The 55,124-nt window shown below is 63.4% G+C and carries 59 protein-coding genes and 1 pseudogene (1 of these 60 running past the window's edge); 25 read left to right on the forward strand and 35 right to left on the reverse strand.

Annotation, left to right across the window (positions count from 1 at the left end; all coding sequences use genetic code 11):
• Window positions 1–77 precede the first annotated feature (77 nt).
• The 3 genes from GWL_RS17130 to GWL_RS17135 all read left to right on the forward strand — a co-directional run bounded on the left by GWL_RS17130 (window position 78) and on the right by GWL_RS17135 (window position 1,662).
• Entirely contained in the window at window positions 78–593 is a 516-nt protein-coding gene (locus tag GWL_RS17130; RefSeq protein ID WP_157174275.1) for a PAAR domain-containing protein, read from the forward strand.
• A gap of 71 nt (window positions 594–664) precedes the next feature.
• Window positions 665–1,144, forward strand: coding sequence for a hypothetical protein (locus GWL_RS23470; protein ID WP_157174276.1), 480 nt, complete (start codon window positions 665–667; stop codon window positions 1,142–1,144).
• Window positions 1,144–1,662, forward strand: a complete 519-nt coding sequence (locus GWL_RS17135) for a type VI immunity family protein (protein ID WP_008332557.1) — start codon at window positions 1,144–1,146, stop codon at window positions 1,660–1,662. The genes GWL_RS23470 and GWL_RS17135 overlap by 1 nt, the downstream gene beginning before the upstream one ends.
• 129 nt (window positions 1,663–1,791) lie before the next feature.
• Here the strand turns inward: GWL_RS17135 and GWL_RS17140 are convergent, their stop codons facing one another.
• The 6 genes from GWL_RS17140 to GWL_RS17165 all read right to left on the reverse strand — a co-directional run bounded on the left by GWL_RS17140 (window position 1,792) and on the right by GWL_RS17165 (window position 9,590).
• Entirely contained in the window at window positions 1,792–2,589 is a 798-nt protein-coding gene (locus tag GWL_RS17140) for an ABC transporter ATP-binding protein (protein WP_050978146.1), read from the reverse strand.
• A complete protein-coding gene (locus tag GWL_RS17145) occupies window positions 2,589–4,379 on the reverse strand; it encodes an ATP-binding cassette domain-containing protein (protein WP_008332561.1) in 1,791 nt (596 codons plus the stop codon). The genes GWL_RS17140 and GWL_RS17145 overlap by 1 nt, the downstream gene beginning before the upstream one ends.
• Window positions 4,380–4,389: 10 nt before the next feature.
• Window positions 4,390–5,442, reverse strand: coding sequence for a branched-chain amino acid ABC transporter permease (locus GWL_RS17150; protein ID WP_008332564.1), 1,053 nt, complete (start codon window positions 5,440–5,442; stop codon window positions 4,390–4,392).
• A 155-nt stretch (window positions 5,443–5,597) separates the two neighbouring features.
• Window positions 5,598–7,658 (reverse strand): phenylacetic acid degradation bifunctional protein PaaZ, encoded by a 2,061-nt coding sequence (paaZ, locus tag GWL_RS17155; protein ID WP_008332566.1) that lies wholly within the window; start codon window positions 7,656–7,658, stop codon window positions 5,598–5,600.
• Window positions 7,659–7,751: 93 nt separating this feature from the next.
• Window positions 7,752–8,897: an ABC transporter substrate-binding protein gene (locus GWL_RS17160; protein WP_008332568.1), complete on the reverse strand. Its 1,146-nt coding sequence runs from the start codon at window positions 8,895–8,897 to the stop codon at window positions 7,752–7,754.
• Window positions 8,898–8,969: 72 nt separating this feature from the next.
• The gene (locus GWL_RS17165; RefSeq protein WP_008332569.1) at window positions 8,970–9,590 is read right to left on the reverse strand and encodes a TetR/AcrR family transcriptional regulator; all 621 of its coding nucleotides are present in this window, start codon (window positions 9,588–9,590) and stop codon (window positions 8,970–8,972) included.
• Between the two features lie 316 nt (window positions 9,591–9,906).
• On the opposite strand from GWL_RS17165, the gene GWL_RS17170 reads away from it, so the two are divergent.
• The 13 genes from GWL_RS17170 to GWL_RS17230 all read left to right on the forward strand — a co-directional run bounded on the left by GWL_RS17170 (window position 9,907) and on the right by GWL_RS17230 (window position 22,340).
• Window positions 9,907–10,509: a phenylacetic acid degradation protein PaaY gene (locus GWL_RS17170; RefSeq protein WP_008332571.1), complete on the forward strand. Its 603-nt coding sequence runs from the start codon at window positions 9,907–9,909 to the stop codon at window positions 10,507–10,509.
• Window positions 10,510–10,623: 114 nt separating this feature from the next.
• On the forward strand, window positions 10,624–11,610 hold the full coding sequence (gene paaA, locus GWL_RS17175; RefSeq protein ID WP_008332572.1) for a 1,2-phenylacetyl-CoA epoxidase subunit PaaA: 987 nt from the start codon (window positions 10,624–10,626) through the stop codon (window positions 11,608–11,610).
• 91 nt (window positions 11,611–11,701) lie between these two features.
• Window positions 11,702–11,986 (forward strand): 1,2-phenylacetyl-CoA epoxidase subunit PaaB, encoded by a 285-nt coding sequence (paaB, locus tag GWL_RS17180; RefSeq protein WP_008332574.1) that lies wholly within the window; start codon window positions 11,702–11,704, stop codon window positions 11,984–11,986.
• A gap of 12 nt (window positions 11,987–11,998) precedes the next feature.
• Complete coding sequence (paaC, locus tag GWL_RS17185) at window positions 11,999–12,751, forward strand: 1,2-phenylacetyl-CoA epoxidase subunit PaaC (RefSeq protein WP_008332575.1); 753 nt, start codon at window positions 11,999–12,001, stop codon at window positions 12,749–12,751.
• A complete protein-coding gene (paaD, locus tag GWL_RS17190; RefSeq protein ID WP_008332578.1) occupies window positions 12,748–13,281 on the forward strand; it encodes a 1,2-phenylacetyl-CoA epoxidase subunit PaaD in 534 nt (177 codons plus the stop codon). Before paaC ends, paaD begins: the two co-directional genes overlap by 4 nt.
• Before the next feature lie 36 nt (window positions 13,282–13,317).
• Window positions 13,318–14,388 (forward strand): 1,2-phenylacetyl-CoA epoxidase subunit PaaE, encoded by a 1,071-nt coding sequence (paaE, locus tag GWL_RS17195; RefSeq protein ID WP_008332580.1) that lies wholly within the window; start codon window positions 13,318–13,320, stop codon window positions 14,386–14,388.
• A gap of 39 nt (window positions 14,389–14,427) precedes the next feature.
• Entirely contained in the window at window positions 14,428–15,219 is a 792-nt protein-coding gene (paaG, locus tag GWL_RS17200) for a 2-(1,2-epoxy-1,2-dihydrophenyl)acetyl-CoA isomerase PaaG (protein ID WP_008332582.1), read from the forward strand.
• A 1-nt stretch (window position 15,220) separates the two neighbouring features.
• Window positions 15,221–16,759 carry a 3-hydroxyacyl-CoA dehydrogenase gene (locus GWL_RS17205; RefSeq protein ID WP_008332583.1) on the forward strand — a complete coding sequence of 513 codons (1,539 nt, stop codon included), beginning with the start codon at window positions 15,221–15,223 and terminating at the stop codon, window positions 16,757–16,759.
• Window positions 16,752–17,228: a hydroxyphenylacetyl-CoA thioesterase PaaI gene (paaI, locus tag GWL_RS17210; protein WP_008332584.1), complete on the forward strand. Its 477-nt coding sequence runs from the start codon at window positions 16,752–16,754 to the stop codon at window positions 17,226–17,228. Before GWL_RS17205 ends, paaI begins: the two co-directional genes overlap by 8 nt.
• 48 nt (window positions 17,229–17,276) lie before the next feature.
• Complete coding sequence (paaK, locus tag GWL_RS17215; RefSeq protein WP_008332585.1) at window positions 17,277–18,617, forward strand: phenylacetate--CoA ligase PaaK; 1,341 nt, start codon at window positions 17,277–17,279, stop codon at window positions 18,615–18,617.
• Window positions 18,618–18,658: 41 nt separating this feature from the next.
• Window positions 18,659–19,864, forward strand: a complete 1,206-nt coding sequence (gene pcaF, locus GWL_RS17220) for a 3-oxoadipyl-CoA thiolase (RefSeq protein WP_008332586.1) — start codon at window positions 18,659–18,661, stop codon at window positions 19,862–19,864.
• Window positions 19,865–20,062: 198 nt separating this feature from the next.
• Window positions 20,063–20,962: an SAM-dependent methyltransferase gene (locus tag GWL_RS17225; protein ID WP_008332589.1), complete on the forward strand. Its 900-nt coding sequence runs from the start codon at window positions 20,063–20,065 to the stop codon at window positions 20,960–20,962.
• 259 nt (window positions 20,963–21,221) lie between these two features.
• Window positions 21,222–22,340 carry a sensor domain-containing diguanylate cyclase gene (locus GWL_RS17230; protein WP_008332590.1) on the forward strand — a complete coding sequence of 373 codons (1,119 nt, stop codon included), beginning with the start codon at window positions 21,222–21,224 and terminating at the stop codon, window positions 22,338–22,340.
• Here the strand turns inward: GWL_RS17230 and GWL_RS17235 are convergent, their stop codons facing one another.
• The 7 genes and pseudogenes from GWL_RS17235 to GWL_RS17265 form a co-directional block, all read right to left on the reverse strand.
• On the reverse strand, window positions 22,341–23,228 hold the full coding sequence (locus GWL_RS17235; protein ID WP_008332592.1) for a DMT family transporter: 888 nt from the start codon (window positions 23,226–23,228) through the stop codon (window positions 22,341–22,343).
• Between the two features lie 200 nt (window positions 23,229–23,428).
• Window positions 23,429–23,722 (reverse strand): annotated as a pseudogene (locus GWL_RS23940) (YfhL family 4Fe-4S dicluster ferredoxin); the annotation flags it as partial.
• Window positions 23,715–24,197 carry a pantetheine-phosphate adenylyltransferase gene (coaD, locus tag GWL_RS17245; protein WP_006461533.1) on the reverse strand — a complete coding sequence of 161 codons (483 nt, stop codon included), beginning with the start codon at window positions 24,195–24,197 and terminating at the stop codon, window positions 23,715–23,717. The pseudogene GWL_RS23940 and the gene coaD, both read right to left, overlap by 8 nt.
• Before the next feature lie 36 nt (window positions 24,198–24,233).
• Complete coding sequence (rsmD, locus tag GWL_RS17250; protein ID WP_008332598.1) at window positions 24,234–24,902, reverse strand: 16S rRNA (guanine(966)-N(2))-methyltransferase RsmD; 669 nt, start codon at window positions 24,900–24,902, stop codon at window positions 24,234–24,236.
• 55 nt (window positions 24,903–24,957) lie between these two features.
• Window positions 24,958–26,280: a pitrilysin family protein gene (locus tag GWL_RS17255; protein WP_192811590.1), complete on the reverse strand. Its 1,323-nt coding sequence runs from the start codon at window positions 26,278–26,280 to the stop codon at window positions 24,958–24,960.
• Window positions 26,281–26,318: 38 nt separating this feature from the next.
• Window positions 26,319–26,966, reverse strand: a complete 648-nt coding sequence (locus GWL_RS17260) for a ParA family protein (protein ID WP_008332602.1) — start codon at window positions 26,964–26,966, stop codon at window positions 26,319–26,321.
• A 131-nt stretch (window positions 26,967–27,097) separates the two neighbouring features.
• Window positions 27,098–28,477, reverse strand: coding sequence for a pitrilysin family protein (locus GWL_RS17265; protein ID WP_008332603.1), 1,380 nt, complete (start codon window positions 28,475–28,477; stop codon window positions 27,098–27,100).
• Window positions 28,478–28,646: 169 nt separating this feature from the next.
• Between GWL_RS17265 and ftsY the strand changes: the two genes are divergently transcribed.
• The 3 genes from ftsY to ftsX are packed head-to-tail and all read left to right on the forward strand — an operon-like array spanning window position 28,647 to window position 31,421.
• Window positions 28,647–29,804 carry a signal recognition particle-docking protein FtsY gene (gene ftsY, locus GWL_RS17270; protein WP_034351331.1) on the forward strand — a complete coding sequence of 386 codons (1,158 nt, stop codon included), beginning with the start codon at window positions 28,647–28,649 and terminating at the stop codon, window positions 29,802–29,804.
• 4 nt (window positions 29,805–29,808) lie between these two features.
• Window positions 29,809–30,501: a cell division ATP-binding protein FtsE gene (locus GWL_RS17275; RefSeq protein ID WP_008332606.1), complete on the forward strand. Its 693-nt coding sequence runs from the start codon at window positions 29,809–29,811 to the stop codon at window positions 30,499–30,501.
• Entirely contained in the window at window positions 30,498–31,421 is a 924-nt protein-coding gene (gene ftsX / locus GWL_RS17280) for a permease-like cell division protein FtsX (RefSeq protein ID WP_008332608.1), read from the forward strand. The genes GWL_RS17275 and ftsX overlap by 4 nt, the downstream gene beginning before the upstream one ends.
• Window positions 31,422–31,446: 25 nt before the next feature.
• Here the strand turns inward: ftsX and GWL_RS17285 are convergent, their stop codons facing one another.
• Window positions 31,447–32,391: a hypothetical protein gene (locus GWL_RS17285; protein ID WP_237713595.1), complete on the reverse strand. Its 945-nt coding sequence runs from the start codon at window positions 32,389–32,391 to the stop codon at window positions 31,447–31,449.
• A 628-nt stretch (window positions 32,392–33,019) separates the two neighbouring features.
• On the opposite strand from GWL_RS17285, the gene rpoH reads away from it, so the two are divergent.
• Window positions 33,020–33,919, forward strand: coding sequence for an RNA polymerase sigma factor RpoH (gene rpoH, locus GWL_RS17290; RefSeq protein ID WP_008332610.1), 900 nt, complete (start codon window positions 33,020–33,022; stop codon window positions 33,917–33,919).
• A gap of 133 nt (window positions 33,920–34,052) precedes the next feature.
• Here the strand turns inward: rpoH and GWL_RS17295 are convergent, their stop codons facing one another.
• From GWL_RS17295 to GWL_RS17315, 5 genes are read right to left on the reverse strand one after another with little or no spacing between them, the layout of a single operon-like run.
• Entirely contained in the window at window positions 34,053–34,643 is a 591-nt protein-coding gene (locus GWL_RS17295) for an SCO family protein (protein WP_008332611.1), read from the reverse strand.
• A 4-nt stretch (window positions 34,644–34,647) separates the two neighbouring features.
• Window positions 34,648–35,541, reverse strand: a complete 894-nt coding sequence (gene cyoE / locus GWL_RS17300; RefSeq protein WP_034351333.1) for a heme o synthase — start codon at window positions 35,539–35,541, stop codon at window positions 34,648–34,650.
• The gene (locus tag GWL_RS17305; protein ID WP_008332613.1) at window positions 35,538–36,674 is read right to left on the reverse strand and encodes a heme A synthase; all 1,137 of its coding nucleotides are present in this window, start codon (window positions 36,672–36,674) and stop codon (window positions 35,538–35,540) included. The genes cyoE and GWL_RS17305 overlap by 4 nt, the downstream gene beginning before the upstream one ends.
• 44 nt (window positions 36,675–36,718) lie before the next feature.
• On the reverse strand, window positions 36,719–37,351 hold the full coding sequence (locus GWL_RS17310) for a cytochrome c oxidase subunit I (RefSeq protein ID WP_034351336.1): 633 nt from the start codon (window positions 37,349–37,351) through the stop codon (window positions 36,719–36,721).
• Window positions 37,338–38,054: an SURF1 family protein gene (locus tag GWL_RS17315; protein ID WP_008332615.1), complete on the reverse strand. Its 717-nt coding sequence runs from the start codon at window positions 38,052–38,054 to the stop codon at window positions 37,338–37,340. Before GWL_RS17315 ends, GWL_RS17310 begins: the two co-directional genes overlap by 14 nt.
• Window positions 38,055–38,163: 109 nt before the next feature.
• Between GWL_RS17315 and GWL_RS17320 the strand changes: the two genes are divergently transcribed.
• A complete protein-coding gene (locus tag GWL_RS17320; protein WP_008332618.1) occupies window positions 38,164–38,364 on the forward strand; it encodes a twin transmembrane helix small protein in 201 nt (66 codons plus the stop codon).
• A gap of 81 nt (window positions 38,365–38,445) precedes the next feature.
• Here GWL_RS17320 and GWL_RS17325 read toward each other — a convergent pair whose 3' ends face one another.
• The 8 genes from GWL_RS17325 to GWL_RS17355 form a co-directional block, all read right to left on the reverse strand.
• Window positions 38,446–39,306, reverse strand: coding sequence for a cytochrome c oxidase subunit 3 (locus GWL_RS17325; protein WP_008332619.1), 861 nt, complete (start codon window positions 39,304–39,306; stop codon window positions 38,446–38,448).
• 129 nt (window positions 39,307–39,435) lie between these two features.
• Window positions 39,436–39,666, reverse strand: a complete 231-nt coding sequence (locus GWL_RS17330) for a DUF2970 domain-containing protein (protein ID WP_008332621.1) — start codon at window positions 39,664–39,666, stop codon at window positions 39,436–39,438.
• Between the two features lie 19 nt (window positions 39,667–39,685).
• Window positions 39,686–40,258, reverse strand: a complete 573-nt coding sequence (locus GWL_RS17335; RefSeq protein WP_008332623.1) for a cytochrome c oxidase assembly protein — start codon at window positions 40,256–40,258, stop codon at window positions 39,686–39,688.
• A complete protein-coding gene (locus GWL_RS23945; protein ID WP_217509972.1) occupies window positions 40,255–40,365 on the reverse strand; it encodes a cytochrome oxidase small assembly protein in 111 nt (36 codons plus the stop codon). Before GWL_RS23945 ends, GWL_RS17335 begins: the two co-directional genes overlap by 4 nt.
• A 49-nt stretch (window positions 40,366–40,414) precedes the next feature.
• Window positions 40,415–42,034 (reverse strand): cytochrome c oxidase subunit I, encoded by a 1,620-nt coding sequence (gene ctaD, locus GWL_RS17340; RefSeq protein ID WP_008332625.1) that lies wholly within the window; start codon window positions 42,032–42,034, stop codon window positions 40,415–40,417.
• 18 nt (window positions 42,035–42,052) lie between these two features.
• Entirely contained in the window at window positions 42,053–43,213 is a 1,161-nt protein-coding gene (gene coxB / locus GWL_RS17345) for a cytochrome c oxidase subunit II (protein WP_008332626.1), read from the reverse strand.
• Window positions 43,214–43,235: 22 nt separating this feature from the next.
• The gene (locus tag GWL_RS17350; RefSeq protein WP_008332628.1) at window positions 43,236–43,706 is read right to left on the reverse strand and encodes a DUF2244 domain-containing protein; all 471 of its coding nucleotides are present in this window, start codon (window positions 43,704–43,706) and stop codon (window positions 43,236–43,238) included.
• 443 nt (window positions 43,707–44,149) lie between these two features.
• Entirely contained in the window at window positions 44,150–45,094 is a 945-nt protein-coding gene (locus GWL_RS17355; RefSeq protein WP_008332630.1) for a methyltransferase domain-containing protein, read from the reverse strand.
• Between the two features lie 138 nt (window positions 45,095–45,232).
• On the opposite strand from GWL_RS17355, the gene GWL_RS17360 reads away from it, so the two are divergent.
• Together GWL_RS17360 and GWL_RS17365 are read left to right on the forward strand one after the other, a co-directional pair.
• A complete protein-coding gene (locus tag GWL_RS17360) occupies window positions 45,233–46,084 on the forward strand; it encodes a ComF family protein (protein WP_008332631.1) in 852 nt (283 codons plus the stop codon).
• A gap of 34 nt (window positions 46,085–46,118) precedes the next feature.
• Window positions 46,119–46,601 (forward strand): tRNA (cytidine(34)-2'-O)-methyltransferase, encoded by a 483-nt coding sequence (locus GWL_RS17365; protein ID WP_008332632.1) that lies wholly within the window; start codon window positions 46,119–46,121, stop codon window positions 46,599–46,601.
• Window positions 46,602–46,660: 59 nt separating this feature from the next.
• On the opposite strand, the gene GWL_RS17370 is transcribed toward GWL_RS17365, so the two are convergent.
• From GWL_RS17370 to GWL_RS17385, 4 genes are all read right to left on the reverse strand, one after another.
• The gene (locus GWL_RS17370; RefSeq protein WP_008332633.1) at window positions 46,661–47,455 is read right to left on the reverse strand and encodes an ABC transporter ATP-binding protein; all 795 of its coding nucleotides are present in this window, start codon (window positions 47,453–47,455) and stop codon (window positions 46,661–46,663) included.
• A gap of 1 nt (window position 47,456) precedes the next feature.
• Window positions 47,457–48,350, reverse strand: coding sequence for an ABC transporter permease (locus GWL_RS17375; RefSeq protein WP_008332634.1), 894 nt, complete (start codon window positions 48,348–48,350; stop codon window positions 47,457–47,459).
• Window positions 48,351–48,484: 134 nt separating this feature from the next.
• Complete coding sequence (locus GWL_RS17380; protein ID WP_008332635.1) at window positions 48,485–49,456, reverse strand: ABC transporter substrate-binding protein; 972 nt, start codon at window positions 49,454–49,456, stop codon at window positions 48,485–48,487.
• A 159-nt stretch (window positions 49,457–49,615) separates the two neighbouring features.
• Complete coding sequence (locus GWL_RS17385) at window positions 49,616–50,596, reverse strand: ABC transporter substrate-binding protein (RefSeq protein ID WP_008332641.1); 981 nt, start codon at window positions 50,594–50,596, stop codon at window positions 49,616–49,618.
• A gap of 210 nt (window positions 50,597–50,806) precedes the next feature.
• Between GWL_RS17385 and GWL_RS17390 the strand changes: the two genes are divergently transcribed.
• Window positions 50,807–51,193 (forward strand): hypothetical protein, encoded by a 387-nt coding sequence (locus GWL_RS17390; protein ID WP_008332643.1) that lies wholly within the window; start codon window positions 50,807–50,809, stop codon window positions 51,191–51,193.
• An 88-nt stretch (window positions 51,194–51,281) separates the two neighbouring features.
• Window positions 51,282–51,809, forward strand: a complete 528-nt coding sequence (locus GWL_RS17395) for a copper chaperone PCu(A)C (RefSeq protein ID WP_008332645.1) — start codon at window positions 51,282–51,284, stop codon at window positions 51,807–51,809.
• 97 nt (window positions 51,810–51,906) lie between these two features.
• Here the strand turns inward: GWL_RS17395 and rfaE2 are convergent, their stop codons facing one another.
• The 4 genes from rfaE2 to GWL_RS17415 all read right to left on the reverse strand — a co-directional run.
• Complete coding sequence (gene rfaE2, locus GWL_RS17400) at window positions 51,907–52,389, reverse strand: D-glycero-beta-D-manno-heptose 1-phosphate adenylyltransferase (protein ID WP_034351429.1); 483 nt, start codon at window positions 52,387–52,389, stop codon at window positions 51,907–51,909.
• A gap of 88 nt (window positions 52,390–52,477) precedes the next feature.
• Entirely contained in the window at window positions 52,478–53,332 is an 855-nt protein-coding gene (locus tag GWL_RS17405; RefSeq protein WP_034351342.1) for a ferritin, read from the reverse strand.
• A 137-nt stretch (window positions 53,333–53,469) separates the two neighbouring features.
• A complete protein-coding gene (locus tag GWL_RS17410) occupies window positions 53,470–54,333 on the reverse strand; it encodes a PhaM family polyhydroxyalkanoate granule multifunctional regulatory protein (RefSeq protein WP_008332651.1) in 864 nt (287 codons plus the stop codon).
• 29 nt (window positions 54,334–54,362) lie between these two features.
• Window positions 54,363–55,124 carry the 3' portion of a branched-chain amino acid ABC transporter substrate-binding protein gene (locus GWL_RS17415; RefSeq protein WP_008332654.1) on the reverse strand. It continues 534 nt past the right edge of the window, so only the last 762 of its 1,296 coding nucleotides appear in the window; the start codon falls outside the window, past its right edge; the stop codon is at window positions 54,363–54,365.

Below are 55,124 nucleotides of genomic sequence, written 5' to 3' on the forward strand. Positions count from 1 at the left end.
ACCAGCCCTGACGCGCGCCTTGCCACCACGCCTTCTGGGGGCAACGCATCTCACAGATTGAATGTGAACAGGCCCTGGTGATATCGGGCGATCCGACCTGGACAGTGGACGGCCAGCCCATCGCCCGCATCGGCGACAAGGTGAGCTGTCCGCGCTGCAAGCGCGTGGCGACCATCATCAGCAGTCGCTTCCCGACGATCATGGATAACGGCCAGCCGGTAGTCTATGACCAGGACGTCACCGACTGCGGCGCAATCCTCTACTCGCGGCACAACAATCACGCTGGCTGGGGCTCGCCAGACGACGACAGAAGCACCAACGCGCCACCGGAACAACACGTTCCCCGCCAGGCACCGCGCTTCCAGGAGCACTTCATCCTGCGCAACAACACCACTGGAGAATTGCTGGCAGGCGTTCCCTATCTGATCAAAACAGGTGATGGCCGGATAGTGGAAGGCGAGACCGATGCCGAAGGCCGCACCGATGTGGTCTGGACTGATTCGCCCCTGCCGCTGCAAGTGATTGCGCGTCCCAAACAGATGGGCGGCGCTGATCCCTACCATGTGCAGGATCAGCGTTGCGAGGATCTCTGATGGGAGAAGGTATCTCGCCATCCTCCCGCCCAGTGGGGCGATCAGGAACACACCAGGGGCCGAGAGGCCGGGTGCTGGAGATCAAGTTTGAAGGCGACAAACTGCGCAGAACGCAAAGGAGCGCCTATCAAACGATAGCAGGCGATCCAAAGAAGTTTCGCTTGCTCACGATCGCAGAGTGCGATTGTCAACGCGATACATCTGCACCTGTGCAAGACCCCATACCTGCCCCGGTCACCACACCAATGAAACAGGAGCGCAAGGCAAAAGATCACTGGTATAGCCGGAAGCCACCTCTGCCTGCTCCCATACCGCCTCCACAACCGGTCAAGCCGCGCCACGGCCCCATCGCATCACAAGAAGAAGGTATCCCGCTTGCCGACTATCTCAAAGGTGCCGCAGTGGTCGGCGGTACGATTCTGGTGGGTGCCATTGCCATCGCCGCCCTTCCTCTTGAGGCAGCAGGTGCTGCCGCTGCGGCGTTAGTCGTACCCGTAGCCGGTACAAGAACGGCCAATGCGAATCAAAAAGACGAAGAGGATAAACACTGATGAAATACGGTTTGGAGAAAATCGAAGCCCTGCTTCCGGATTTTCAATATGTGGATGATGACCGAATCATCACTAGCGTCGGACTGACCGTCTCTCTTTATTTCTGGGGCGGCCATACACCGGAGAAACGCCAAGCAATCATTGAATTGTTTGAGGCGTACGAAGAAGCCTACGGGAGCGAATTGAAGTGGGGTTGCGATCCCGAGAGCTGGCAGACCAGAAAACTTGCCGACAAAAAAATTCCCAAGCTACGCAACTACGCCGCCAAGCTCGATGAAGATGACTGCATCGAGTGGTACCTTTCTTCCGGCGAGCATCGCGAGCAGGCCACGGAATATGCGATCTTCTGCCTGACTGAACGAGGCTGGCAAAAGGGCTGCATATCAGAGCTTTACTTCCAGCTGCCACGCAGTCACGCAGTCACGCATTCGATCTCCACCATCGCAAAGCGCCTGACAGCTTGCTGCTGCGCGATCGAACGCGAGGCCATCACCTGGGAGCTGCTCGCCGAACTCTGACTATCAATGAGGGAACCCCTTGTTGCTGCGAAACGCGAAGTAGCAACATCGCCAGCGCGCCATCACGCTGTAAAGAAAACATGAAATGAGACCGCTCATGAACGTACCGGTTGCCTGATTGATCCGCGCTCAATGCCGCGCCACCCCCAGATAACTTTCCACAATCTTCTTGTCCGCCGCCAGCACCCCCGCCGGTCCCTCGCAGACCATCTCCCCCATCTCCAGCACATACCCGTAATCGGCCACCTGCAAGGCCGCCCGCGCATTCTGCTCGACCAGCAAGGTGGCCACGCCGGTGCCGCGCAACTGGCTGATGATGGACAGGATTTCCTTGGTGATCAATGGTGCCAGCCCCAGGCTGGGTTCATCCAGCATCAGCACCTGCGGCTTGGCCATCAAGGCGCGCCCCACCGCCAGCATCTGGCGCTCGCCACCGGAGAGCGTCCCGGCCGCCTGCTTGCGCCGCTCCTTCAAGCGCGGAAACAAGGCATAGACAAATTCCTGCTGATCCAGATATCCCGACTCACCATTGCGCCGCCGCTTGTAGGCCCCCAGCAGCAGATTGTCTTCCACGCTCATGGACGTAAACAATTCACGCTTTTCCGGCACCAGCGACAGGCCACGTGCGACGCGCTCCTCCACTTCCATCTGGCTTACATCCTCGCCCTGGAAGGCAATCCGCCCACTGGCAGCAGCCCCGCCGGGCAAGGCGCCCATCATGGCATTGAGCAGGGTCGACTTGCCCGCGCCATTGGGGCCGATGACGGTGACGATCTGTCCGGCCCGCAGCGTTAGCGCCGCCCCGGTCAGCGCCGGCACCTTGCCATAACGCGCCGAGAGTGCACTGACTTCCAGCAACACCGGCGCGGTCGTAGCGCGCACCTCCGGTGCCACGCTGGCGGGATTCATCATGGTCGCTGCAGTCATCATTGGGCTCCTCCGAGGTAAGCTTCCAGCACCGCCGGGTGCACCTGGATCTGCGCCGGCGTGCCCTCGGCAATCTTGGTGCCGAATTCCATGACCACGATATGGTCGGTCAACTGCATCACGAAGTCCATGTCGTGCTCCACCAGCAGCACCGCCATGCCCTCGCCACGCAGCTTGTCCAGCAAGGCGGCCAGCGCCTGCTTCTCCTTGAGCCGCAAACCGGCCGCTGGTTCATCGAGCAACAGCAACGCCGGATCACAGCACAGCGCACGGGCAATCTCCAGGATGCGCTGCTGGCCCAGCGCCAGGCTGCCCGCAGGCCGGTCGATCAGTTCACCCAGACCCACGCGTTCCAGCTGACGTCGCGCCTCGCTCAGAATGCGCGCCTCCTCCTTGCGATTGGCCCGCGCCAGACTGGCCAGGATGCCGCGCTGGGGTGCGAACTGGCCACGGCGGAAGGCGCCCATGGCAGCGTTCTCGAGCACGCTCATGCCCGGTACCAGCCGCACATGCTGGAAGGTGCGCGCAATGCCTCGGCTGGAAATCTCGCGCGAGGACAATCCCGCCAGCGACTGTCCGCGATAATTGAGTTTGCCACTGGTGATCGAGAGCACACCGGTGACCAGATTGAAGGTGGTCGACTTGCCCGCACCGTTCGGTCCGATCAGGCCAACGATTTCTCCGGCCTTCACCGAAAAGCTCACATCATTGACCGCCACCAGTCCACCGAACTGCTTGCGCGCGGCTTCCACCTCCAGGATCACGTCACCACGCCCCGGCTTGGGAATCTGCGCCAGCGGCGCGGCGTCGGCCGGCAACCGGTGCGGCAGGCGACGCCCGAAGCGCGCCTGCAGACGCGGCCACAAGCCCTCATTGGCGAACTGCAGGAAGATCACCAGTGCGATGCCGAAGACGATGGCTTCGAAATTTCCGCCTGTGCCCAACACACCCGGCAACCACTCCTGCAGGAAGTTGCTCAGCACTGCCAGCAGCCCCGCACCAAGAATGGCCCCCCACACATGGCCGGCCCCGCCGACCACGACCATGAGCAGATAGTCGATGCCGTATTTCAAGCCAAAAGGCGTGGGATTGACCGCCTGTTGCAGATGCGCGTAGAGCCATCCGGAAATGCCTGCCAGCACCGCCGCATAGACGAAGATGACAATCTTCAGCCGCGCCGTATCCACCCCCATTGCTTCCGGCATCACGGTACCGAACTTGAGCGCCCGCACCGCCCGGCCCGCGCGTGAATCGAGAAAGTTGACCACCGACACCAGCGCCAGGATCAGCACCACCCAGATCAGCAGATACATCGATGCGCCGTTGCCGAAGGTGAACTGGCCCACGGCAATGGGCGGGATGCCGTTGATGCCGTCATGCTTGCCCAGCATCTCCAGGTTGCCGAACAGGTAGTACAGCGACAGGCCCCAGGCAATCGTCGACAGAGGCAGGTAATGCCCGGAGATGCGCATGGTGAGCATGCCGATCAGGAAGGCCGACAGCGCGGTCAGGCCGATGCCGGCCAGCAGCCCGATCCAGGGCGAGAGTCCGAACTGTGTGGTGAGATAGGCCGTGGTGTAGGCACCGATACCGACGAAGGCCGCCTGTCCGAACGAGATCAGCCCGGCCACGCCAGTGAGCAAGACCAGTCCCAGTGCAACGATGGCATACAGGCCGACGTAGGACATCAGCGTCACCCAGAAGGGTGGCAGGCCCAGTAGCGGCAACACCAGCACGATGGCGAAGAACAGCGCCGGCCACGCGGCGCGATGCGATGTGAATGCGGTCATGACGGGGTCCTCAGGCTTCTTCGTCGATGTGGTGGCTGGTCAGCGAACGCCACAGCAGGATGGGGATGATGACCGTGAAGACGATCAGCTCCTTGAAGGCGCTGGCCCAGAAGGACGAAAAACTCTCGATCAGTCCGACCGATACCGAGCCCAGCGCCGCAATCGGATAACTCGCCAGCCCGCCGAAGATGGCGCCGACAAAGCCCTTGAGCGCGATGATGAAACCGGACTCGTAGTTGACGATGGTAAAGGGCGCAATCAGGATGCCACACAGCGCCCCGATGCCCGCCGACATCGCAAAGGACAAGCGGCCCGCCTGGTTGATGCCCACCCCCACCAGTCGCGCACCGAGACGATTGACGGCGGTGGCGCGCAGGGCCTTGCCGGTCAAGGTGCGTTCGAAGAAGACGTAGATCACGGCGATCAGCGCGGCCACCGTCACCAGCACGATCACGCTCTGGCCGGAGACCGGGCTGTCCCCCAGACTGAACTGCATCTCGGTGAAGGGTCGGGTGTTGGTCCCCTCGGGACCGAACATCAGCAGGCCCAGGCCGACCATGGCCAGGTGCACGCCCAGCGAGACGATCAGCAAGACCAGCACGCTGGAATGCGCCAGCGGCTGGTAGGCTACGCGATAGATCATCGGTCCCATCGGCACCACGATCAGGAGCGTGAGCAGGATCTGCCAGGGCATGGCCAGCGCCTGCAGATCCAGGTAATGCGTGATGCCGCAGAGCACCAGCGGCAGTCCGATCTGGGTGGCCAGCAGCAGTGGCAGGCGGCGCAGCAAGCGACTACGCGTGGCCGCCAGGCGCAACGCGGTGCCGGCCTCGACCGCCAGCGTCACCGTACCCAGCGCCAGCAGCAGCAATGCGGTACCGGGGGCCTGGCCGTTCTGGATGGCGGCCAGCGTCAAGGCGCCGAAGGCGACGAACTCGCCCTGCGGCAGGAAAATCACCCGTGTCACTGAAAACACCAGCACCAGCGCCAGCGACAGCAGCGCATAGATGGCGCCGGTCGTGATGCCGTCCTGGATCAGCACGGTCAGAATGCTCGAATCCACTTGTCTCCTCCTGTTGTGGCCGACCGCCGCAGATCGGGCTGCGACTGGCCGGAGTGGCCCGGTTCTTGTCAGAGATGAACCTTTGGGGCTGCTATCTTGTGTGTGGCGCGGATTACCGGACAGGACATGAAGCTTTTTGCAAAAAACCGGGAGGCTCAGGCCGCCGGTCTCTTGGCTACCAGGGTCAGGATGTCGTAGGACGCCACCAGTTCACCTTCCTGGTTGCTCACCTCCACATCCCAGGCCACCACGCCCTGGCCCTGACCATTGGCGTCCTTCTTGTTGCGGTCGATCTTGCGCTTGCAGGTCAGGCGCGCCGAGAGGGTGTCGCCGATGCCCACCGGTTTGACGAAGCGCAGCGTGTCCAGCCCGTAGTTGGCCAGCACCGGACCGGGTGCCGGCGAGACAAACAGCCCGGCCGCCGCCGACAGCACGAAGTAACCATGCGCAATGCGTTTGCCGAAGGGCGACTGGCGTGCCGCGACGTCGTCAAAGTGCATGTAGAAATGGTCGCCCGAAAGGCATCCGAAATTGACGATGTCGGCTTCGGTGACGGTGCGGCGATGGGTGGTGAGCGAATCGCCGATCTGCAGATCCTCGAAGTAGTGGCGGAAGGGGTGAATGCCCGACTCGCGCACCTGCGCACCACGCACGTGTTCGCCTGCGACGGCCGCCAGCATGGTGGGCGAACCCTGTACGGCACTGCGTTGCAGGTAGTGCTTCACGGCGCGCGAACCACCCAGTTCCTCGCCGCCCCCGGCGCGTCCGGGACCGCCATGCTTGAGCTGCGGCAAGGGCGAACCGTGGCCGGTGGATTCCGGTGCGGCTTCGCGATCGAGGATCAGCAGGCGACCGTGCCACGCTGCCGCCACCGGGATGGCCCGTGCCGCCACGGCAGGACTGCGCGTGACCAGGCTGGCCACCAGACTGCCGCGTCCGCGTGCGGCCAGCGCCAGGGCTTCGTCCAGATCGTCATAGGACATGAGCGTACTGACCGGACCGAAGGCTTCCACTTCATGCACCGGGCTGCCTGCGGAGGTATCGCGCGCCAGCAGCAGGGTCGGGGCGAAGAACGCACCCTCGCGCACGCCCTCGCCTTGCGGCTGGAAGTGGCTGCCGGCGCCCAGGATCACTTCTGCACTTTGTTTGAGCAAGGCCACGCGCTCTTCCACATCGCGCTGTTGCGCATGCGAAGCGAGCGGCCCCATGCGCACCGACTCCAGCGCCGGGTCACCGATCACGGTTTTCGACAGGCGCGCGGCGAGTTTTTCCGAAATTGCATCTAAGTGTTGGCGTGGCACGATGGCACGGCGGATCGCGGTGCATTTCTGGCCGGCCTTGGTGGTCATCTCGCGCGCCACTTCCTTGACGAAGAGATCGAATTCTTCATCGTCGACGTTGACGTCGGGACCGAGGATGGCGCAGTTCAGCGAGTCGGCTTCGGCATTGAAGGGGATGGAGTTGGCAATCAGATTGGGATGGGCGCGCAGCCGGGCCGCCGTGTCGGCCGAGCCGGTGAAGGTCACCACATCCTGTGCCTGTAGGCGATCGAGCAGATCACCGGTGCTGCCGATGACCAGTTGCAGGCTGCCTTCGGGCAGCAGGCCCGACTGCTGGATCAGGCGCACGGCTGCTTCGGCCAGATAGCTGGTGGCGGTGGCCGGCTTGACGATGCAGGGCATGCCGGCCAGGAAGGTCGGGGCGAATTTTTCCAGCATGCCCCAGACCGGGAAGTTGAAGGCATTGATGTGTACCGCCACGCCGCCGCGCGGCACCAGGATGTGGGTACCGGCAAAGCGTCCCTGCTTGCCCAGCGACATGGCCGGGCCTTCATGGACCAGGTTGGAGGACGGGAATTCATTGGTGCCGATGCTGGCATAGGTGAACAGCGTACCGCTGCCGCCTTCGATGTCGATCCAGCTGTCGGTGCGGGTGGCGCCGGTGTGGGCCGAGATGGCGTACAGGGTTTCCTTGTGCTCGACCAGATACTTGGCCAGCGCCTTGAGGATCGCCGCACGTTGCTGGAAGTCCAGGCGCATCAGCGCGGGCAGGCCCTGACGGCGGGCATGGTCCAGCGCTTCGCCGAAATCGATGGATTCCTGATGCGTACTGGCCACGGGCTGGCCATTGACCGCGCTGTGCAGCGCCTGGGACGGGCTCTGGCCGAACCAGCGACCGGCGATGAAACTCTGTAGCAAAGGGGGACGGGTGGTCATCGAAGACTCCTGTGAGCGGGTAGGACGACACGCTGCGGACGAGGACGCACCCGCAGCGTGTTGGAAAATGAGATCAGGCCGGGGCCACGCCGATCAGGGCTGATACTGCCAGGCGCCATCCACGATCTTGACCATCACCGAAGCACGCTGGTCCAGCCCCAGGTGATCCGTGGCGGTCATGTTGTAGACGCCGTGCACGCCGGTGACTTCCTTGGTGGCTTCCAGCGCATCACGCAGGGCCGCGCGGAATTCCGGCGTGCCCGGCTTGGCGCGCTTCAGGGCCACCGGAATGGCCGACTGCAGCAGCACCCCGGCATCCCAGGCATAGCCGCCGAAGAGCGAGACACTGTGCTTGCCGTGTTCCGCTTCGTATTTCGCGGTGTAGTCCAGGGCCACCTTGCGGATGGGGTTGGAGGCCGGCAGTTGCGCCGCCACCAGCACCGGACCGGCCGGCAGCAGGGTGCCGTCGAGCATCTTGCCGCCCACGCGCAGGAAGTCGGCATTGGCCACGCCGTGCGTCTGGTAGATCTGGCCCTTGAAACCACGCTCCTTCAACGCACGTTGCGGCACCACCGCCGGTGTGCCCGAAGCGGCGATGAGGATGGCATCCGGCTTGGCCGCCACCAGCTTCAGGGCTTGCGCGGTGGCCGAGGTATCGTTGGGCGCGAAGCGCTCATTGGCCACCAGCTCCAGCTTCTTGAGACCGGCCGCTTTCTTGAATTCCTCGTACCAGCCTTCGCCATAGGCGTTGGAATAACCGATGAAGGCGATGCGCTGATAGCCGCGCGCCACCATGTCACGGGCAATCGCCAGCGACATCATGATGTCGTTCTGCGGGGTCTTGAAGACCCACTTCTTCTTGGCATCCATGGGCTCGACGATGCGCGCGGCGGCAGCCAGGGAGATCATCGGGGTCTGCGCTTCGGCGGCGACTTCGATCATCGAGATCGAGTTCGGGCTCACCGACGAACCGATGATCACGTCCACATTGTTTTCGGAGACGAAGCGGCGCGCGTTCTTGACCGCCTGCGTGGTATCGGAGGCATCGTCGAGGACGATGTAGTTGATCTTCTGCCCGCCCATCGTGGTAGGCAGCAGTGCGATGGTGTTCTTTTCGGGAATGCCCAGCGAGGCAGCCGGGCCGGTGGTCGATACGGTGACGCCGACGTTGATGTCAGCATGTGCGGCGAGGGCGCAGCCGGCCAGGGCCAGCGCCAGCAAAGGGCGAGCAAACTGCATGGAGGTCTCCTTGATGATTTTGTCATTGTGGTGCTGCGTGCCTGCAATGACGCTACCGATCAAGGGCTCACGTCATCGTTTCTTCTTTCCGGCGCCGTCCAGGCTCACGGCGCCGATTCCGCCAAACAACAGATCCGACACGACCACGGCCATGCGCTCATGGGTCAGTTCACCATCCGGTTTCAACCACATGAACATCCAGTTGATCATGCCGAACAACAGCATGGCCAGCGGCTTGGCCATGCGGCTGCGGTCCAGTTCCGGGCGCACCGCGCACATGGCGTCGGCCACCGCCTTGACCACCTTGCGCTCGCCGTTGAGGATGCGCTTCTGGTCACCCGGCTCCAGGAAACGCACGTCCTCGGTCAGCACCCGATGCTCGTTCTGCGCATCGCGGTATTCCTCCACGAAGCGCTGGATCAGCAGGCGCAGTCGTGGTTCCGGCAACAGATCCTGCTGCGCGACTTCCTCCACCAGCGCACACAGGCGATCGATGTGGTCCTCGCAGATGTGCATGAGCAACTGGTGCTTGTCGGCAAAGTAGTGATACAGCGATGCCTTGGACAGCCCGCACGCCAGCGCCACCTCATTCATCGATGTGCCCACGAAACCATTGCGCGCGAACAAGGCAGCCGCCTGTTCGATGATGGTCTCGCGCTGGTTGTCGTATCCCGCTGCTCGCTTGCGTGCCATAAATGCGTCCTCGTCGATATTTCCGCAAAGTCATGATTGTGCCGTAAATCAAAACTCTTACGAAACATCTATCGGAGACATCCCGCTCTGCAAGCCTCCCTGCCCTGTCCGAAACCCGATACATCCCGAAGCGGTCAGAAAAAATCTTTAAAACATTATTGACCAACCGGTCGGTCGAAATTATTATTCCTCAAAAAACAGCGCCAGGCAAATGGTTTTTTCCAGCGTTTCAACAAGGAAAGCCAGGCAATCGCCACAGCGCTGCCACCACAAGGAGCCGCTGCGCCCGAGGCGACACGCTGGCAAAGGAGACGCTGTGCCCTGTTACTCGATCGAAGGCGTGATCCCGGTGGTCGACCCGACCGCCTATGTGCATCCGACGGCGGTGCTGATCGGCGACGTCATCGTCGGCCCGGACTGCTATGTCGGTCCGGCCGCCTGTCTGCGCGGCGACTTCGGCCGCATCGTGCTCAAGCGTGGGGCCAACGTGCAGGACACCTGCGTGGTCCACGGCTTCCCCGGACATGACACGGTGGTGGGCGAGAACGGTCACATCGGTCACGGCGCGGTGCTGCACAGCTGCACCGTCGAGCGCGACGCGCTGGTCGGCATGAATGCCGTGGTGATGGATGATGCGGTGGTGGGAGAACAATCCATCGTCGCGGCCAGCGCCTTCGTGCGTGCCGGCATGCAGATTGCCCCGCGCATGCTGGTGGCCGGGCTGCCGGCCAAGGTGGTGCGCGCATTGACGGAAGAAGAGATGGCCTGGAAACGGGCCGGTACCGAGACCTATCACGACCTCACCAAACGCAGCCTGAAGAGCCTGCGGGAGGTCAGCCCCTTGCAGCAGATCGAAGAGAACCGGCCGAGCCTGGCCGCCCCCTTCGTCGAGCCGCTGATCGCGGCCAGGCGGGCCTAGCAAGCAGCATTTTTTCAGTTTCGCGGTTTCAACTCACGCAGACGCAGGGCCTGGCCTTGCGGCAAGGACCGCGTTCGTCCTTCACCCGCGTGATTCACCTTCACGGAGAAGCACATGTATGCACAACTCGTAGAAACCGGACTGGCCAAGGTGCGCAGCGCCGAGGACATGTCCGCCCAAGAGCAAGCCTTCCAGGCCCGCATCGATGCCGGGGTCAAGATCGAGCCCAAGGACTGGATGCCCGACGCGTATCGCAAGACGCTGGTGCGCCAGATCTCGCAGCACGCGCATTCGGAAATCGTCGGCCAGCTGCCCGAGGCCAACTGGGTCACGCGCGCCCCGACCCTGGAACGCAAGGCCATCCTGCTGGCCAAGATCCAGGATGAGGCCGGTCACGGTCTCTATCTCTACAGCGCGGCCGAAACCCTGGGCGTGTCGCGCGATGCACTGCTGGACGATCTGCATGCGGGACGTGCCAAGTACTCCAGCATCTTCAACTATCCGACCCTGAGCTGGGCCGACATGGGCGCCATCGGCTGGCTGGTGGATGGCTCGGCCATCATCAACCAGATCCCGCTGTGCCGCTGCTCCTATGGTCCCTACTCGCGCGCCATGGTGCGCGTGTGCAAGGAGGAATCCTTCCATGCCCGCCAGGGTTACGACATCATGCTGGCGCTGTGCCGCGGCACGCCCGAGCAGAAGCAGATGGCGCAGGATGCGCTGAACCGCTGGTGGTGGCCGGCGCTGATGATGTTCGGTCCCTCCGATGCAGAATCGGTCAACAGCGCGCAATCGATGCAGTGGCGCATCAAGCTGTTCTCCAACGATGAACTGCGCCAGCGCATGGTCGACCAGACCATCCCGCAGATCGAATACCTGGGCCTCACAGTTCCCGACCCCGACCTCAAGTGGAACGAAGAACGTGGCCGCTACGACTTCGGTGAAATCAACTGGGACGAATTCCACAACGTCCTGCGCGGTAACGGTCCCTGCAACCGCGAACGCCTGGCCACCCGCAAGAAAGCCTACGACGACGGCGCCTGGTTCCGCGATGCGCTGGTGGCGCATGCCGACAAGCGGGCCGCGCGCAAGGCGGCCTGAGTCGCCGCTTCGATATCCGATCCGATTCGTTTCATCACACAACCATGCCAGTGGCCGCCATGACAGCGGCCCGCCAACAAGGAAAAGCATCATGAGCAAGGAATGGCCTCTCTGGGAAGTCTTCATCCGCAGCCAGCACGGTCTGGCCCACAAACACGTCGGCAGCCTGCACGCCCCCGATGGCGAGATGGCCATCAACAACGCGCGCGACGTCTACACCCGCCGCAATGAAGGCGTGGGCATCTGGGTGGTGCGTGCCGCCGACATCGTCTCTTCCAGCCCGGGCGACAAGGCGCCGCTGTTCGAGCCGGCCAACAGCAAGGTGTATCGCCACCCGACCTTCTTCCCCATGCCGGCTGAGCTGAAGAACCTGTAAGAGGTACGCACCATGACCCACAAAACCGATTACGTGCGACGCCTGGGCGACAACGCCCTGGTGCTCTCGCAACGCCTCTCCGAATGGTGCGGCAAGGGCCCGGCGCTGGAAGAAGACATGGCGCTCATCAACGTCTCGCTGGACCTGATCGGCCAGGCCCGCCTGTGGCTGGCCTACGCCGCCGAACTGGAAGGTGCGGGCCGCAACGAAGATCAACTGGCCTTCCTGCGCGATGCCCATCAGTTCCACAACTTGCTGCTGGTGGAGCTGCCCAATGGCAGCTATGCCGATACGCTGGCGCGTCAGTTCCTCTTCGATGTCTGGCATTACTTCCTGCTCGAAGGACTGTGCGAGAGCAGTGATGCACGCATCGTCGAGATTGCGCAGAAGTGTCTCAAGGAAGTCACCTACCACGTGCGCCGCAGTACCGACCTGATGATCCGCCTGGGTGACGGCACCGAAGAAAGCCATCGCCGCATGCAGGACGCCATCGACGCCCTGTGGATGTACACCGGCGAACTGTTTACGGCCGACACGCTGGATCAGGCCATGCAGGTCGACGGTATCGCGCCGGACCTGGGTGAACTGCAACAGAAGTGGCAGCAGCACGTCACCGAGGTGATGCGCGAAGCCACGCTGCAACTGCCGGCTGCGGGCCTGTGGATGCAGAGCGGCGGCAAGCAGGGCCGACATACCGAACACCTGGGCTACCTGCTGGCGGAAATGCAGTTCTTGCAGCGCACCTATCCCGGAGCCAGCTGGTGAGCGAGCTGGCATCGCCTGCGCAGGCGCTCCAGGCAAGGATCTGGGAATGGCTGCAAGCCATTCCCGATCCGGAGATTCCGGTCATTTCGGTGGTGGACCTGGGCATCGTGCGCGCCGTCGAGGTCTCCGAGGAGGATGCCGGGGCGGCACGCTGCACGGTGGTCATCACCCCGACCTATTCCGGCTGCCCGGCCATGGGCGTAATCGCCCAGGAGATCGGCGCGGCGCTCAAGCAGCACGGACTGACCGAGGTGGCCATCCGCACCCAGCTGGCACCGGCCTGGAACACCGACTGGATGAGCGAGAAAGGCCGTCGCAACCTGCAGCAATACGGCATCGCGCCACCGGCGCAGCAGGTCGTCGACATCCGCGGCATCAGCATCCGGCGACAGGCCGCACCGCAGGTTCCCTGCCCGCATTGCGGTTCGATGCAGACGGTGTGCGTGAGCCAGTTCGGCTCCACTTCCTGCAAGGCGCTGTACCAGTGCAAGGACTGCCGCGAGCCGTTCGATTACTTCAAGGCGCATTGAGCCGTGCTCAATGTCCCAGAACCAAGGCACAACATCATGAGCAAATTCTATCCACTGACCATCTCGGGCGTGAAACAGGAAACGCGCGATACCATCGTGGTCTCCTTCGCCGTCCCGGCCGAATTGCAGGATACCTTCGCCTATCAGCAGGGCCAGCACCTGACGCTGCGCTCGCACATCGAGGGCGAGGAATTGCGCCGCTCCTATTCGATCTGCGCGGCCACCCAGGAAAAGCAGTTGCGGGTCGCCATCAAGCGCGTCCCCGGCGGACTGTTCTCGAACTGGGCCAATGAGTCCTTTGTCCCGGGACAAAGTATCGAGGTGATGCCGCCCATGGGCCACTTCAACGTTCCGCTGGATGCCGCCAACCGCAAGCACTACCTGGCCTTTGCCGCCGGCAGCGGCATCACGCCGATGATCTCCATCATCAAGACCACGCTGCTGGCCGAGCCGCACAGCCGCTTTACTTTGGTCTATGCCAATCGCGCCTCGTCTTCGGTGATCTTCAAGGAAGAACTCACCGACCTCAAGGATGCCTACCTCGAACGTCTGAACGTGATCTGGGTGATGAGCCGCGAGCAGCAGGACGTGGAACTGTTCAACGGACGCATCGACCGCAAGAAGTGCGATGCCTTCTTCGCTTCCTGGATCGATCTCAAGGACATGGACGCGGCCTTCCTCTGCGGTCCCGAAGAAATGGTGCAGGCCGTCTCCGATTCTCTGCAGGCACATGGCATGCCCAAGACGCAGATCAAGACCGAATTGTTTGCCGCCAGCACACCGACGCGTGCGCACGCCTCGCGCCCGGTGGTGGGCAGGAAGGAATGCGAGGTCACGGTGATCGTCGACGGCTATCACAACGTCTTCACCATGGACAAGGAAAAGGAATCCGTGCTCGATGCCGGCCTGAAGCACGGCATCGACCTGCGCTACTCCTGCAAGGGTGGCGTGTGCGCCACCTGCCGCTGCAAGGTGGTCGAGGGCAAGGTCGACATGGATGCCAACTATGCCCTGGAAGACTACGAGATCGCCCGCGGCTTCGTCCTGAGCTGCCAGTCCTTCCCGGTCAGCGACAAGCTGCTGCTGGACTTCGACCAGGACAACTGAGACCGACGCTCTTCCCCGCCCCTTACTTTTTCCGAGCCCATGAGCTACTCATCCATCCTCTTCGAGAACCGCGACGGCATCGCCGTCATCACGCTGAACCGCCCCGACAAGCTCAACAGCTTCACCGTGGCCATGCACCTGGAACTGCGCGAGGCCATCGCCACGCTGCAGGCCGACACTAGCGTGCGGGTGTTGCTGCTCACCGGCGCCGGACGCGGCTTCTGCGCCGGCCAGGACCTGGGCGACCGCGCCGTCAAACCCGGTGACGGTGCCGTCGACCTGGGCGAATCCATCGACAAGTACTACGGTCCGCTGGTGAAGTCGCTGCGTGCGCTGCCCTTCCCGGTGATCTGCGCCGTCAACGGCGTGGCCGCCGGTGCGGGTGCAAACCTGCCGCTGGCCTGCGACATCGTGCTGGCCGCACGCTCGGCCAGCTTCGTGGAAGTGTTCTGCAAGCTGGGGCTCATTCCCGATACCGGCGGCACCTACTTCCTGCCGCGCCTGGTGGGCACGGCGCGCGCCATGGGCATGGCGCTGCTGGGCGAGAAGATCAGCGCCGAGCAAGCCGAACGCTGGGGTCTGATCTGGAAATGCGTGGAGGACGACCAGTTGATGGAGCAGGCACGCGCCATGGCGGAACACTTCGCCCGCGCCCCCACCAAGGGCCTGGCCGCTACCAAGGCCACGCTCCATGCCAGCCCGGCCAACACCCTGGCGCAGCAGCTGGACCTGGAACGCGACACCATGCGCGCGCTCGGCCACAGCCGGGATTACCGCGAGGGCGTGAGCGCCTTCCTGGAAAAGCGCGCGCCGCAGTTCACGGGGCAATGACATGAACGCGGCAGACATCAGGTACGCCCTGCCCGCGACGGCCCCGGTGGCCGTCATCGGCAGCGGCACCATGGGCGCCGGTATCGCCCAGGTGGCCGCGCTGGCCGGGCATCCGGTGCAACTTTACGACAGCCGCGAAGGCGCGGCGGCCAAGGCCATCGCCGACATCCGCGCCGGTCTCGACAAACTGGCCAACAAGGGCAAGATCCCCGCCGAAGAGGCTCACGCCGCCAGTGACCGGCTCTGCGTTGCCCACACCCTGCAGGAGATGCGCGATGCACGCCTGGTGATCGAAGCCATCGTCGAACAGCTCGGCGCCAAGCAGGAACTGTTCGGCAAGCTGGAAGACCTGGTCGATGCGCAATGCCTCTTGGCCAGCAATACCTCCTCGCTCTCGATCACCCATATCGCGGCCACGCTGCGTCATCCCGAGCGCCTGGCGGGACTGCACTTCTTCAACCCCGTGCCGCAGATGGCCCTGGTGGAAGTCATCCGTGGCGTGCGCAGTGACGCCACCGTGGTGCAATGCCTGCACGACACCGCGCTGGCCTGGGGCAAGGTCCCGGTGGTGGCCAGCTCGACCCCGGGCTTCATCGTCAACCGTCTGGCCCGTCCCTACTACGCCGAAGCCTTGCGGGTGCTCAACGAAGGCGGCGCGCACCCGGCCACCATCGACGCCCTGCTGCGCGAGAGCGGCGGTTTCCGCATGGGTGCCTTCGAGCTGATGGACCTGATCGGACATGACGTCAACTTCGCCGTCACGCAATCGGTGTTCCATGCCTTCTTCAACGACCCGCGTTTCACGCCCTCGCTGATCCAGCAGGAACTGGTGCAGGCCGGATTGCTGGGCCGCAAGAGCGGGCGCGGTTTCTATCGCTATGGCGAGGATGCCGAGATCCCCCAGCCGGCCACCGAACCCGAGTACGAGCTGCCCACGGTGCCGCTGCAATTGTTCGGGACGCATCCGCTGGTGGAAGTGATCCGCGCGCGCTACCAGGGCCGCGTGGAATACCACGGGCCACGCGCCGACCACCTGCTGATGAAGGCCGGCCCCGGCCGCCTGTACGTCACCGAAGGCCGTAGCGCGACCCAGCAATCCTACGACTACAACATGCCCGACGTGGTGCTGGTGGACCTGGCGCTGGACTATGCCCGCGCCACCCGCCTGGGCGTGACGCGCGCCGACCAGTGTCGCGACCGCGCCTGCCAGGCCGTGCTCGCGGTGCTGCAGTCCTGCGGCTTTGCGGTCTCGGCCATGCAGGACGTGCCGGGCATGGTGGTCATGCGCACCGTCTGCATGCTCGCCAATGAAGCCGCCGATGCCGTCAACCAGGGCGTGTGCAGTCGGAGCGATGCCGACATGGCCATGCAGAAGGGCGTGAACTATCCGCGTGGCCCGCTTGCCTGGGCCGACGCCATCGGCATCGACACCGTCACCAACGTACTGCGCCAGCTCAGTGCCACCTATGGCGAAGACCGCTATCGGGTCTCGCCCCTGCTTCAACGCCTGCAAGCTTCCGGGAGGAAATTCCATGAGTGAGACCGCCTTGTCATCCCCATCGACCGAGATGGATCCGCAAACCCTGGCCGAGGCCACGGTGCAAGCCATGTACCCGCGCGACAACGCCTCCCAGGCGCTGGGGATGAAGATCCTGGAGATCGCACCGGGCCGGGCGCGCATGAGCATGCTGGTGCGCAGCGACATGCTCAATGGCCACGCCACCTGCCACGGCGGGTTCATCTTCGCGCTGGCCGACAGCAGCTTTGCATTTGCCTGCAACAGCCGTAACCTCAACACCGTGGCATCGGGGTGCAGCATCGACTACGTGGCACCGGCCATGCGCAACGACGTGCTGATCGCCGAGGCGCAGGAACGCACGCTGGCCGGCCGCACCGGGGTCTACGACATCACCGTGAGCAACCAGGACGGCAAGATCATTGCGCTGTTCCGGGGCAAGTCCTATCGCATCAGAGGCGAGGTGATCAGCGGCCTGCAGGCTGCGCAGTGACCGCGCAAAAAAAAAGAACACCAACATCAACAGAGACAGGAGACCACCATGACCACCCGCACTCCCCAAACCGGCGATCTGGAGCCCATCGAAACGGCCAGTCGCGACGAACTGCAGGCGCTGCAACTGCAACGCCTGAAATGGTCGCTCAAGCATGCCTATGAAAACGTGGCGCACTATCGCCATGCCTTCGACCAGGCCGGGGTGCACCCGGACGACTTGAAGAGTCTGTCGGATCTGTCCAGGTTTCCCTTCACTACCAAGCAGGATCTGCGCGACCACTATCCCTTCGGCATGTTCGCCGTACCGCGCGAGCAGGTAGTGCGGGTGCATGCCTCCAGCGGCACCACCGGCAAGCCCACCGTGGTGGGCTACACGCGCAATGACATCGACACCTGGGCCACGGTGGTGGCGCGCTCCATTCGCGCCGCCGGTGGACGTGCCGGTGACATCGTGCAGATTTCCTATGGCTATGGTCTGTTCACCGGGGGGCTGGGCGCGCACTACGGTGCGGAAAAGCTGGGCTGCACCGTCATCCCCATGTCGGGCGGCCAGACTGAAAAGCAGGTACAGCTCATTCGCGATTTCAAGCCGGCCATCATCATGGTCACGCCCTCCTACATGCTCAACGTGATCGAGGAATTCCAGCGCCAGGGGCTGGACCCTGCCGCCAGTTCGCTCAAGGTCGGCATCTTCGGTGCCGAGCCCTGGACCGATGCCATGCGCCGCGAAATCGAGCAGCGCGCCGGCATCGATGCAGTGGACATCTATGGTCTGTCGGAGGTGATGGGACCGGGCGTGGCCAGCGAGTGCATCGAGAGCAAGGATGGTCCGGTGATCTGGGAAGACCATTTCTATCCCGAGATCATCGATCCTGATACCGGCGAAGTGCTGCCCGACGGCGAGGAGGGCGAACTGGTCTTTACTTCGCTCTCCAAGGAAGCGCTGCCGATGATCCGCTACCGCACCCGCGACCTCACGCGCCTGTTGCCGCCGACCTCGCGCTCCATGCGCCGCATCGGCAAGATCACCGGACGCTCGGATGACATGCTCATCATCCGGGGCGTGAACGTGTTCCCGACCCAGATCGAGGAGCTGATCCTGAAACTGCCGCAACTGGCCCCGCAGTATCAATTGCAGATCGAACGCCACGGCCACATGGACAGCATGTGCGTCTTCGCCGAGCTGCGCGAGGACGCCTCCACCGAACACGTGGAGGCACTGGAGAAGGAACTGCAGCACAGCATCAAGACCTATGTGGGCATTTCCACCAAGGTGACGGTGGTGCCGGCCGGCATGATCGAGCGCACCTCGGTGGGCAAGGCCAAACGGGTGATCGACCATCGCAAGAAAGCCGACAGCGCCGTCGCGTCGGCCCTCCCGGCCTGAGGCATGGCCCGCAAACCCTTGATCCTGGAAGAAAGAGACCTATGCAAGCATTGATTTGTGACGCCATTCGCACGCCGTTCGGACGCTACGGTGGCGCCCTGGGCGCGGTACGCGCCGACGACCTGGCGGCCGCACCCATTCGCAGCCTCATGGAGCGCAACCCCGGCGTGGACTGGAGCCGCGTCGACGACATCCTCTACGGCTGCGCCAACCAGGCCGGTGAAGACAACCGCAACGTGGCCCGCATGGCCGGTTTGCTGGCTGGCCTGCCCATCGACGTCCCGGGCAGCACCATCAACCGCCTGTGCGGCTCCAGCCTGGATGCGGTGGGCATGGCTGCACGCGCCATCAAGTCGGGCGAGGTGGAGCTGATGATCGCCGGCGGGGTGGAGAGCATGACGCGCGCGCCCTTCGTGATGGGCAAGGCGGAATCGGCCTTCTCGCGCAGTGCCGCGATCTTCGATACCACCATCGGCTGGCGCTTCGTCAATCCGCTGATGAAGGCGCAGTACGGCATCGACTCCATGCCCGAGACGGCGGAAAACGTCGCCACCGATTTCAACATCAACCGTGCCGACCAGGACGCGTTTGCTCTGCGCAGCCAGCAGCGCTGGGCCGCAGCACAGGAGGCCGGTTTCTTCGCGGGCGAGATCGCAGCGCTGACCATCCCGCAGAAGAAGGGCGATCCGCTCATCGTCACCACCGACGAACATCCGCGCCCGGACACGACCCTGGCCACGCTGGCCAGACTCAAGGGCGTGGTGCGCCCCGATGGCACGGTCACGGCAGGCAATGCCTCCGGCGTCAACGACGGTGCCTGCGCGCTGCTGCTGGCCTCGCCCAAGGCCGCCGACCTGTATCGCCTCAAGCCCCGTGCGCGCGTGCTGGGCATGGCCACGGCGGGCGTGGCGCCGCGCATCATGGGCTTTGGTCCGGCGCCGGCGACACGCAAGGTGCTGGCGCAGGTCGGCCTGACGCTGGCGCAGATGGACGTGATCGAACTGAACGAAGCCTTCGCCGCGCAGGGGCTGGCCGTGACGCGCGATCTCGGCTTGCCCGACGATGCCGAGCACGTCAATCCGAATGGCGGCGCCATCGCCATCGGTCATCCGCTGGGGGCTTCCGGCGCACGGCTGGTGACGACCGCCCTCAACCAGTTGGAGCGCACCGGTGGACGCTATGCGCTGTGCACCATGTGCATCGGCGTGGGCCAGGGGATTGCGCTGGTGATCGAGCGGGTAGCGTAAGGCCCTGGCATCGGTCCGCGCGCGCATGTTTGCTAGCTTGCAACATGCCGCGCACGGCAGCAGCACTTCACGAAGTTGACATCGGGATCGGGTAAAATGCCCGGCCACGGCAGTCCTTTACCGAGCTCCGGAGCTCGCCGCCCTGCCCCCGAATCCACCCCGCCGGCCTGCGCGCCGGCCCTTCGCCAGTGCAGCATCATGAGCAAGCAAGCCAACAGCGCCCCCGGCCGCCAGCCAAACCGGGCCAAATCCACTGCCGAGAGCGCCCCGCAGGCGCATGAGATCCGGCCCGGCCAGTCCATCGAGCTGTTGAAGGAACTGCACATCCTCACCCGCGATGGCAAACTGAATCAGGACAGCCGCCGCAAGTTGAAGCAGGTCTATCACCTCTACCAGTTCATCGAACCGCTGCTGCAAGAAGTGCTGGACGATCATCCCGACGTCAGCCTGGTCGACCATGGCGCGGGCAAGTCCTATCTCGGCTTCATCCTCTACGACCTGTTCTTCAAGGGCCTGCAGGGCGCGCCCCGCATCTACGGCATCGAAACCCGCGAGGAGCTGGTGCGCAAGTCCGAGCAACTGGCCGCGCGCCTGGGCTTTGGCGGCATGTCCTTCCTCAATCTGTCGGTGGCCGATTCGATCACTTCGCCCAGCCTGCCGGAGAAGATCGACGTGGTCACCGCTCTGCATGCCTGCGATACGGCCACCGATGACGCCATCCATTTCGCCCTGGCCAAGGAAGCGCGCTTCATCGTCCTGGTGCCCTGCTGCCAGGCCGAAGTGGCCTCGGTGCTCAATCGCAACAAGGGCAAGTCGCTCTCCAATTCGCTCACCGAGATCTGGCGCCATCCGCTGCATACCCGCGAATTCGGCAGCCAGGTCACCAATGTGCTGCGCTGCCTGCAGCTGGAAGCGCATGGTTACAAGGTCAGCGTGACCGAGCTGGTGGGCTGGGAACATTCGATGAAGAACGAGTTGATCATTGCGCAATACCGCGACCTGCCGCGCCGCCGTCCGGCCGAGCGCCTGCAGGAAGTATTGCGCACGCTGGGACTGGATGAGATGAGCGAACGCTTCTTCGCCCCGCAGGCAGCCTGAGTCGGCCCCGGCCGGCAGCAGCAGGCAGGCGGACGGGAACGCTTCTTGCTCGGTATCAGGGAGGGGATGGGGCCTTCATTTGCGGCCCGCCCTGCCGATAACGTCGGATCAGATCGCAGATCGCAACTCGCAACTCGCAAATTGCAAAATGCAGCACAGGCAGTCAGACCGCCCACCCCGCACGTGGCGGGCTGGAGGGTGACCGGGCGACCGGTTTGGGCAAGGGGCCGGCCGCACGCCGGAATATGCAGATGAGCACATGACATCGACCATCGATATGGAATCGCTGATTGCCGACAACGAACAACTGAGGAGCGAGCTGCAGGATCTGCTGCAGCAGGCGCACATCAACCAGTCCATCATCGAACGCCATCAGGCCTTCGATCTGAAACTGATCGGTGCCAGCGAATTCCGCGAGCTCATCGACGTGATGCTCACGGTGATGCCGGGGGTGTTCAGCCTGGAGACGGTCACGCTGTCCCTCATCGATGGCGACTACGCGATCCAGCGCATCCTGCGCGACCTGCAGATCGGCGTGAACGAATTCCCCAAGCTGCTGTTCCTGAAGGACCCGCTGCACTTCATCGACGAGGATGGTCCGCTGTCGGATGAAAAACCGCGCCTGGGCCAGTACGTGCCGGCCCTGCACGGGCCGCTGTTCCCGCATTACCAGCCGGTGAGCGTGGCAGTGCTGCCGCTGGTGCGCCAGCACCGGCTGCTGGGCTACCTGTCGCTGGGCAGCGCCTATGCCGAGCGTTTCACGCGCACGCTGGCCACCGACTTCATCCAGCGCCTGGCGACGGTAGCCGCCATCTGCCTGGAAAACGTCATCAACAATGAGCGCCTGAAGCACATCGGCCTGACCGATCCGCTCACGGGCGTGAACAACCGCCGCTACATCGAGCAACGCATGCAGGAGGAAGTGGCACGCAGCCAGCGCGATCGCTCGGCACTGTCCTGCCTGTTCATCGACATCGACCATTTCAAGCGCGTCAACGACCAGTTCGGCCACCAGAGCGGGGACGACGTGCTGCGCGAAGTGGCTGCGCGCATCAAGAAGGAACTGCGCCTGTCGGATGCACTGGGTCGCTTCGGCGGGGAAGAATTCGTGGTGCTGTTGACCCACGCCACGCGCGACGACGCGGCACGCATCGCCGAACGCATCCGCGCCGGCATCTGCAGCCGTGGCGTGATGATCGAGGGCTCGCGCGATCCGTTGCGCATCACCGCCTCCATCGGCGCAGCCTCGCTGTCACCGCCGGATCGCGGGCGCGCGGCGGGCGAGGTCAAGCAGGCCATGCTCAAGGCGGCCGACCAGGCGCTCTACCAGGCCAAGGAAGCCGGACGCAACCGCGTCATGCTGGCCACCCACGACTGATCAGGCAGGCTGCGCCGCCACCGGGCGGTCCCGCACGATCCAGGGAGCGGTGATGATGAGCACGCCGCCGATGAGGTCTTGCGCGCGGAGTTCCGCTGCACCGAGCAGCCAAGCCGAGAAGGTCGCGACCAGGATTTCGGCCAGCATGATGACCGCCGTGATATTGGCCGGCAGGCGCGCCACCCCATATTGCAAGCTCAGATTCGATACCAGGAACAGCAACGCCCACAGCGCTACCACGGGCGCGGCGGCCGCTGGCAAGGGCAACGGCCAGGCAATCACGCCGCTGGCTGACAGCAGCACGCCCAACAGACTGGCCAGCACGCCGCTGCCGGCCAGCATGGCCACGGCGCGAGCGCCATCGGAGAGGCCGTGCAGGCGTCGCAACAGCACATTGGTCACCGCAAACAGCAGGCCCGACGCCACTGCCATCCAGTCCGGCAGGCTCTGCGGCAGCGGCAGGCCCAGACGCGGCTGGTACAGCACGATGAAGGCGCCGCTCAGCCCGAGTGCCACGCGCGCCAGCGAGCGCGGGGTGATGGCTTCATGCAGCACCAGGCGCGCCAGGATGACGGTCCATACCGGCATCAGGTAGAACAGCAGGATCACCCGCACCACATCGCCATAGGCCACCGCGACATTGAAGGAGGCATTGGTCAGGCCGGTGGTCAGTCCCACGGCCAGCAAGGCCGGATGACGCCACAGCAGTGGCAGTTCACGGTAGCGCAAGGTCAGCAGCAGCAAGGCGCAGGCGCTGAAGATGGCTGCCGTGGCCCAGACCGGATGCAGGCCCATGCCTTCCAGGGCGCGGGTACCGGTCCAGGACAGACCCCAGATGGTGGTGTTCAACAGCAGGGCGGCAACAGCGGATTTGGGGAGGGAGTGCATGTTCTGTGTGGGTGGATGCGCATGGAAAAATCCGGAAACCTGCCTACTCTACTTGCGCCGCAACAGCCTTGGCATGGTCGGCGCTGATAGCGAGTATTCATGCAGGTTGAATGTTGCGCGCAGCAGCATTCACCAAATCAAAATGCCGTTCAGTGCAGCACTGAACGGCATTTCCTGGCAGCACCGCCAGGTGCGCAGACTCAACTGCGCTTGGCCTGTGCCTGCAGGCGTTCGTACTTCTCCATCAACTGCTCAGGGCTCTCGCGCCAGGCCGGGTTGAAGGGAATGCACGCGACCGGGCAGACCTGCTGGCACTGCGGTTCCTCGAAATGTCCCACGCATTCGGTACATTTGTCCGGATCGATCTCGTAGATCTGCGGCCCCATGTAAATGGCCTCGTTGGGACATTCCGGTTCGCAGACGTCGCAGTTGATGCAATCGTCGGTAATCATCAGTGCCATTGCCGCACCTCTCTTGCTTGAAACATCATTGCTTGGCGATCTTTTCCTTGAGCCATTTCTCCACCGACGGGAACACGAACTTGGACACGTCCCCCCCCAGCTGGGCGATCTCTCGCACGATGGTGCCGGAGATGAACTGGTACTGGTCAGACGGGGTCAGGAACAGCGTTTCCACGTCCGGCAACAGGTAGCGGTTCATGCCGGCCATCTGGAATTCGTATTCGAAGTCCGACACCGCACGCAGGCCGCGCACGATGACGCGGGCATTGTTCTGGCGCACGAAATCCTTCAACAGGCCCGAGAAACTCTCCACCTGCACGTTGGGGTAGTGCCCCAGCACTTCATTGGCAATCGACAGACGCTCTTCGAGCGAGAAGAAGGGCTTCTTGTTCTTGCTGTCGGCTACGCCCACGACCAGCTTGTCGAACAACCCCGATGCGCGGCGGACCAGGTCCTCATGTCCTCGCGTCAACGGATCGAATGTCCCCGGATATACGGCTGTGACCATGGTGTCTCCTCTCCGGCTATTGAATCAGAAGGCGCATTATGCCTCAATTTGGGTAGCGCTTTTGCGTTGCAATAAATGATAGAAGACCATGCCGGCCTTGTCGGCGCGCACCACTTCCCAGTCCTGCATCCAGGCCGGCGCGTCTTCGCCTTGCAATGGGTACTCGGCTTCCACGTAGATCAATCCGGACGGCGTGAGCAAAGGCATGCACGCCGGCAACACTTTTTCCAGCCAGCCCTGGTGGTACGGCGGATCGATGAAGACCAGGCTGTAGCCGGCAGCCTCGCGGCCGGCGGCATTGTGCACGGCGGCCAGGGCATCGCCGCGCAGGATGACCAGTGCCTCGGCCTTGAGCTTGTCACGGTTGGACTCCAGCTGGCGCACGGCAGCCGCGCTGTTTTCCACCATCACCACGCGGCGCGCGCCCCGGCTGGCGGCCTCGAAACCGAGCGCGCCGGAACCGGCGAACAGATCCAGGCAGGCCACCTGCTCCCACTGCCCGTCGATCAGGTGGGTGATCCAGTTGAAAACGGTCTCGCGCACGCGGTCCGGCGTGGGGCGCAGGCCCTCGGCATCGAGCACCGGCAGCGGCGTGCGCTTCCACTGGCCGCCGATGATGCGTACCTGATGCGGGCCACGGTTGACTGGCTTGGCCGGCTTGCCGCCGGCGGCGGGACCGGATCGCGGGGGACTGCTCTTGCGCATGACTTTCCTTGCTGCGGGCGGCGCGGGGCCGCCGATGTCAAATGAGGTAAATGATTTACTCGGCGGCTGCGCCGACGATGACCGTGGACAACTCGTCCGGATGCACATGCTTGCGGAAGGCCGCGCGCACGTCCTGCACGCTCACGGCACGGATGCGCTCGATCCAGTGGTCCAGGTAGTCCAGCGGCAGACCGTAGAAACCGATCACCGCGAGGTTTTCCAGCAGCTTGGCATTGCTGTCGATGCGCAGAGCGAAGCCACCGGCGAGGTTGTCCTTGGCGGCCTTGAGCTCGGCGGCTGTCGGTCCTTCCTGGAGGAATTTGTCCAGCGTGGCGCGGGTCACGCGCAGGGCTTCGGCGGTCTGTTCCTTCTTGGTCTGCAGGCCGATCTGGAAGGGACCGGGCTGGGCCAGGGGCGAGAAATAACTGTAGACGCTGTAGCTCAGGCCACGCTTCTCGCGCACTTCATCGGTCAGGCGCGAGACGAAGCCGCCACCGCCCAACACATAGTTGCCCACGGTCAGCGCGAAGAAATCATTGTCGCCGCGCTGGATGGCCGGCGCACCGATGAGGATGTGCGATTGCGAGGCCGGATGGGCGATACGCTGCTCCCCGCCCTTGGGCGCGGTCACCGGCGGCAGCGCCGGCAAGGCTGCACCCTGCGGCAGCTCGCGCGTGAGGGCGCTGGCAATGGCGCGCGCCTGCGCTTGGCTGATGTCGCCGATCAAGGCGATGACGGCGCGATTGGCCACGTAGTGGGCGCGATGGAAAGCCAGCAGGTCCTCGCGGGTAATGGCTTGCAGGCTGGCTTCGCTGGCCTCGACGGCATAGGGATGACGACCGTAGGCCGCTGCCATGAAGGCTTTTTCGGCGATGGCTTCAGGCTTGGTCAGCTCTTCCTTGAGGTTGGCGATGGCCAGTGCGCGGTCACGCTCAAGACCGGCCTGCGGGAAGGCAGGATGGGCCAGCATGCGGCCCAGCAGGCCCAGTGCGGCATCACGTTCGGCGGACGAGGACAGGGTGCGCAGGCTCACCCCCGCGCGGTCCTGCCCGGCGCCGCCCTGCTGCTGGGCGGCAACATCGGCAAAGCCGTCCAGGATCTGCGCTTCGCTCAGGGCAGGCGCGCCGTCGGCGGCCTCCACGCCGCGTGTCAGGCTGGCCACGGTCAGCTCGGCCAGGCCGGCCTTGTCGGCGGGATCGCGGCGCTGGCCGGCATCGAACTGCACGCTCACATCCAGCATGGGGATGGCATGGTTGGCCACGAACAGCACGCGCGCGCCGTCAGGCTGGGTCCAGGACTGGATGGCCAGGGCGGCCGAGGCGGGCGCGCTGGCCAACAGGGCCAGCGGGAGCAAGAGGAGAGAGAAGGTTTTTTTCATGGAAGAGGACAATCGAAAGCGAGGCTGCATGCGTGCTGTCATGCGGTCTGGTCAGGGGCCGGCTGGCCGGCGATCCAATCGAGGATGGGTCGCCACTGGTCGAGATCGCGCTGCACGCGAGAGGGTGCGATATCCCACAGGGTCAGGCCGTGGGCGGCCAGTTGTACATAGTTCTGGGTGTCACGCAGATGGCCCAGCACCGGCAGCTTCAGCCCCTCGATGAAGCGTTGCAGCTGCTCGGCCGAACGGGTACGGGCATCGACGCGCATGCCGACGATGCCGACCTCGATCTCGCCCTCGCGCACCGCCTTTTCAGCGGCGAGGCGGCGCAGGAAATCCTGCGTGGCCAGGATGTCGAAGATCGAGGGCTGCAACGGTACCAGGATCTTGTCGGCCAGCTTGAGGGTATCGTTCAGACGCCAGCCATGCAGCCCGGCGGGCGTGTCCAGCACCACGTGGGTGCTGCCCTTGGGGGGCTTGGCAACGTAGTCCTCGTTGATGTCCCAGGTACTGATGGGGCGTGCCTGTTCCGGACGGATCGACAGCCAGGCACGCGAGGATTGCTGGCGGTCGATGTCGCCCAGCATGACGGCATGGCCAAGACTGGCGAAATAACCGGCCAGGTTGGTGGCCAGGGTGGTCTTGCCTACGCCTCCCTTGGGATTGGCGACGACGATGACGGGCATGGTTTTCTCCGTAAAGAACAGAAGCCGATCGATCAGGAAGAACTCAGCGACTTGGGTACACTATTAAGCTGGCGTTAATGCCATTCAATACAGCATTCAGCCCGACTTAATGGTGCAAAAAACGTCAATCCTCAATGCAGCAGGCCCGGCGGCGGCGCGGCAGGCTTCTTGCCGTCCAGCGGCAGGGGCACCAGCGTGGCGACGGTGAGCGTATCGTCCTTGAAGTATTTTTGTGCGACCGCCTGCACCTGGGCCGCGGTCACGCTTTTCAAGCGGTCGATGATGCGGTCGATGTTCTTCTGGCCCAGGCCGGTGGTTTCCATCATGCCGATCTCCATGGCCTGGCCGAAGACGGAATCGCGCTTGTAGACCTGGGAGGCGATCAGTTGCGTCTTCACGCGCTGCAGTTCCTGTTCGGACACGCCTTCGCTGGCGATGCGCTGGACTTCGGCGCGCAGCAGGCCTTCGAGCTGTTCGGTGGTCACGCCATTGGCCGGGCTGCCTTCCAGCGTGAACAGCACCGGGCCGCGCGCCACGCCGCTGTAGCTGGCGCCCACTGCGGTGGCCTGACTGGCGGTGCGCACCAGGTTGGCCGTCAGGCGGGCATTGTCATAGCCATCCAGCACGGCGGAGAGCACATCGAGGGCGTAGGCGTCCTGGTCGGCTTCCACATGGCGCAAGGCCGGCACCTTCCAGGCCATCACCACATACGGATTCTCGGCCGGGGCCTTGACGGTGACGCGACGCAGGCCCAGTTGCTCGGGCTCGTTCTGCGGCTTGCCGCAGGGCAAGGGGTGAGAAAGAATCTTGCCGAAATATTTTTTGGCCAGGACCAGCACACGCTGGGCATCGACATCACCGGCCACGACCAGCGTGGCATTGTTGGGGGCATACCACTGGCGGTACCAGCTGGCGATATCCTGCACGCTCATGTGCTGCAGGTCGTCCATCCAGCCGATGACCGGATGGTGATAGGGATGGGCGGTCCAGGCGGCGGCGTTCAGGGCTTCGTTGAGCAGGCCCATGGGCTGGTCATCGGTGCGCCAGCGGCGCTCTTCCATGATGACGCGGATTTCCTTGGCGAATTCATTGGCGTCGAACTGCAGGTTGGCCATGCGGTCGGCTTCCAGGGCCATCACCTTTTCCAGGTGGCTCTTTTCGATCTGCTGGAAGTAAGCGGTGAAGTCATTGGCGGTGAAGGCGTTTTCCTGCCCGCCCAGTTCGGCCACCAGACGGCTGAATTCGCCGACCTTGTGGTGCTTCGTGCCCTTGAACATCATGTGTTCCAGCGCGTGCGATACACCCGTGGTGCCATTGAGTTCATCGATGCTGCCAACCTTGTACCAGACCATCTGCACCGCCGTGGGCGCGCGCCGGTCTTCCTTGACGACCACCTTCATGCCATTGGCCAGCACGAACTCTTGCGCCGGCGCGGCCCGCACCTGCGTCGCCGTGGTGGCGAGCAGGCTCAACAGGGCGGTGGCCAGGAGGGCTCGGATCTTCAATTTCATGGGCTGTGCTCTGATAAAATGCTGGATTCATTGACCCTGGCGGCCATGCGCGGGGCTTGTGGAAGGGCAATTGTAACCTGTCCACTGCGGTTGTCAGGGCAGCCACGCGCCTGCCGTCCCGCCCTGCCCCGCCCCGGCCGCAGCTACCATCCAGCCTATCCGCCATCCGATGTTCAGTTTCTTCAAGAGAAAACCCAAACCGGAAGCGCAACCCGCGCTGCCGCCCCAGGCCCAGGCCGAGCCCGCACCCGCGCCGCAACCGGTCGTGCCCCCTCCCGTCACGGCTGCCCCTGTCATCCCCCCTGTCGTTACGGCCCCTGTCGTGGCGCCCGAACCCGCGCCGCAAGCGCTGGCCGCGCCAGAGCCTGTTGTGCAAGAGCAGGCCGAGGAAGTCGAGATCGTGGCCGCTCCGGAGCCTGCCCCTGAGGCCAAGCGCTCCTGGCTGTCGCGCCTCAAGGCGGGGCTGTCCAAGACATCGAGCAATCTGACCACGCTGTTCGTGGGTGCGCGCATTGATGAAGATTTGTACGAAGAGCTGGAATCGGCCCTGCTGATGTCGGACGCCGGGGTCGAGGCCACCCGCTGGCTGCTGGACGAACTGAAGAAAAAGGTCAAAAACGAGCGCCTGACCGAAGCCGCCCAGGTGCGTACCGCCTTGCGCGCCCTGCTCATCGACCTGCTGCAACCCCTGCAGCGGCCGCTGGTGCTGGGTCGCGAGAAGCCGCTGGTGATGATGATTGCCGGTGTCAACGGCGCCGGCAAGACCACCACCATCGGCAAGCTGGCGCTGCACCTGCAGGCGCATGGTCAGTCGGTATTGCTGGCCGCCGGCGACACCTTCCGCGCCGCCGCCCGCGAGCAGCTGGCGGTCTGGGGCGAGCGCAACAACGTCCAGGTGATCGCCCAGGAATCCGGAGATCCGGCCGCCGTGGCCTATGACTCGGTGCACTCGGCACAAGCGCGCGGCACCCATGTGGTGATGGTCGACACCGCTGGTCGCCTGCCCACGCAACTGCACCTGATGGATGAACTCAAGAAGATCAAACGGGTCATTGCCAAGGCGATGAACTCGGCGCCGCACGAAGTGCTGCTGGTCATCGACGGCAATACCGGCCAGAACGCCCTGGCCCAGGTCAAGGCCTTCGATGATGCGCTGGGGCTGACCGGCCTGGTGGTGACCAAGCTGGATGGCACGGCCAAGGGCGGCATCCTGGCCGCCATCGCCAAGACCCGGCCGGTGCCGCTGTATTTCATCGGCGTGGGCGAGCAGATCGAAGATCTGCAGGCCTTCAACGCCACCGAATTCGTCGATGCCCTCCTGAGTTGAACCGATGATTGAATTTACCCGGGTTTCCAAGCAATACGCGCGCGAGGTCTATGCCCTGCGCGACATTACGTTGTCGGTGAAGAAGGGCGAATTGATCTTCCTGGCCGGCCCTTCCGGTGCCGGCAAATCCACCCTGCTGAAGATGATCGCGGCCATCGAGCGGCCCACCTCGGGCAAGCTCACCGTCAGCGGGACCGACATCGTGGGGCTCAAGCCTTCCGGGCTGCCCTATCTGCGACGCAACCTGGGCCTGATCTTCCAGCAACAGAAACTGTTGCTGGACCGCAATCTGCTGGCCAACGTGATGCTGCCGCTGATCGTGACCGGCTCTTCCCGCCCGGACGCCGAAAAGCGCGCCCGCGCCGCGCTGGACAAAGTCGATCTGCTGGACAAGGCGCGCTGCGAACCGCTGGAGCTCTCCGGGGGCGAGCAGCAGCGGGTGGCCATTGCGCGCGCCATCGTCAACCGGCCGCAGATCATCCTGGCCGACGAACCCACCGCCAACCTGGATCGCGCCAATGCCAACAAGGTGCTGGCGGCCTTGAAATCCTTCCACGGGGTGGGCGTGACCTGCCTGATTTCAACCCACGACGAGACTTTTCTCACCGGTGCCGACCGCATCGTCTATCTGGACCGTGGCCGCATCGTCGATGGCTGGCACAACGGCGTCGCCAATCCCGTGGAGGTATCGCCATGAACTGGCTCGGACAGCATTTCGCCGCCATCGCCGATGCGCTGCGCCACCTGCTGCGCTCGCCCGGCAATTTCCTGCTCAACGTGCTGGTGGTCTCGATTGCGCTGGCGCTGCCCTTTGCGGGCCTGTCGGCCCTGGAAAATGTGCGGCCGATCTCGGACCAGATGTCGGTGGAGCCGGAGATCAGCCTCTTCATGAAGCCCGACGCCAGCCGCGAGGCTGCCCTGGCGGTGGGCAAGACCATCAGTCAGGTGTTGAAGGACGGCAACACCAACGGCAAGGTCGAATTCATCCCGCGCGAGAAGGCGTTCGATGCCTTGAAGAGCAAGACCGGGCTGGCCGACGTGCTCAACACGCTGGGCAGCAATCCGCTGCCGGACGGCTATGTGGTGCGCCTGCCGGGCTTCGAGAACGCCATGAATGCCACCCGCGTGGATGACATTGCCCAGCAGCTGAAGAAGCAACCGGGCGTGGATACCGTGCAGATCGATTCCGAATGGGTCAAGCGGCTGGCGGCGCTGCTGCGCATCCTGCGGCTGGTACTGCTGTTCCTGGGGATGACGCTGGGTGCGGTGGTGGTGGCGGTGGTGTTCAACACCATCCGTCTGCAGGTGATGACGCAGCGCGACGAGATCGAGGTCTCGCGCTTGTTCGGGGCGACCAATTCCTTCATCTATCGTCCGTTCTACTACACCGGCGCCCTGCTGGGTCTGTGTGCGGGTCTGGTGGCGCTGGGGCTGGTGGTGGCGGCGCAGCAGCCGCTCAATGCAGCCATTCTGGACTTTGCCCACCTGTATGCCTCGGAATTCCAGCTGGCCCTGCCCAGCCCCATGGCCATCGGCCTGCTGCTGGCCGCCAGCGGCTTGCTGGGCTTGTTCGGGGCGATGCTGTCGGTACGCAGGCAGTTGGGCAGGAAGGCTTGAGGTGCAAGGGCTCTCGTTGCACTGATCAGAAGAAATAACGCGTGATGTCACGTCGGACGCGAGACAGGGTACGCTTGCCCTTGGTCATGCGATGGTTGCCATGGCCGGGCGGTGTTGCACTGTCCAGCACTAGCCGATAGGTGCCGGCACCGCCGGCGCAACGACGATAGATCGCCAGTGCCTGCCGGTCGAGCAAGGCCTGCAATGACCACCAGTGGTCGCTCTTGCGCAAGTGCAGAGAGATCACCGGGTCGATCCAGCCGGCAAACCAGAACAGGTTATCGACGAGTAGACGCAGGCTGTTGACGGTTTGCCTGGGCCGACGCGGGATAAGACCCAGGACGCCAAAACGGTCGAATTCAGGAATCGTCCAGATGGCGTCGTGGTGCCCGATGCGGTTGCGTACGTCGCGTATCCGCTTGAGCAGAGCGACCACCCGCTTCCTGAACGCAGCACTGTCATAGGGGAAAGCCTGCGTATCTGGCGCATGCGGAAAGACTGCCGCCAGGATCGCCGCCTGCAACCCTGCTGGCTGCGCGTGATGCGCGAGCGCGCCGATGAGCACCTCCCAGAATCCAAAGGGCAATGTCGCCACCACGTCATCCGGGGTGACGACATGGGCAGATGGTTTCCTGCCTTTGACTTTGTCGATCGCACAGACCACATCATCACGGGATCTCGAACTCAGTTTGTGCACCGGCGGCAGCATCGGAGGAGCGGCGGGATTGACGGCGTGCGCCGGATTCGGTCTGGGCATCATCCAGCCAAAGGAATCGCGCGCGCCGTAATGACGCGACAACGCACCGTGCACGGCATTGCGCAGCGATACCTCGACATCGGCCAGCAGCGGCAACATGCCAGCGGCAACCGCCTGGGTCCAGGCATAACATCCGAGCGTATCGCCGTGCGAAGTCGTGAGGAAGAAGCGCTGGAGAGTGGACAAGCGAGCTGCAGTGAGGTGTTTCAGCATGCCGTGAGCCGGTTGAAAGTGAAGTGCGTCGGGTGCTATACTCGCCGCCATAGAGACAGGGGTTTTCCAGGCAATTGGTCGTGCCCCTGTAAATTGAGGACAAAGCCCGCTGTTGCGGGCTTTGGACTTTCTGGCGAGAAATTCTATCGGGCCAGCCCATCGCCAACAATAAACTTGCCCTCCCCGCGTCTTCTAAACAGCAGCAAGCTCGTCAGATGACGAGCTGCCATCGGGCCAATGCCCGTCCCTGTCGTCCTGGCAGGTCTGCCGCGTCCGTTTGTCTTCGTCTTGCGCGCTGCAAAAAAGTGTTACAAGTTTCTGGCCTCCTTTTGACCCCGATCGCAACTTTTGTCGCCCAAAGGCGACTAATATAAAGGAAATGGAATGCAATGATTGGCTGAAAAGCAATAGGATTGCACTATTGACCCTTCACCATCATGCTATTAGCACTCCGGGGTGACGAGTGCTAGAATACCTTATCGAATTGCTCCAGTTTTCGTGGAGCACTGCATCAAACAGTACCGGCCCGTGTGGCCGCACCAGGGAAGTCGGGAACATCGCCCCTGGTCACCGAAGCCTCTGCTTCCTACCGTTTCAACCGTTTCCGCAAAGGAACCAAGGAGAATCCATGAAATCTGCGTCTGCACAAACTGCACTCATGCCTGCCGAGTCCAATGCACTCGCGCTGGGTTTTTCCGGCAGCCTGGGCAACATCGACGCGTACATCTCGGCAGTGAACCGCCTGCCCATGCTGACCCACGAGGAAGAGGTCAAGCTGGCGCGTGACCTGCGTGAAAAGAACGACCTGGGCGCGGCCCAGAAGATAGTGTTGTCACACCTGCGTCTGGTGGTGTCGATCGCCCGTGGCTATCTGGGCTACGGCCTGCCGCATGCCGACCTGATCCAGGAAGGCAACATCGGCCTGATGAAGGCCGTCAAGCGCTTCGACCCGGCCCAGAACGTGCGCCTGGTGTCCTATGCCATGCACTGGATCAAGGCCGAGATCCACGAGTACATCCTGAAGAACTGGCGTCTGGTGAAGGTCGCCACCACCAAGGCCCAGCGCAAGCTGTTCTTCAACCTGCGCAGCCACAAGGAAGGTCTGGACGCGATGACCCCGGCCCAGGTGGAGGCCCTGGCCAAGACCCTGGACGTCAAGCGCGAGGAAGTCATCGAGATGGAAACCCGTCTCTCCGGTCGCGATATCGCCCTGGAGTCGCCCACCGATGACGACGATGACAAGTTCGCGCCCATCGCCTACCTGTCCTCCGACAATTCGGAACCGACCCGCGTGATCGAGGCCAAGCAGTACGACCGCCTGCAATCCGAAGGCCTGGAAGCCGCCCTGTCCAAGCTGGATGACCGCTCGCGCCGTATCGTCGAAGCCCGCTGGCTGGCCAATGACGATGGCTCGGGTGCGACCCTGCATGAGCTGGCCGACGAGTTCGGCGTCTCGGCCGAACGTATCCGTCAGATCGAGGCAGTGGCGCTGAAGAAGATGAAGACCGCGCTGCAGGCTTACTCCTGATCGATTCTTCGATTCTTCAGACCGGTTCAGCAGCACCAACAAGAAAGGCGCCCTCGGGCGCCTTTCTTTTCATTCAAACGATTTATATCGTTTATCTCTTTTTTATCTCTTTTTTATCCCTTTTCCCGCAGCATCACGAGAGCAGCAGCTTGATGTCATGCGCCAGCGTCTGCGGACCCTGGCCGTGCTTGACGAACAGCCGGATATGGCCCTGCGGATCGAAGACGTAGCTGCCGGCGGTGTGGTCCATGGTATAGCTGCCCGGCTGCTTGCCCGGCACCTTCTGGTAGAACACCTTGAATTCCTTGGCCACCTTCTCGGTCTGTTGCAGGTCACCACGCAGTCCGAGGAAGCGCTTGTCGAAGGCAGGCACGTATTGCGCCAGTACTTCCTGGGTATCGCGCTCGGGGTCAACGGTGACGAACAGGACCTGCACGCGGTCCGCATCCGGACCCAGCTCCTTCATCACGTTGGACATCTCCACCATGGTGGTCGGACAGACGTCCGGACATTGGGTATAGCCGAAGAACATCACCACCACCTTGCCCTTGAAATCGGCCAGGGTGCGCGGCTTGCCGGTGTGGTCGGTGAGCGCGAAATCGCGCGCATAGTCCAGCCCTGTGACATCGGTATTGTTGAACTTCAGTTCAGGTTTGGAGGGACCGCAAGCCGCCAGCAGCGTCGCGCAAGCGGCCAGCAGCAGCGCCGAGAAGAATCTTTTCATGAGGTCAGAAACTACGGAACAGGAAGTAATGGTCCACCAGCAACACCGCAAACAGGATGGACAGATAGATGATGGAATAGGCAAAGGCCTTGCGCGCGATCAGATCGGTGTAGTGACGGTAGATCTGCCACGAGTACCAGAAGAAGATCGCCCCCAGCACAATGGCCGAGCCCAGGTAGATCAGCCCGCTCATGCCGATGGCAAAGGGCAGCATGCTCACCGCCAGCAGTGCGATGGTGTACATGAGGATATGCAGCTTGGTCACCTCCATGCCATGCGTGATGGGCAGCATCGGCAGGCCGGACTTGGCGTAGTCGTCGCGGCGGTACATGGCCAGCGCCCAGAAATGCGGCGGGGTCCAGATGAAGATGATCATCACCAGCACCCAGGCCTGCATCGGCACGTCATTGGCCATGGCCGCCCAGCCCAGCGCGGGCGGCATGGCACCGGCCAGGCCGCCGATGACGATGTTCTGCGAGGTCGCCGGTTTCAAGATGATGGTGTAGATGATGGCGTAGCCGACGAAGGTGGCGAAGGTCAGCCACATGGTCAGCGGATTGACCAGGTTGTACAGCACCCACATGCCCAGGCCGCCCAGCACGCCTGAGAACACCAGGGTCTGGCCCACCGTGATCTCGCCGCGCGCCATCGGACGGCGGGCGGTGCGCGCCATGCGCGAATCGATCTCGCGCTCGACCAGGCAGTTGATGGCGAAGGCCGCACCGGCCAGGAGCCAGATGCCCAAGGTGCCGAAGACGACCTTGCGCCAGTCCGGCAGATCGGGCGTGGAGAGGAACATGCCGATCACGGCACAGAACACCGCCAGCTGCGTCACGCGCGGCTTGGTCAGTGCCCAGTACTGGGCGATGCGGTTGGGTTGGGCGGTCAATGTGGTCATGGCGTGACGGGCCGGGCGGATGCTGGTGGAGCAGCGGCGGCCAGGCCGGAGGGTGCGTAACGGACCTTGTAGTTTAACATGACCATCAGGATGACCAGCAGCGCCGCGCCGCCGTTATGCAGCACGGCAATGGCCAGCGGCCAGTTCAGATAGATGGTCGCCAGACCAGTACAGAGCTGCAAACCCAGCACCGTCAGCATCCAGCGGCCGGTCTTGCGCAAGCCCTCCTCGCGCAGCGCCCGGTGTGCCAGCCATACAACATACAAGATGACGACAAAGGCAAAACTGCGATGCACCCAATGGATGGCGGTCAGCGCTTCGACCGGCAGGTAATCGCCGGAGGCCGTCATGCCAAGGTGGCGCCAGAGCGTGAAGCCATGTTCGAAATCCATGTCCGGCACCAGCTTGCCATTGCACAGCGGGAAGTCGGAGCAGGCCAGCGCCGCGTAATTGGTGCTGACCCAGCCGCCCAGCGCGATCTGCAAGCCCAGCAGCGCGGCCCCCACGGTGGCCGGCACGATCAGTGCGCGTCCGCCCGCCGAGACCGCTGCATGCGGCTCCTGCCGCGCTGCCAGCCAGGTCAGCATGGCCAGCAGAGTCAGTCCGAGCAGCAGATGCGTGGTGACGATGATCGGCTGCAGCTTCATGGTCACGGTCCAGGCACCGAAGGCCCCCTGCAGGCAGACGAAGCCCAGCAGCGCCGTCGGGAACCACGGACGAAACTGCAGTTCGGTCTTGCCCGAGCGCATCCAGCGCCGCCACGCCACCACCATCAGCACGATGATGAGGAAACCCACGGCCATGGCGAAATAGCGATGGATCATCTCGATCCAGGCCTTGGCCCAGGTCACCGGACCAAAGGGCATGGCCTCTTCTGCGGCATTGATGTGTTCATGCGCCAGGAGCGGATTGGCGTGGCTGTAGCAGCCCGGCCAGTCAGGGCAGCCCAGGCCCGAATCGGTCAGGCGCGTGAAGGCACCGAACATGATCAGGTCGAAGGTAAAGAACAGCGTCACCCACACCAGCTTGCGGTATTTGTTGACCACACCCTGGGCGCGCCACACCAGCGCCAGCGGAATCAGGGCCACCACGAGCCCGGTCAGGCCCAGTTGTATCAGCGTCGTTGCATTCATCTTGAGTCAAACTTGCGTCACGACACACTCGCCTCCACGCGGCATCAGCCGATGGAGGAAGCGCGCAGCAACTTGGAAATGTCCTTCTTCATCTTGCCGGGGTCGGGGTCCTTGGGGAAGCGCATCATCAGGTTGCCCAGCGGGTCGATCAGATAGATGTGGTCGCGCGCCGAGGTCCCGGCATCGACCGGCAACCAGGACTGCAATTTGCCGGCGTCAACCCGAAGGATATCGGTTCCGTCGAATTCGCGCAGGAGCAGGGTCGCAATCGGTACGCGGTCGGTGACCAGCCACACCCGTTCGATGCGGTCCATTTCCTTGCCTTGCATGAGCCGCAGCTGGCGCATGGTCAGCAGTTTGTTCTGGCAGGGCTCGTCGCAGTCGCCGCCATCGACCTGCAGCATCACCCACTTGCCCTTGTAATCCTGCAGCCGGGCCGGGCCGCCATCAATGGCGCTGCTGCCGAGATCGGGGATGGGATACTGGCGTGGATCGATCAGCGCGCCATAGTTGTTGCGGCTCTGCGGCTTGATCACGTAATAGGTCAGATAGGAAGCGATCAGCGGTGCGGCGCACACGGCCAGCACCGCCAGCATCTTCCAGCGGCCGCTGCGGCGACGACGCGCCTCGTCCTGGGCGGTGGCTTGAGGCGATTGCGAAATATCAGGCTTTGTCATGACGACCACGTTTGAATCCTGTCACGATGAAAAAAAGAAGGGCCATCCCCGCCAGCGCATACCACTGCACGGCATAGCCACGATGACGATCGATGCCCAGCGAAGGGGCCGGCCAGTCGCGCACCAGGGTGTCGCCTGCCGCCCCGCCCTGCTCGATCACCAGCGGTGCCAGCGGCAGGCCGCTGGCCTTGGCCAGGGCCGGCAGATCCAGATTTTGCAGGATGGCTTGAGGACGCGGTGCATCGGCTGTTCCCAGTTGCAGGACATGCCCGGCATCCCGGCGCAGGATGCCGTCCACCTCGGTCACGCCCGACGGAGGCGGCACCTGCGGCACACGGGTGCGCTCGGCCGCATCACGCGGCGCCCAGCCACGCACCACGACCACGGCTTGCGCACTATGCTCGGGCTGGAACAGCGTGAGCACATGGAAGCCCACGGCGCCGTTGTAGGGGCGGTTCTCCAGGTAGAGCGTCCACTGCGGGAGGAAGCGGCCGCGCAGGCGGATGTGGCGGAACTCCGCATCGCCTGCATCGGCAGGCAGCGCCACCAGGGGCGCCTGGCTGCCACGCGCCTGCATGCGCTGCTGCAGCGCCAGTTTTTCTTCGGCACGATGGGTCTGCCACTGGCCCAGTGCAAACCCGGCGGCAGCCACGATCAGCGTGGCGCAAAACGGAATGAGGCGAAAAACGAATCGGGTCGGCATCGATGAAGTTTGGCCTTACAATGAAGCGCACACGGGACAAGAAAAATCACATACACACCAGCGTCGCAGCATACCGCATGCACGCCTTCGGAGACAGGATTGCATCCTCATGAAAATCGTCGTCGCCATCGCCTTCATCCTGATCCTGGCCAGCCTGGCCTCGGCACTGATCTTTCTCATGCGCGACAAGGGCCGCAGCAACCGCACCGTCCAGGCGCTCACCTTGCGGGTCGGCTTCTCGGTGGCGCTGTTCCTCTTCATCCTGCTGAGCTACAAGCTGGGCTGGATACAGCCGACCGGCATCCGCTGAGCTCCTCCCCACGCATCGTACGCATCGCATAAAAAAGCCGCACCGAGGTGCGGCTTTTTCATTGCAGAAGGCGTGCCCGCCTTACAGCCAGTACACCACCACATACAGCCCCAGCCACACCACGTCCACGAAGTGCCAGTACCAGGCCGCACCTTCGAAGGCGAAGTGATGGGTGGGCGTGAAGTGCCCGCGCAGCACACGATAGAGCACCACCGACAGCATGATCGCACCCATGGTCACGTGGAAACCGTGGAAGCCGGTCAGCATGAAGAAGGTCGATCCATAGATGCCCGAGCTGAGCTTGAGATTCAGCTCGCTGTAGGCGTGGATGTATTCATAGGCCTGGAAGCCCATGAACACCGCGCCCAGCAGGATGGTCAGGAACAGCCACACCGCCGTCCGGGTACGATGTCCGGCGCGCATGGCGTGGTGCGAGATGGTCAGCGTCACACCCGAGCTCAGCAGCAGCAGGGTGTTGATGGTCGGGATGGGGAACGGCCCCATGGTGGTGAAATTCTCCACCGTACCGGCCGGGCCGACATTGCCCCACTGGCCGGTGAAGTCGGGCCAGATCATCTTGTGGTCGAGATCGGCCAGCCACGGCATGGTGATGCTGCGCGCATAGAACAGGGCACCGAAGAAGGCGGCGAAGAACATCACCTCCGAGAAGATGAACCAGCTCATGCTCCAGCGATAGGACAGGTCGATGCGCTCGCTGTAGAGCCCGGACTCGGACTCGCCGATGGCATCGCCAAACCAGTAGTACAGCACCACCAGCACCATCAGGATGCCGAGGATGTTGACGTACGGTGCCCATGCCAGACCATTGACCCAACCCGAGGCCCCGATCATGGTGATGAGCATGGAAATGCCGGCCATCATCGGCCAGCGCGACGGGCCTGGAACGAAGTAATGGGGCGCCTTGGCTTGTTGAGAACTCATGTTCTTCTCCCGGTACGAAATCCGATTGTTCTGGCCTGGGGCAAGAGCAGCAAACACGAGCATTAAGCTGCATTAAATACTCTTGCGATCCAGGGTTCACTTTTCCTTAATGCTCTTTTTCGGTCACGCTCACCCACCTGCGGCGCCGCGCACCACCAGCTTGACGATGCTCACCAGCACGGCGACGAAGATCGCCGCACCGAGAATGCCGGCGATGATGACGTGGACCGGATTCAGGCGTGCCGCATCCGACTCGTAATCCTTGCGCTTGCGCACGCCGAAGAAGGACCAGAACACCGCCTTCATCGTCGCGCCGAACGACGCCTTGCGCTGCGCGGCCTGTTTCAGCTCATCGTTCACACCAGCTCCTCCGGGCCTCTCAACCCGCCGTCTTGTTCTTGCCGTTGATCTCGAAGAAGGTATAGGACAGCGTGATCGTGGTCACCTCCTTGGGCAGCTTGGGATCGATGTAGAACACCACCGGCATCTGCTTGGCCTGATTCGGCCCCAGCGTCTGCTGCGTAAAGCAGAAGCACTCCACCTTCTTGAAGAAAGCCGCCGACTGCAGCGGCGCATAGCTGGGGATGGCCTGGGCATCCACATTGCGCGGCTGGGTGTTGACCACTTCATAGGTGACCTGGGTCATCTCGCCCGGATGCACCTGCAGGCTGGACACGGTCGGACGAAAACGCCACGGACCCTGGGCATTGCCGTCGAACTCCACGGTGATGGTGCGCGACTTGTCGATCTGCGTATTGGCCGGCGCTTCCACGCTTGCATCCTTGGGCGTGAGGAAGTTCACGCCCGTGACCTCGCAAATCTTGCGATAGACCGGAATGAGCGCGTAGCCGAAGCCGAACATCAGCACCGCCACCACCAGGAGCTTCTTGAGCATCACGCGGTTCAGGCCGGGTGCTGCGCCCTCCTCCGCCGGATCGTCGTCTCTGCTCATCGGGCGAACCAGATGCGGTTGACGAAGATGCCGACGAAGAAGGCCAGCGCCACCAGTCCCAGCAGCAGGGCGGTGCGCAGGTTGTTGGGTTTCTTGCGTTCGGTCATGAGGCTTGCCTTTGCATTAGCTGCGATGACTTGTGTTATCCACTGGCGCTCACTTCACCACCGGCGGTTCCTCGAAGGTGTGGAAGGGCGCCGGGCTGGGCACGGTCCATTCCAGTCCTTCCGCGCCTTCCCAGGGCTTGGCCTCGGCCTTCTTGCCCCCCTTGATCGAGGGGATCACCACGAAGAACAGGAAGTACACCTGCGATAGCCCGAAACCGAAGGCACCGATGGAGGCGATCATGTTGAAGTCGGTGAACTGCGCCGGATAATCCGCATAACGACGCGGCATGCCCGCCAGCCCCAGGAAGTGCATGGGGAAGAAGGTGATGTTGAAGGTGATCAGCGAAGCCCAGAAATGGAACTTGCCGCGCCATTCGTTGTACATGAAGCCGGTCCACTTGGGGCCCCAGTAGTAGTAACCGGCGAAGAGCGCGAACAGCGAACCGGCCACCAGCACGTAGTGGAAGTGCGCCACCACGTAGTAGGTATCCTGCATCTGGATGTCGATGGGGGTGACCGCCAGGATCAGCCCGGTGAAGCCACCCATGGTGAAGACGAAGATGAAGCCCACCGAAAACAGCATCGGCGTCTCGAAGGTCATGGAGCCGCGCCACATGGTGGCGATCCAGTTGAAGATCTTCACGCCGGTGGGCACGGCGATCAACATGGTGGCGTACATGAAGAACAGCTGCGCGGTCACCGGCATGCCGGTGGTAAACATGTGGTGCGCCCAGACGATGAAGGACAGGATTGCAATCGATGCCGTCGCATACACCATCGAGGCATAGCCGAACAGCGGCTTGCGGGCAAAGGCCGGGATGATCTGCGAGACGATGCCGAAGGCCGGCAGGATCATGATGTAGACCTCGGGGTGACCGAAGAACCAGAAGATGTGCTGGTACATCACCGGGTCACCGCCACCGGCGGCATTGAAGAAGGAGGTACCGAAATGACGGTCGGTGAGCGTCATGGTGATGGCGCCGGCCAGCACCGGCATGACCGCGATGAGCAGATAGGCGGTGATGAGCCAGGTCCAGCAGAACATGGGCATCTTCATCAGCGTCATGCCGGGCGCGCGCATGTTGAGGATGGTGACGATGATGTTGATCGAGCCCATGATGGAGGAGGCACCCATGATGTGCATGGCGAAGATGGCCATGTCCATGCCGGGTCCCATCTGGGTCGACAGCGGGGCATACAGCGTCCAGCCGGCTGCGGTGGCACCGCCCGGCACCAGGAAGGAACCGGCCAGCAGCAGCGCGGCCGGCGGCAGCAGCCAGAACGAGAAGTTGTTCATGCGCGCAAAGGCCATATCGGAGGCGCCGATCTGCAGCGGAATCATCCAGTTGGCAAAGCCCACGAAGGCCGGCATGATCGCGCCGAACACCATCACCAGGCCGTGCATGGTGGTGAGCTGGTTGAAGAACTCCGGCCGGAAGAACTGCAGGCCCGGATGGAACAGCTCGGCCCGGATCAACAACGCCAGCACCCCGCCCGAGAGCAGCATGGTAAACGAGAACCACAGGTAGAGCGTGCCGATGTCCTTGTGGTTGGTGGCGAAGAGCCAGCGGCGCCAGCCGTGCGGGTGGTCGTGTGCGTGCTCATCGTGAGCGTGCCCATGCCCGTGATCGTGGGAATGATCGGGGGCGTGATCGACGGTGGTAGTCATGTCCGGTTCTCCAAACGATTACTTGCGGGCGGCCAGGACTTCAGCCGGCTGCACGATGTTTTCCTGGGCCTTGTTGGACCAGTTGTTGCGCGTGTAGGTGATCACGGCGGCGATTTCGGTGTCGTTCAACACACCCTTCCAGGCCGGCATGGCGTTCTTGCCGTTGAGCACGAGGTGGATCTGGTCCGCCTTGGGACCGTTGACCACGGCACTGCCATCGAGCGCCGGGAAGGCACCCGGCACGCCCTTGCCGTTGGCCTGGTGGCAGGCCACGCAGTTGGCGGCATAGACCTTCTCGCCGCGCTGCTTCAATTCGTCCACCGTCCAGACCTTGTTGGGATCATCGGCCTTGGCGGCCATTTCCTTCTTCTTGCCGTCCACCCATTTCTTGTAGTCGTCTTCGCTGACCACGTTGACCACGATGGGCATGAAGGCGTGATCCTTGCCGCACAGCTCCACGCACTGGCCGCGATAGGTGCCGATCTTCTCGGCGCGGAACCAGGTGTCGCGCACGAAGCCGGGAATCGCATCCTGCTTCACGCCGAAGGCGGGGATGGTCCAGGAGTGGATCACGTCATTGGCGGTAGTGACGATGCGCACCTTCTTGTTGACCGGTACCACGACCGGGTTGTCGACTTCGATGAGGTAATTGTCGTTTTTCTTCAGACTGGGATCGGTGACCTGCTCGCGCGGCGTGGCCAGGTTGGAGAGGAAGGAGATTCCTTCACCTTCGCCTTTGAGGTAGTCATATCCCCATTTCCACTGCATGCCGGTGACCTTGATGGTGAGGTCGGCATTGGAGGTATCCTTCATCGCCACCACCGTCTTGGTGGCCGGCAGGGCCATGCCGATGACGATCAGGAAGGGCACCACGGTCCAGGCGATTTCCACGGTCGTGCTTTCGTGGAAGCTGGCGGCCTTGTGGCCGACCGACTTGCGGTGCTTGATGATGGAATAAAACATCACGCCGAACACGGCCACGAAGATGACCAGGCAGATGATGAGCATCAGGATGTGCAGGTCATAGATCTGCTCGGCGATCTTGGTCACCGGCGGCTGGAAATTCATCTGCAGCACGGCCGGTCCGCCCGGACTGTCCACCACTGCCCAGGCCGGCAAGCCGGCCGCCAGCAGCGAGGCACCGAGGGTCAAGGATTGAAGGCGCTTCGCAAGTTTCATGGATTTCCTCAAAAGCCCAAAATTATAAGAATGAGAGTGCTGCCATCCCGCCACCCCTGGCGGCCAGCTCACGTTGCAGCTCCTGCGCGAAGGCGCGCCGTTGCCACAAGCTCATGAACCGGCCTACTTCCACACGCTGCCCCCGGCTTTCCAGCGCCACCAGCGATTGGCGACCGACCGGAAACGCGATGCGCATGCCCTGCAGCTGCAAGCTGCTGCGGTGCGAGCGACCGCCCTGGATCACGTCAACCTCCAGGCCATGATCGGCCAGCACCACTACTTCGCGATCTGTGGCGTGGCGGGCGTAGACCAGCAAGGCCGCGCCCACCGCCACCAGTTCAATGAATGAAAAAATCAGGATGATCCATGCACCGCGCAGCGTGAAGCCCAGCGCGACCGTCAGTGAAACCGTACAAAGGATTGCGAAGACCCACGCCAGTTGGCGTGGCGCAATCGAACAATTGCGCTTCAATATCCATTCCCGCGTCTCCATGGCACCTCGCCAGCATGATTGTCGGTCGAGCGTGTCTCTGTCTCTGCTTCTAGTTCTATTTCTCACCGCAGGGAACACGCACTGGATGCGGACTGGTCCGGTCTTGCCGGGGTCGTCTTGCGATGAACGCTATCCGTGGCTATCCGTTCTGCGGTCTTTATTTATTCTTGCTATTCGTTCGTACTGGAATTTCTTTGTGTGAATTTTTTTACCCATTTGAGTATAAGGGCTAACGTCGCCATGGATCAAGCACGCACCGCCGCATTGACAACGGTGGTGCTCCCGGCCTCTCCGGGACGCCCTGACACTGCCCGGACAACGGCCAGGGACGTGGCTTTTCGGCGAAATGAAGGATTCTTCCGGGAGCGGCAGGGCGTAACGATACAGCAACTATCCGGCAGGCCGGATAGGGCTGGACGACTAAGCCTTATATGAAGAAACGACTATCGCAACGGGCGTTCGAAGCGAATGATGCTCTCGCCGGCCGCGGTGGTCTTGGGCACGGGGCGGAAGGCGTGGCCGTAGACGATCTCGAAGCTCAGCGGGATCTTGCCATCGGGCTTGCGCATGGCCTCGAAGGCCGCTAGCAGGCGCTGGTACTGGCTGCGGCTCATCATGCTGCGGCGCCGTGATTCGAGTGGATTGCCGCCCCAGGCGCGCACGTCTTCCAGCAGGCGCTGGGGGGTCTGGTAGGTCACGGTGATGGTTTCCATGTCCATCACCGGTGTGGAAAAACCGGCATTGACCAGCATGTCGCCGAAGTCGTGCATGTCGACGAAGGGCAAGGTGTGCGGTGCAAGATCGATTTGTTCGAAAGCGCTGCGCACTTCGCGCAGGGTATCGGGACCGAAGCAGGAGAACATCAGCAGGCCCTCCACCCGCAACACGCGACGCCATTCGGCAAACACGCGGTCGGGCTGGGGATGCCAGTGCAGGGCCAGGTTGGACCAGACCAGGTCCAGCGCATTGGCCGCCAGCGGCAGGCGGGCGAAGTCGGCGCAGACCAGTTCCGGCCCGCCGGCATTCGGACCGGAGCCTAGCCACTTGTTGATGGAGCCGAACAGGCGGTTCATGGCCGTCTGCGCACCGCGCTGGTGGTCGGCGGCCTTGGCCAGCATGCCATAGGCGCCGTCCAGGCCAATCACCTGCGCCTCGGGGTAGCGCTTCTGCAACACCGGCAGGTCGGCCCCTTCGCCGCATCCGGCGTCCAGCACTTCGCGCGGGGCGATTTTCACCAGGGCCAGGCGCTCCTGCATGCGGGCCGAGACTTCGCGGCGCAGGAAATCGGATTCGGCCACGCGCCGGGGTTCGCCGAAACGGCGGCGTACCAGGGGCAGATCGATGGGAGCGCTCAGCTTGGCGCTGGCAGAAGGCGGCGGCAGGGACATGGGCAATGGAACACAGGAAGATGGACTGCACAGCAGCGTGGCAAGCTCGGGCGGCCAGCAGAGGGCCGCCGATCCACGGGGCTGATGCGATAATGCGCGTAGTTTAGTCGAAATCCATTTTCCCCGGGCGCCACTCACATGGATCTCAAATCTTCCAAAGCCGCTGCTGCATCGCCCCAGGCCAAGCCTGGCACCGCCTATCGCGCCGTGGCCGGCAAGCCGGCACGGCCGGGCAAGCCCGCCGGTCCCGGCTGGCTGCAGCGTTTGCTGGCACAGGTGCCGCAGTTGTTGCCGTCCTCCTGCGCGCTGTGTGGTGCCGCCGGGCGCGAGACCCTGTGCGCGCCCTGCCACAAGCGCTTCTACACCCGCCAGCACCGCCGCTGCATCCAGTGCGCGCTGCCCATGCCGGTGACCGGCAAGGAGTTGCGTTGCGGCGCCTGTCTCAAGGATCGCCCGGCTTTCGATGCCACCATCGTGGCCACCGATTATTTCGCCCCGTCCGACCAGCTGGCGCTGGCCCTGAAGTTCGGCGGCGACCTGCGGCTGGCCCCGCTGCTGGCGCGCCTGATCTTCGATGCCACCCGTCGCAATCCGGTACCCGGCAGTGATGTGCAACTGCCCATGCCGACCCTGCTGGCCCCGGTGCCGCTGGGCCTGGCGCGGCTGCAGGAGCGCGGCTTCAACCAGGCACTGGAGATCGCCCGTCCGCTGGGCAAGCTCATGGACATCCCGGTACATCCACGCCTGCTGGAGCGCAAGAAGGAAACCGAAGCGCAATCGGCCCTGCCGGTGGGCGCCCGGGTGCGCAACGTGCGCTCGGCCTTCGCCCTGCCCTTCGCCGCCATGGACCAGGTGCGCGGACTGCATGTGGGCATCGTCGACGATGTCATGACCACCGGGGCCACCTTGAATGAAGTAGCGATCGTGCTCAAGCGGCACGGCGCCCGGCGCGTGACCAACCTGGTCTTTGCGCGCACCCTGCCGGTCTGAAGCCGGCCATCCATTTTTCAGCAGGAGAAGTTTTTTGTTCCACGTCGTCCTGGTCGAGCCGGAGATCCCTCCCAATACCGGCAACATCATCCGCCTGTGCGCCAATACCGGTGCGCAACTGCATCTGGTGGAGCCACTCGGCTTCCCGCTCGATGACGCCAAGATGCGGCGTGCCGGGCTGGATTATCACGAGTACGCCAACATGCAGGTGCACAAGGATTGGGACAGCTTCCTGGCCCATCGCCGCGCGGATCCGCAATTTGACGAGGCACGCATGTTCGCCATGACCACGCATGGCTCCACGCCCTTTGCGGGCCTGGCTTTCCGTCCGGGCGACAGCTTCGTGTTCGGCTCCGAAACCCGCGGCCTGGCGCCGGAGCGCCGCGAATCCTTCCCCACCGCACAGCGCATCCGCCTGCCGATGCGGCCGGGCAATCGCAGCATCAATCTCTCCAATACGGTGGCGGTGGTGGTGTATGAAGCGTGGCGGCAGAATGGCTATGACGGCGGCAGCTGAAGACCGGTCACCGGCATGAAAAAACGGCTCCCGAGGGAGCCGTTTTCGTTGGCAGGCGGTCAGCCCAGCAGCAGTGCGTCGTCCGCGAGTTTCTCGCCACGCGTCTGCTCGAACATCTTCAGCAGATCCGGCACATCCAGACCGGCGCGTTCCGGCCCGGACACATCCAGCACCACGCGCCCCTGGTGCAGCATCACGGTGCGGTCACCGTAGTCCAGCGCCTGGCGCATGCTGTGGGTCACCATCATGGTGGTCAGCTTGCTTTCGGACACGATCTTGGCTGTCAGTTCCAGCACGAAGGCCGCCGTCTTGGGGTCCAGTGCCGCCGTATGCTCATCCAGCAGCAGGATGCGCGACGGTTGCAGCGAGGCCATCAACAGGCTCACCGCCTGACGCTGCCCCCCCGAGAGCAGGCCGATGCGGTCGGTGAGGCGGTTTTCCAGCCCCAGGTTCAGGATCGCCAGCTTCTCGCGGAACAACTCGCGCATCTTGCCGCGAATGGCGAAGTTGAAGCCGCGACGACGCCCACGCGCCATCGCCAGGGCCATGTTCTCCTCGATGGTCAGGGCCTCGCAGGTACCGGCCATCGGGTCCTGGAACACGCGCGCCACCAGGCCGGCGCGATCCCACGCCTGCTTGCGGGAGACGTCGGTGCCGTCGATTTCGATCTTGCCGGTATCGACCAGCAGGTCACCGGAGATGGCATTGAGGAAGGTGGACTTGCCGGCGCCGTTGGAACCGATCACGGCCACGAACTGGCCAGTCGGGATTTCCAGCGAGAGGCCGCGCAGGGCCGGGTTCTCGATGGGGGTGCCGGGATTGAAGGTGATCTTGAGATCGGTGGCTTTCAACATCTCAGGCTCTCTTTCTCAGCAGTTTCAATTTGCGCTTGCCCATGGGCAGCACCAGCGCCAGCATCACCAGCACGGCGGTGACCAGGTTCAGGTCCTGCGCCTGCAGGCCGATGAAATCGCTGTTGAGTGCCAGCGCAATGAAGAAGCGATACAGGATCGCCCCCAGGATCACTGCCAGCGTGGTCCACACCAGGCGACGCGCCGGCAGGATGTTCTCGCCGATGATGACGGCGGCCAGGCCGATGACGATGGTGCCGATGCCCATGGAGATATCGGATCCGCCCTGAGTCTGCGCAAAGAGCGCCCCGGCCAGCGCCACCAGCGAGTTGGCCAGGGCCATGCCGGCCAGCGTGGCGCGGCCGGTCGCGATGCCCTGGGCGCGTGCCATGCGGGCATTGGCGCCGGTGGCGCGCATGGCCAGGCCGATCTCGGAAGAGAAGAACCAGTCCAGCAGCAGCTTGGCGGCAGTCACCACCACCAGCAGGATCAGCGGACGTCCCACGTAGTCGGGGATCCAGTCCGGTTGCAGGATGGTGAAGATGGTCGGTTCGGAAATGAGCGGCACGTTGGGCTTTCCCATGACGCGCAGGTTGATCGAGTACAGCGCGATCATCATCAGGATACTGGCCAGCAGGTCCATGATCTTCAGGCGCACATTGAGCCAGGCGGTGATGAAACCAGCCAGCGCCCCGGCCAGCAGGGCCACGAAGGTGGCGAGGAAGGGATTGTAGCCCGCTGCGATCATGGTGGCGGCAACCGCGCCGCCCAGCGGGAAGCTGCCATCGACGGTAAGGTCAGGGAACACCAGGATGCGGAAGGAAATCAGCACGCCGAGGGCCACCAGACTGAAGATCAGACCGATCTCCAGCGCGCCCAGGAGGGTATACAGCGACATAAAAGGACTTTCTTAAAAAAACACATTCGGCACGGCGCGGTACGCCCTGCCGAATGTCTTCTGCATGGCGCCGGCGCAGCACGGGTGGTGCGGCGCCGGCGGTGCATGGCCGGCGGATCAGGCTGCGGTCATGCTTAGTTGAGCACCTTGGTGGCCGACTTCAGGAACTCCGGCGACAGGGTCACGCCCTGCTTCTGGGCAGCGGAAGTGTTGACGTACAGCTCCAGGTTCTTGACCGGCGACGAGGCAATATCACCGGCCTTCTCCCCCTTGAGGATACGGGCCACGACCTTGCCGGTCTGGCGGCCCATGTCGTAGAAGTTCACGCCCAGGGCTGCGATCGCACCGCGCTTGACGCTGCCGGTGTCCGACGCGATCAGCGGGATCTTGGCATCGTTGCAGACCTTGGCCAGCGATTCGAAGACCGAGACCACGTTGTTGTCGGTGGTGGTGTACATCACGTCGATCTTGCCGATGAGGCTCTTGGCGGCCGGGGCGACGTCCACCGAACGCGGGGCGGCGGCTTCCACCAGGGTCAGACCGGCCTTCTGCAGCTCGCCCTTGAGGTTGTTCAAGGCCGACACGGAATTGGCTTCGCCCGGATTGTAGACCACGCCCACGCGCTTGGCCGCGGGTACCACGCGCTTGATGATCTCGACCTGCTTGACCGGGTCCAGCATGTGCGACAGGCCGGTCACGTTGGTGCCGGAGGGCTTCCAGTCCTTGACCAGCTGGGCGGCCATCGGGTCGGCGATGGCCGAGTAGACGATGGGGATGGTCTTGGTGGCGGCCACCATCGGCTGTGCCGAGGGGGTGCCGATGGCCACGATCACGTCCGGATTGTCGCCCACGAACTTCCTGGCGATCTGGCCGGCGGTGCCGGCATTGGCCTGGGCGCTCTGGAACTCCCACTTCAGGTTCTTGCCGGGCTCGAAGCCTTCGGCGATCAGTTCGTCCTTGGTGCCGTCACGCACGGCGTCCAGCGCCGGGTGTTCGACGAAGGACGTGACGGCCACCACCTTCTCGGCCGCCAGCGCCGAAGCGCAGATGGCGCTCAGCGCCAGGGCGCCGGCGATGGCGCGCAGTGACTTGGAAACTGCAAACATGGTCCTCTCCTCTTTCATGGTAATCAGGCCTCGACGTTCCTCTCGTGCGGGCCCGTTATGCGCTTATGGGGTAAATCGGTGTGCTGTGTCGTACTGATCCTGCCCCAGCCCGATACAGCAGATCCCGCATGGCAGCGGGATCTTCAGGCCGGGTCCTGCTTATTGCTTGATGACGGTCTTGGCCGAACTCACCAGTTCGGGCGACAGAGTCACGCCCTGCTTCTGCGCGGCGGCGGTGTTGACGAACAGTTCCAGCTTGCTGCTGGTGGCCGAGGGGATGTCGCCGGGCTTGTCGCCCTTGAGGATGCGGCCGACCACCTTGCCGGTCTGGCGGCCCAGATCGTAGTAGTTCACGCCCAGGGCGGCGATGGCGCCACGCTTGACGCTGTCGGTGTCGGACGCCACCAGCGGGATCTTGGCGTCGTTGCCGACCTTGACCAGCGCTTCATAGGCCGAGACCACGTTGTTGTCGGTATTGGTGTAGATCACGTCGACCTTGCCGATCAGGCTCTTGGCAGCCGAACCGACGTCCACCGAACGGGGGGCGGCGGCTTCCACCAGGGTCATGTTGGACTTGGCCAGCAGTTCCTTCAGGGCCTTGACCACCACGGCGGAGTTGGCTTCACCCGGGTTGTAGACCATGCCCACGCGCTTGGCCTTGGGCACCACGCGCTTGATCAGGTCCACCTGCTTGTCCAGTTCCAGCAGGTCGGACACGCCGGTGACATTGGTGCCCGAAGCCTTCCAGTCCTTCACCAGCTGGGCCGCGACCGGATCGGTCACGCCGGAATAGACCACCGGGATGCTCTTGGTGGCGGCCACCACGGCCTGGGCCGAGGGCGTGGCGATGGCGACGATGACGTCAGGCTTGTCGCCGATGAACTTGCGGGCGATCTGGGCGGCGGTGCCGGTATTGCCCTGGGCGCTCTGGTATTCCCATTTCAGGTTCTTGCCGGCGTCGAAGCCTTCTTCCTTCAGCTCGTCCTTCACGCCGTCACGCACGGCGTCCAGGGCCGGATGCTCGACGATGGCGGTCACCGCGACAAACTTGTCGGCAGTCATGGCCGGGGCTGCGCACACGGCAGCCAGGGACAGGGCTGCGACCATCGCGCGCAGTGTCAGCTTGTGGTTGTAGGACATGCAGTCTCCCTTGGAAAAATATGAATGATTAGCCAAAAACCCGAAAAGACGACAAGTCTAGCCTAGCGCCTGTGAACAATCAATTTGCATGAGGACGCGCTGCCAGCCCCGATGGCAGGCCGCTCGGATGACTCGCATTGTGCGGTCGGCATGATCGGTATGCGTTGCACTGCACGGCACAAGGCCGCCCCGTTGCTATAATCAGGCCCCATGTCTTCCCGCCTGCGTCCCTCCCCCAAGCGACTTGCGCCGCGCCGCCCCTGGCTGCGTCGGCAGGGCTGGGTCAGTCTGGCGCTGGTTCTGGCGATGGTGGCCGCGCCATGGTGGCAACAGGCGCTCGCCCGCACGCTGCGGGACGTCCCTGCCATGGCCATCTGCAGCGTGGGCGGTGGTGCTTCCGGCAATGCACCGACCCATCTGGCGGCCGGCCACTGTCCGCTGTGTTGCGGCAGCCAGGCGGCCTGGCCGGCACCGGACTGCTCATTGGATACGACGGTCATGCCCGGCGTCAGCTATCCACTGGCCCGCACCGCTGCGCGCGTGCGTTCGGCCAGCCTGGCACCAGGTTCAGCCCAGGCGCGCGCACCGCCGGTCTGAAGCCGCCGTCCCTGGCGCCTTTGCGCCACCCCTGGCGGGCCGCGCGCCCGCATTCCAGACATGAACGAGACAATCAGGACTTATCGATATGAAGCATTTCTTCCAAAACCTGGCCGCCCTGGCCATCGCTTCCACCCTGCTGGCTGCCGCCCCGCTGTCCCAGGCCCATGAATACAAGCTGGGCCAGCTGGAAATCGGCCATCCTTACGCCCGCGCGACGGTGCCCGGCCAGCCGGCTGCTGGCGCCTACCTGAGCATCGAGAACAAGGGCAGCACGCCGGATCGCCTGGTGAGCGTGTCCTCCCCGGTGGCCAAGTCGGGTGAAATCCACACCATGGCCATGGAAGGCAACGTCATGAAGATGCGCGAGCTCGATGGCGGGCTGGAAGTCAAACCCGGCCAGAAGATCGCCATGCAGCCGGGCAATGGCTACCACATCATGTTGATGGGCCTGTCCAAGCCGCTGCAGGCGGGCCAGAAGGTACCGGTCACGCTGACCTTCGAAAAAGCCGGCAAGGTCGAGGTGACCTTCAATGTCGAAGACGGCAAGGCTGCCGCGGGCGGCATGAAAGACATGAAGGACATGAAGGACATGAAGGACCACATGCACCACTGAGCAGCAAACAGGCCGGCGGACAAGGCCGGTTCCTGAAACGGCAAGGCCGGCAGCGCGCCATGCGCCTGCCGGCCTTGTCGTTTGCAGCGTGCCGCGCTCAGCCGGCCAGCTTGCGCACCTTGGCCAGCAGCTTGCTGGTGGAGCGGTCATGCTCGAAGGCAATGGCCAGCACCTGGCCGCCATAGGCCGCTACGGTCTGGCCCTCGGGGATGGCGTGCATGTCGTAGTCGCCGCCCTTGACGTAGATCTCGGGATGCGCCTGCTGCACGGCTTCCAGCGCCGTGTCTTCATCGAAGGGGACGACCAGCGACACCGACTCCAGCGCCGCCAGCACCGCCATGCGGTCCTCACAGGTATTGATGGGACGGTCATCGCCCTTGCCCAGGCGCTTGACGGAAGCGTCAGTATTGACGGCCACCACCAGCGAGGCGCCCTGGGCACGGGCTTGCGCCAGGTAGGTCACATGGCCGCGATGCAGGATGTCGAACACGCCATTGGTCATCACCACCGGCTTGGGCAATTGGGCCACGCGCTGCTGGAGTTCATCGCGGGTGCAGAGTTTGGATTCGAAGTCGGCCATCTTGAGGAGCATCGTTGCAGGATGAAAAAAGCCGCAACCAAAGGGTTGCGGCTTTGCCATTGTACTGCCTGTGAAGGAATTTTCCCGATCAGGCTGCGACCGCGCCGGCCGGCATGATGCGCTGGGTCACTTCCTTGCGGTAGCGGTTGAGCTCCTGGACGTTGCTGAAGGTACGTTCGAACAGCAGCGACATGTTGTGCAGGATGCGGTCCACGACCTTCTTTTCCCACTCGCCGTCGAACTTGATCTGGTTGTCCAGCCAGCGTTCCAGCCATTCGGGGTCCGGCAGGCGGCTCTGGACGGTGTCGTTGGGGAAGAGGGCCTGATTCACGTGCAGGTTGGTCGGGTGCAGCGGCTTTTCGGTACGACGCGCCGAAGCCATCAACACGCCGATCTTGGCAAACGCCGCACGGGCCTTGTCGCCCACTTCGTTGAGGGCCTTCTTCATGTAGCGCAGGTAGGCGCCGCCGTGGCGGGCTTCATCCTGGCTGATGATCTTGTAGATCTGCTTGATGACCGGCTCGGTGTGCCAGTCGGCGGCGCAGCGATACCAGTGGTTCAGGCGGATCTCGCCGCAGAAGTGCAGCATCAGGGTTTCCAGCGGCGGGGCCGGATCGAATTCGAAGCGCACATTGTGCAGCTCTTCTTCGGTCGGGCACAGGTCCGGGCGGAAGCGGCGCAGGTATTCCATCAGCACCAGCGAGTGCTTCTGTTCCTCGAAGAACCATACCGACATGAATGCCGAGAAATCGCTGTCCCCGCGATTGTCGCGCAGGAACATCTCGGTGGCCGGCAGGGCCGACCATTCCGTGATGGCGTTCATGCGGATGGTCTGCGCCTGTTCGTCGGTGAGCAAGGAAGCGTCGAACTTGTCCCAGGGAATATCCTTATCCATATTCCAACGGACCTGCTCTAGCGATTTGAACAATTCTGGGTACAGCATCTCAGTATGTGCCTATATGCGTTAAGTGTTTGATTTTAACAAGATTTTCCCGATCCATACTAAAACGGTCAGGTTTCAGCAATATGACAGAGGCCCGGCGCGGCGGCGCCCAGGGCCAGGCTCTGCCATGGCGAGGATCAGGGGGAATTTGGCTTGCGGGAGGCTGGCTTCTTGTTTTGCCGGGATTGTACAACAGCGGTGCCAACCGGCGCGCTCGTATTTTCCGCACGCTGGGGCGCTTTCCGGGCCGGTGGCTTGCTGGCTGCCGCCTTGGCCCCCTTGGCTGGCTTGGAAGCACCCACAGGCTTGGCTTTCAGGCCGGTCTTGGGCTTTGGGGCAACTGTCTTATTTTCGCGACGTTTGGGCGTCTTCGCGGGCTTGGGCGGCTTGGCGGGCTTCAACAGCGGCGCCTGCTCGGGCAGTCCGCCGGCCAGGGCATTGCCGACGGCGTGCTTGAATTGCTCCTGCAACACATTCCACCAGGCATTGGGATTGGCGATGGCAGACTGGAAATCCGGCGGCGGGGTATCGGCCGCACCTTCTGTAGCGGGCTCGGGCGGGGATTCGGCGTGCGCTGCAGTCGTTTGCTCTTCAGCAACATCGGGGGCGGATGCTTCTTCCGTTGCTTGCTCCGGTTCGGCAGCGGCGCCCGGCCACATCGGGAAGCCGAAGGGGAAGCCCGGTGCCGGGCTGGCCGCGTCATCGGCAGCGGCCTCGGCCTGCGGCGTACCACGCGAGGCCATGATCTCGCTCATGGCCTGGAGGGTGGAGAGGGTCGCGCTCTGCACCTCCAGGGTCTGGATGGTGGCCTTCAACATGTTCAGGTTCAGCTCCAGCCAGGAGGCCACGGTCTTGAGGTCGCCGATCTTCTTGTTGATGTCCTCCACCGACAGCGAGGGCGTGGCCATGGCGGGGGCGCCCATGCTGCTCCACATCTTCTTCATGAAATCGATGGTATCGGCTACCGAGCCTGCGCCCGGCATCTGGTCCTGATTCAGCATTGATCGCTCCTGTTGTTGTGGTGTCGCTCTCAGCGTGGCGGACGCTGCATCCGGCAACTGCTCGGCAAAGCGGTCTGCTCGGCCGGGATGTAGCGCTCGGTACGGAATCCGAAGCCGCTGCCCTCGTTGTCGAAGCGGATGCCGCCGCTGTCGGCGCGCTGCATCTGCATCAGGTAAAGCGGCTGGATCAGTTGGTGATCCTCGACCCGCATGGTCGCCTCGTGGAAGGCGTTCTGATAATGCGCGCCTTCCAGGGCATATGCAACCGCCTTGGGGTCGGTGCTCCTGGCCTTTTCGATGGCCTTGACCAGCATGTCGATCATCACCTGCATGCGCAGGTAAAGGTAATCATCCTTGGGCTGCGGGTAGCGCTTGCGGAATTGCTGGTAGTAGGCATCGCTGGGTGAACCGGGATTGCCGCCCGCGTTGGGATGCCACTCGGCTACCGCGCGCACCACGCCCACGCCCGCATCACCAATGGCCGCAGGTGCGCCCAGGCTGTTGGCATAGAAGGTGTAGAACTTGGCCTTGAAGCCGGCATCGCGTGCGGCCTTCACCAAGAGCGTCAGATCGTTGCCCCAGTTGCCGGTGATGACGGCATCGGCTCCGGCGCTGCGCATCTTGGCGATGTAGGGCGAGAAATCCTTGATCTTGCCGATGGGATGCAGCTCGTCGCCGACAATGGCGATGTCGGGTCGCTTGGCCGCGAGCTGCTCGCGCGCGGCCTTGGCGACCTGGCGGCCGAAGCTGTAGTCCTGGCCGATCAGGTAGACCTTCTTGGTGGAGGGATC

The organism is Herbaspirillum sp. GW103 (assembly GCF_000261365.1).
Taxonomy (GTDB): Bacteria; Pseudomonadota; Gammaproteobacteria; order Burkholderiales; family Burkholderiaceae_D; genus Herbaspirillum.

What these genes read in the sequence shown, in the direction of transcription:
- GWL_RS17135 (WP_008332557.1), top strand. Translation starts at nt 1,144, where the DNA reads ATGAAATACGGTTTGGAGAAAATCGAAGCCCTGCTTCCGGATTTTCAA.
- GWL_RS17140 (WP_050978146.1), bottom strand. Translation starts at nt 2,589, where the DNA reads ATGACTGCAGCGACCATGATGAATCCCGCCAGCGTGGCACCGGAGGTG.
- GWL_RS17145 (WP_008332561.1), bottom strand. Translation starts at nt 4,379, where the DNA reads ATGACCGCATTCACATCGCATCGCGCCGCGTGGCCGGCGCTGTTCTTC.
- paaZ (WP_008332566.1), bottom strand. Translation starts at nt 7,658, where the DNA reads ATGACCACCCGTCCCCCTTTGCTACAGAGTTTCATCGCCGGTCGCTGG.
- GWL_RS17160 (WP_008332568.1), bottom strand. Translation starts at nt 8,897, where the DNA reads ATGCAGTTTGCTCGCCCTTTGCTGGCGCTGGCCCTGGCCGGCTGCGCC.
- GWL_RS17165 (WP_008332569.1), bottom strand. Translation starts at nt 9,590, where the DNA reads ATGGCACGCAAGCGAGCAGCGGGATACGACAACCAGCGCGAGACCATC.
- paaA (WP_008332572.1), top strand. Translation starts at nt 10,624, where the DNA reads ATGTATGCACAACTCGTAGAAACCGGACTGGCCAAGGTGCGCAGCGCC.
- paaB (WP_008332574.1), top strand. Translation starts at nt 11,702, where the DNA reads ATGAGCAAGGAATGGCCTCTCTGGGAAGTCTTCATCCGCAGCCAGCAC.
- paaC (WP_008332575.1), top strand. Translation starts at nt 11,999, where the DNA reads ATGACCCACAAAACCGATTACGTGCGACGCCTGGGCGACAACGCCCTG.
- paaE (WP_008332580.1), top strand. Translation starts at nt 13,318, where the DNA reads ATGAGCAAATTCTATCCACTGACCATCTCGGGCGTGAAACAGGAAACG.
- paaG (WP_008332582.1), top strand. Translation starts at nt 14,428, where the DNA reads ATGAGCTACTCATCCATCCTCTTCGAGAACCGCGACGGCATCGCCGTC.
- GWL_RS17205 (WP_008332583.1), top strand. Translation starts at nt 15,221, where the DNA reads ATGAACGCGGCAGACATCAGGTACGCCCTGCCCGCGACGGCCCCGGTG.
- paaI (WP_008332584.1), top strand. Translation starts at nt 16,752, where the DNA reads ATGAGTGAGACCGCCTTGTCATCCCCATCGACCGAGATGGATCCGCAA.
- paaK (WP_008332585.1), top strand. Translation starts at nt 17,277, where the DNA reads ATGACCACCCGCACTCCCCAAACCGGCGATCTGGAGCCCATCGAAACG.
- pcaF (WP_008332586.1), top strand. Translation starts at nt 18,659, where the DNA reads ATGCAAGCATTGATTTGTGACGCCATTCGCACGCCGTTCGGACGCTAC.
- GWL_RS17225 (WP_008332589.1), top strand. Translation starts at nt 20,063, where the DNA reads ATGAGCAAGCAAGCCAACAGCGCCCCCGGCCGCCAGCCAAACCGGGCC.
- GWL_RS17230 (WP_008332590.1), top strand. Translation starts at nt 21,222, where the DNA reads ATGACATCGACCATCGATATGGAATCGCTGATTGCCGACAACGAACAA.
- GWL_RS17235 (WP_008332592.1), bottom strand. Translation starts at nt 23,228, where the DNA reads ATGCACTCCCTCCCCAAATCCGCTGTTGCCGCCCTGCTGTTGAACACC.
- coaD (WP_006461533.1), bottom strand. Translation starts at nt 24,197, where the DNA reads ATGGTCACAGCCGTATATCCGGGGACATTCGATCCGTTGACGCGAGGA.
- rsmD (WP_008332598.1), bottom strand. Translation starts at nt 24,902, where the DNA reads ATGCGCAAGAGCAGTCCCCCGCGATCCGGTCCCGCCGCCGGCGGCAAG.
- GWL_RS17255 (WP_192811590.1), bottom strand. Translation starts at nt 26,280, where the DNA reads ATGAAAAAAACCTTCTCTCTCCTCTTGCTCCCGCTGGCCCTGTTGGCC.
- GWL_RS17260 (WP_008332602.1), bottom strand. Translation starts at nt 26,966, where the DNA reads ATGCCCGTCATCGTCGTCGCCAATCCCAAGGGAGGCGTAGGCAAGACC.
- GWL_RS17265 (WP_008332603.1), bottom strand. Translation starts at nt 28,477, where the DNA reads ATGAAATTGAAGATCCGAGCCCTCCTGGCCACCGCCCTGTTGAGCCTG.
- ftsY (WP_034351331.1), top strand. Translation starts at nt 28,647, where the DNA reads ATGTTCAGTTTCTTCAAGAGAAAACCCAAACCGGAAGCGCAACCCGCG.
- GWL_RS17275 (WP_008332606.1), top strand. Translation starts at nt 29,809, where the DNA reads ATGATTGAATTTACCCGGGTTTCCAAGCAATACGCGCGCGAGGTCTAT.
- ftsX (WP_008332608.1), top strand. Translation starts at nt 30,498, where the DNA reads ATGAACTGGCTCGGACAGCATTTCGCCGCCATCGCCGATGCGCTGCGC.
- GWL_RS17285 (WP_237713595.1), bottom strand. Translation starts at nt 32,391, where the DNA reads ATGCTGAAACACCTCACTGCAGCTCGCTTGTCCACTCTCCAGCGCTTC.
- rpoH (WP_008332610.1), top strand. Translation starts at nt 33,020, where the DNA reads ATGAAATCTGCGTCTGCACAAACTGCACTCATGCCTGCCGAGTCCAAT.
- GWL_RS17295 (WP_008332611.1), bottom strand. Translation starts at nt 34,643, where the DNA reads ATGAAAAGATTCTTCTCGGCGCTGCTGCTGGCCGCTTGCGCGACGCTG.
- cyoE (WP_034351333.1), bottom strand. Translation starts at nt 35,541, where the DNA reads ATGACCACATTGACCGCCCAACCCAACCGCATCGCCCAGTACTGGGCA.
- GWL_RS17305 (WP_008332613.1), bottom strand. Translation starts at nt 36,674, where the DNA reads ATGAATGCAACGACGCTGATACAACTGGGCCTGACCGGGCTCGTGGTG.
- GWL_RS17310 (WP_034351336.1), bottom strand. Translation starts at nt 37,351, where the DNA reads ATGACAAAGCCTGATATTTCGCAATCGCCTCAAGCCACCGCCCAGGAC.
- GWL_RS17315 (WP_008332615.1), bottom strand. Translation starts at nt 38,054, where the DNA reads ATGCCGACCCGATTCGTTTTTCGCCTCATTCCGTTTTGCGCCACGCTG.
- GWL_RS17320 (WP_008332618.1), top strand. Translation starts at nt 38,164, where the DNA reads ATGAAAATCGTCGTCGCCATCGCCTTCATCCTGATCCTGGCCAGCCTG.
- GWL_RS17325 (WP_008332619.1), bottom strand. Translation starts at nt 39,306, where the DNA reads ATGAGTTCTCAACAAGCCAAGGCGCCCCATTACTTCGTTCCAGGCCCG.
- GWL_RS17335 (WP_008332623.1), bottom strand. Translation starts at nt 40,258, where the DNA reads ATGAGCAGAGACGACGATCCGGCGGAGGAGGGCGCAGCACCCGGCCTG.
- GWL_RS23945 (WP_217509972.1), bottom strand. Translation starts at nt 40,365, where the DNA reads ATGACCGAACGCAAGAAACCCAACAACCTGCGCACCGCCCTGCTGCTG.
- ctaD (WP_008332625.1), bottom strand. Translation starts at nt 42,034, where the DNA reads ATGACTACCACCGTCGATCACGCCCCCGATCATTCCCACGATCACGGG.
- coxB (WP_008332626.1), bottom strand. Translation starts at nt 43,213, where the DNA reads ATGAAACTTGCGAAGCGCCTTCAATCCTTGACCCTCGGTGCCTCGCTG.
- GWL_RS17350 (WP_008332628.1), bottom strand. Translation starts at nt 43,706, where the DNA reads ATGGAGACGCGGGAATGGATATTGAAGCGCAATTGTTCGATTGCGCCA.
- GWL_RS17355 (WP_008332630.1), bottom strand. Translation starts at nt 45,094, where the DNA reads ATGTCCCTGCCGCCGCCTTCTGCCAGCGCCAAGCTGAGCGCTCCCATC.
- GWL_RS17360 (WP_008332631.1), top strand. Translation starts at nt 45,233, where the DNA reads ATGGATCTCAAATCTTCCAAAGCCGCTGCTGCATCGCCCCAGGCCAAG.
- GWL_RS17370 (WP_008332633.1), bottom strand. Translation starts at nt 47,455, where the DNA reads ATGTTGAAAGCCACCGATCTCAAGATCACCTTCAATCCCGGCACCCCC.
- GWL_RS17375 (WP_008332634.1), bottom strand. Translation starts at nt 48,350, where the DNA reads ATGTCGCTGTATACCCTCCTGGGCGCGCTGGAGATCGGTCTGATCTTC.
- GWL_RS17380 (WP_008332635.1), bottom strand. Translation starts at nt 49,456, where the DNA reads ATGTTTGCAGTTTCCAAGTCACTGCGCGCCATCGCCGGCGCCCTGGCG.
- GWL_RS17385 (WP_008332641.1), bottom strand. Translation starts at nt 50,596, where the DNA reads ATGTCCTACAACCACAAGCTGACACTGCGCGCGATGGTCGCAGCCCTG.
- GWL_RS17390 (WP_008332643.1), top strand. Translation starts at nt 50,807, where the DNA reads ATGTCTTCCCGCCTGCGTCCCTCCCCCAAGCGACTTGCGCCGCGCCGC.
- GWL_RS17395 (WP_008332645.1), top strand. Translation starts at nt 51,282, where the DNA reads ATGAAGCATTTCTTCCAAAACCTGGCCGCCCTGGCCATCGCTTCCACC.
- rfaE2 (WP_034351429.1), bottom strand. Translation starts at nt 52,389, where the DNA reads ATGGCCGACTTCGAATCCAAACTCTGCACCCGCGATGAACTCCAGCAG.
- GWL_RS17405 (WP_034351342.1), bottom strand. Translation starts at nt 53,332, where the DNA reads ATGCTGTACCCAGAATTGTTCAAATCGCTAGAGCAGGTCCGTTGGAAT.
- GWL_RS17410 (WP_008332651.1), bottom strand. Translation starts at nt 54,333, where the DNA reads ATGCTGAATCAGGACCAGATGCCGGGCGCAGGCTCGGTAGCCGATACC.